Here is a 57,671-nt window from a genome sequence, read left to right on the forward strand (position 1 = left end):
AAACGAATGCATGTTTCGCAACTGTTTTCAGGCCTGTTTCAGCTTGGTGTGATGGACTGCCAAGTAATGACCATGCCTGTTCGGGATCTTGCTTACCGGGCGAGGAGATCTTACTGAAACCCTCTGACCAAAAAGGGCACGCTATGAACCATTCGTTGCGCAAGCAGTGTATTGCTGGTATCACGGCCAGTGTCGCTATGAGTTTTTCGCTGATGGTGGCCGCAGACACGAACCGGGCATTTGTTCCCATGGGCACAGCGGATGCCGTCGGCGTTATTGATCTGGAAAACCGCAAGGTGACGTCGTCCATTGGCGGCACCCTGAATACCCACGGTTCGGCACTGACCCCGGATGGCCGGCATCTGGTGGTGGGTAGTTTGTCGGCGCATGATCGTCAGGAGCCGGTTAGTCGCCCCGAAGGCGTTTCAGAAGATGAACACGCCGCTCATCATGGGGGCGGGCAGTCTACTGAATTGGAAGCAGGGAGTACCGGGCTGCTCTATTTGGTGAACACGGCCACAAAGACGATTGACCGCAAACTGGAAGTGCCGGGGCCGGTGCACCATGTGCTGGTGACTTCCAACGGTCGCTATGCCGTTTCCACGCATCCTGCCAGTGGCAGTATCAGCGTTGTGGATCTGGATTCCGGTCAGTTGGTCAAAACTGTGGCGACGGGGCCGGCCCCCAACTATCTGGTGCAAACCGACGACGGCCAATCCCTTCTGGTCAGCAATACCGGTAATGGCACGGTCAGCGAAGTGGATACCGAGCACTGGTTCGTCGAGCGCAATTTGCGAGTTGGCGGCAACCCAGAGCATATGGTGCTTGCCCCCGGCAACCAGCGGCTCTACGTGAATGATGCTGCATCCGGCCAGGTTCTTGTCCTTGAGCTTGCCAAAGGCGCGGTGGCGAACCGGTACGAGGTTGGGGAGGCGCCCCATGGCGTTGGCTTGAGCGCAGATGGCCAGACCCTCTATGCCACCAGCCAGGGCGGCAACCAAGTGGTCCGGATTGAGCTAGCCAGCGGCGCCCGCCACACCAGGCCGCTGGCTCCTGCGCCCTATCATCTTGCGGTCTCTCCCTACGATGGCCAGCTACTGGTGACCAGTCGGGCAGAGAACAAGCTTTGGGTGCTCGACCCGGAATCCCTCGATGTGGTTGATGAGATCGCGCTGAGCGGCATAGGCCATCAGATATCCCTTGAGGCCCACTAGTACCCTGTTCTGACACTGGCTTTTTCGCAAAGGAACCGCTCATGGATCGACGCTTTAAAATTACCTTGGCAATGTTTGCCGTTATCGCACTGGTTTTACTCTGGGGAGAACACAAGGTTCATCTGCTTGGCGCCTTGCCCTGGCTGATACTGCTTGCTTGTCCGCTGATCCATATTTTTATGCACGGAGGGCACGGAGGGCACGGAGGGCATGGAGGACATGGAGGACATGGAGGACATAACCACCAGGCAGAGCAACCGGGAAAGAGTGGAGAGCAGCGTGATGACTGATGGTGCATCGGATTATGGCCTTTGGAGCCTAGTGGTGCTGAATTCGGCGATTTTCATATTCTTCGCCTTCAGTTTTTTCAAACCGCAGACCCGCCGGGACTGGCGTTCGTTTGGTGCTTTCAGCGCGTTTCTGGTGGCACTGTTCACCGAGATGTACGGGTTCCCGCTGACGCTCTACTTCCTCTCCGGCTGGCTGCAGAGCCAGTATCCCGACGTGAACTGGTTGGCTCACGACAGTGGCCACTTGCTGGAAATGCTGTTTGGTTGGAAGGGTTCCCCACACTTTGGGCCGTTTCATCTCTTGAGCACAGTGTTTATTGGCCTCGGGTTTTATCTGATTGCGGCTGGCTGGCGTACCCTGTATGCCGCGCAAAAGGCAGGGCAGTTGGCCACAACCGGCCTGTATGCCCACGTTCGCCACCCCCAGTATTCCGGCTTCGTGCTCATCATGTTCGGTTTTCTGCTGCAGTGGCCAACGCTGCTGACGCTGGCCATGTTCCCGGTGCTGGTGTGGATGTACTCGCGCCTGTCTATTCACGAGGAGCGTGAAACAGAAAAAGCGTTCGGCTCCGATTGGCGGGCCTATGCAGCCAGAACTCCCCGTTTTATTCCGCAATTGAGGAATTTGAGGCGCAAGCAAATCGAGGAACAAGAATGATGCATGGGGCAACTATCTCAGTAGGCGTTCTTGCAGTCGCACTAATCAGCGGCTGCGGTAAACAGACGGTGGATGACCGCTGGTACACACAGGCTGAGGTCGAGCGCGGCGCAGTGGTGTTCGACAACAACTGCGCAAGCTGTCATGGATCCAACGCTCAAGGCGCCTTCAATTGGAGAAAGCGGCTAGCGGATGGTTCCTTTCCGCCGCCGCCACTCAACGGAACAGGCCACGCCTGGCACCATCCATTCGACATGCTGATGGGCACAATCGCTCAAGGTGGCGCTCCCATGGGCGGACAAATGCCTGCCTTCGGAGGTATACTTTCTAAAGACGATCAAAAAGCCGCTATCGCCTTCTTCCAGAGCAAATGGGATAAGCGGATATATGATGCATGGTTTGAAAGGAGCGGGATGTAAGCTTTAGCTTTTGGGAAAATTTAGTCTATTCGACCCTTTTAAATATAAAATAAAAAGCCACGTTTTTAACGTGGCTTTTTCGCTGCTAATATTTTCAGTGTTTGAGAGCGTGGATTCCAAACTTCTTATACTTTATGAATCATGATGGCTCTTTAACTTCGCTGCACTCATTTCCATATGCATTTTTTTATGCTGATTTTCCATATCTGACTTGCTCATATTCATTTTCATCTGCTTATGATGATTGGTCATTGCGCCAGTATCCATAGTGCTCTCAGTTGTTTTTTGCGGATAGCTTCGCGCCTCGTTGAACCGGTCGGCCAATCCTGAATTGGCAGTGGCCATGGTAGAAAATAAAGTGGCAGCTGCGGCAGCGATAATGATTTTTTTCATGATGTTCTCCTTAATTGCCTTAAACCGTTCAAGAAATTCAGTTCAGTTTCAGTTTTCTGTGATTTACTTGAGCGCGATCAGGACGTCGACTGCTCGAAGCCCGAGCCAGCCGGCGCTTGCGTCTCCACGAGTTGACTTTACCGCAGGGATTACCCTGCGGTATTTTTTTGCCTTTGTTTCAGAGCTTTGTGATAAGCCCGGCCTTCTTCCGTCATCATTTGCACGCGAGCCTCAAAGCCCCCTTCGGACATCGCATTACGTGTCATGTCTCTGTGTAAGCGCTGCATCTCTTCATTCTTAAGTATTTCTTCAATGGATGATTTGTCCATCATTTGGCTGTGCATGGCCTTCATGTCCTTATTGTCTGACATGTTGCCGGCGAGTATGGACGTTGAAACAGTAACTGCTGCTGCAAATATAAGTAAATTTTTCATTTTTACACCTCCTAGTTGGTTGATGAGTTAATTAAAACATCGGTTTCTGAATTGATCCTGAAAGAAACAAAACAATTTAAAATAAAGTAACTTTTTTCAGGAATAACAGTATCTTGATGTAAATCAAATTGTGCATTTTCGTTCTGCAATTCAGTTTGGTTTCAGATAATTGCTATAAGATTGCGAGTCAGAAACATTTCAATGGAGATATAACGTTGTCCATTCTTCCTCACCTTATAAAGCCGGCCTTTCTCGGTGCTCTGGTTTTGACCAGTTTGCCCGCTTGGACGGCACCCAGACTTGAGTTAACCGGCGCGATTGATGCGGCCATCGAGAACGATCCCTGGCTGCGTCAGAGTGTGCAGATGCAAGATGCTCTGTTGGAAGAAGCTGTTGCCGATGGGGCACTCCCGGACCCCCGGATGACGCTTGGTGCCGCGAATTTGCCCACGGATACTTTCGATACCGGACAGGAGGCAATGACTCAGGCCACCATTGGATTTACCCAGCGAATTCCGCGAGGTGATAGCCGTCAGCTGGCCAGTGAAAAAAAGCAGGAAATGGCAGGCGTTCAGCCTTTTCGGCGCGAGAACCGCCGGGCGCAGGTCATGGAATCGGTAGCGCATCTCTGGCTTGAGGTCTGGCGAACCCAGCAAAGCATCGAACTGATTGAAGATAATCGTGCTCTGTTTCAACAGTTAGAGGATGTCGCAGAGGCTGGGTATACCTCAGCAAGCATGGGTTCCAGGCAGCAGGATGTTATCCGTGCCTCGCTGGAACTGACGCGACTTGAGGACCGGCTGACGGTGCTGCATTCGCAACAGGCATCGAACCGCGCGGAGCTGGCAGAGTGGATAGGCCCGGACCAGGCCAAGCTGGCTGTCAGTAAAGATGTACCCAACGAGTTGCTGAGAGTGTTTCCTCTGGGCTGGGCTGAAACATCCGCAGAGGCACTGATCCGTCATCCGTCAATCCGCGCGACTGATCAGCTGATTGATGCCCAGAGTGTTGACGTTGACCTGGCTCGCCAGGCCTACAAGCCGGAATGGTCAGTATCTGCACAATATGGATACAGGGAGCGGGCACCAAACGGTCAGGACAGGGCCGACCTGTTTTCTGTAGGCATTGGCTTTGATCTCCCGATCTTTACAGGCAACCGGCAGGATCGAAAACTGAATGCATCAGTGGCGCGACTGGAGGCGGCAAAAACAGAACGTATTTTGCAGATCCGGGGACTTCAGGCCAAAGCCCGTGCGGCCGTGGCCCGGATCGAACGACTGGATGACCGCATAGAGCTCTATGAACAGACCCTGCTGCCGCAAATGGAGGCGCAGGCAAGCGCAGCATTGACTGCTTACAACAACGATGACGGCGACTTCGCCGAAGCGGTACGAGCGCGAATTGCAGAGCTTAATACCCAGGTTGAATTGATACAGATGATGGCCGAGCGGGCCAAAAATCTGGCGAGTTTCCGTTATCTGACGTCCGACACTTCCGACATACCTTCCTTTTCACTGAATCGTTACCAGGACTGACCATCATGGCTAATTTTGCTCGCCCTTTGGGCTTTGTATTGCTCGGCGGCCTCGCCGGTGCAGGGGCCACGTACTGGCTTGACACTGACGCGACTTCGACGCCTGCAGCTGAAATGGCCGCTTCTGGCCCAAAGGAGCCGCTGTATTGGGTAGCCCCGATGGACCCCAATTTCAAAAGTGACAAACCCGGAAAATCCCCGATGGGGATGGATCTGATCCCCGTATACGAGGAGGGTGGGTCAGCTGAGGATCCAGCCGGCACGGTCCGAATTTCACCAACGGTCGTCAACAACCTTGGGGTTCGAACGGAGCCGGTGATTCAGGGGCGCCTGCCTAACAACATTACTACCGTAGGCTACGTGCAGTACAACGAAGACGAGATGGCCCACGTGCACCCTCGTGTTGAAGGCTGGATCGACGCGCTTTATGTCAAAGCCGAGGGCGAGCCTGTTGAGCAAGGCAAGCCTTTGTACACGCTGTACTCGCCCACCCTTGTGAATGCGCAGGAAGAACTGCTTCTCGCGATGAACCGTGGCAATCAGAGACTGGTTGATGCTGCTACCGAGCGATTGTTGGCGCTGAACGTACCGGCTAGTCTGATCAGCCAACTGCGCCAGAAGCGCGAAGTCCAGAGAACCATGACGGTTTACGCTCCGGGTTCCGGGGTGATCGAGAATCTGAATGTTCGTGAGGGTATGTTCATCAAGCCCGGAAACCGGGTTTTATCGATTGCCGCACTGGATGAGGTCTGGGTGATCGGCGAAGTGTTTGAAAGCCAGCTTTCCGCCGTAGAGGCTGGTAATCGGGTACAGATGACGCTGGATTACATGCCCGGTCGCGAGTGGCGCGGAAACGTGGATTACGTCTACCCCGAAGTGAACCCGAAAACCCGGACGGCGCAAGTGCGGATGCGCTTTGATAACGATGATGGTGTTCTGATGCCAGGCATGTTCGCTCGCCTGGATGTTCAGGGCGAACGGGGACAGCGGCAGTTTCTGGTGCCACGGGAGTCGGTCATCCGCACCGGACAGAGCGATCGACTGGTTCTGTCGATGGAAGAGGGCGCCTTCAAGTCGGTTAACGTGAACGTTGGGCGCGTCGGCGACAAGTATGCGGAAATACTCAATGGCCTCTCGCCAGGCGACACGGTGGTCACATCCGCCCAGTTCCTGATCGATTCGGAATCCAGCAAAACCTCGGACTTCCAACGGATGTCATCGCCTCAGGATATGGATGAGCAGGGGATGGATCATGAAGGCATGGATCACAGCACCATGAGCCATGGCGGAGGCGAGTCATGATTGCCGCTATTATTCACTGGTCTATTCGTAACCGCTTCCTGGTGTTGCTGGCGACGTTGCTTATCACAGGGCTCGGCCTTTATTCGCTGAAACAAACGCCGGTGGATGCTCTGCCGGATCTGTCCGATGTGCAGGTCATTATCAAAACCAGTTTCCCGGGCCAGGCGCCGCAGGTGGTGGAAGACCAAGTGACCTACCCGATGACGACAGCCATGCTCTCGGTACCGGGCGCGAAAACGGTCAGGGGATACTCGTTCTTCGGTGACTCCTATGTTTACGTGATCTTCGATGAAGACACCGACATGTACTGGGCCCGCTCCCGGGTACTGGAATACCTGTCCCAGGTTGCGCCCAGCCTTCCAGACTCTGCAAGGCCTCAGCTCGGGCCAGACGCTACCGGAGTTGGCTGGGTTTACCTGTATGCGCTGGTAGACCGCACTGGGAACCAGGACCTAAGCCAGTTGCGCAGCCTGCAGGACTGGTTCCTGAAGTACGAACTGCAAACGGTGCCGGGTGTCTCTGAGGTGGCTGCGCTAGGCGGTATGGTGAAGCAGTACCAGGTCAAGGTCAGCCCGGAAAAACTCAGGGCGCTGGGAATTCCTCTGGCTCACATCCAGAACGCCATCAAGAGAGGCAACCAGGAAGTGGGCGCCTCCGTCATCGAGATGGCCGAGGCGGAATACATGGTGCGCACGTCTGGCTATATAAAATCCCGTGAGGATCTTCTGTCGATTCCATTAGGACTCGATGACAACGGTACCCCCATATTGCTGAAAGATGTGGCCACCGTTGAAGTTGGCCCGCAGATGCGGCGTGGGGTTGCCGAACTGAATGGGGAAGGTGAAACCGTCGGCGGTGTTGTGGTGATGCGCTTTGGTGAGAACGCTCAGGCAACCATTAATGGCGTGAAGGCGAAACTGGAAGACCTGAAATCCAGTTTGCCTGAAGGCGTCGAGGTGGTGACGGTTTACGATCGCTCTGGTCTGATTGAGCGGGCGGTCAATAATCTCGGCTTCAAGCTGCTTGAAGAGTTTCTGGTGGTGGGCCTGGTGTGCATCGTCTTCCTGTTCCACGTGCGCTCGTCGCTGGTGGCGATTCTCAGCCTTCCCGTGGGTATTCTGGCGGCCTTTATCGTCATGCACTGGCAAGGCATCAATGCCAACATCATGTCACTCGGGGGGATTGCCATCGCTATCGGCGCCATGATTGATGGTGCTATTGTAATGATCGAGAACATGCACAAACACATGGAGCGAACCCCGTTAACGTCTGAGAACCGATGGGAAGTCGTTGCACGGTCAGCCTCTGAGGTCGGGCCCGCGCTGTTTTTCTCGCTCCTGATCATTACCGTCAGTTTTGTGCCGGTGTTTGCCCTGGAGGCGCAGGAAGGGCGGATGTTTTCTCCCCTGGCGTTCACCAAAACCTACGCCATGGCGGCGAGTGCGGCCCTGGCGGTGACGCTGGTGCCGGTGCTGATGGGCTATTTCATTCGCGGCAAGGTGCTGCCGGAGCACAAGAACCCCGTGAACCGCCTGCTGGTTGGCGTTTATATGCCGGTGCTGAAGCTGGTGTTACGCTTCCCGAAAACGACGGTTATTGTTGCGTTGCTGGCATTGGCTGTGGGCCTTTGGCCAGCCACCAAAATCGGCAGTGAATTCATCCCGCCACTGGATGAAGGCGACCTGATGTACATGCCCACCACCTACCCGGGCATCTCCATTGGTAAGGCTCGGGAACTGTTGCAGCAAACGGACAAGCTGATTGCCACCGTACCCGAAGTCGAAACCGTGTTCGGCAAAGTGGGGCGGGCGGATACCGCTACCGATCCGGCTCCATTGACGATGATCGAGACCTTCATCCAGCTCAAGCCGAGGGATCAATGGCGGGAAGGCATGACCACCGAAAAGCTGAAGCAGGAGCTCAATACTCTGATTCGGTTCCCGGGGGTAACCAATGCCTGGGTTATGCCGATCATCACGCGCATCGATATGCTGGCAACGGGTATTAAAACGCCGGTGGGCATCAAGATTGCCGGTCCGGACCTTACCGTCATCCAGAACATCGGTAAACGCCTTGAGGAAGTCATGGTCGACATCCCCGGTACAGCCTCCGTTTACTCTGAGCGAGTCGCTGGGGGCCGCTACATCAAGGTGGATATTGATCGTGAGCGTGCCGCTCGTTATGGGCTGAATATCGCTGATGTTCAGCAGGTAGTGGCCTCCGCTATTGGTGGAATCAACGTTTCCAGAACCATCGAGGGACTTGAGCGGTATCCCATTAATCTTCGTTATCCGGAAGACTACCGGGATTCGCCCGAGAAGCTGGAGCAACTGCCCATCGTGACCGCATCCGGCCAGCGCATTGCCCTGGCAGATGTGGCGGAGATCGGCGTGGAGGATGGCCCGCCGGCCATTAAGAGTGAGAATGCCCGCCTGAACGGCTGGACCTTTGTGGATATTGAGGGTGTCGACGTAGGCACCTATGTTGAACAGGCCATGGTTACCGTGAGTGAAGAGCTGGATCTACCTCCCGGTTATTCAATCAACTGGTCTGGTCAGTATGAGTACATGCTCCGTGCGAAGGAAAAACTGACCTATGTGGTGCCGTTAACGCTGGCCATCATCGTCATCCTGCTGTTTCTTAACTTCCGCCGTTTTGCCGAAGTGGGGATTATTATGGGCACGCTACCGTTTGCGATGATCGGTGCTATCTGGCTGATGTATCTGCTTGGTTATAATTTTTCGGTAGCCGTCGGTGTCGGTTTCATTGCGCTGGCGGGCGTTGCGGTAGAGATTGGGGTGATCATGCTGGTGTATTTGAATCAGGCTTATAACGCAATGCTGGAAACGTGTGATGACAAAGGGCTGACGCCAAGGCGAGAAACCCTCCGCCATGCCGTACTACAAGGTGCCGGTATGCGGGTTCGGCCAATCATGATGACGGCGGCCGCCATTATCGGGGGGCTTGTGCCCATTATGATTGGCACCGGTACAGGGTCGGAGGTGATGGGCCGGATTGCGGCACCTATGGTGGGCGGTATGATTTCCGCTGTCATTCTGGCGCTGCTGGTGATTCCTGTGCTCTTTTATCTCTGGAAACAGCGAACTCTTGGTGAGTAACGCCGATAGCAAGGTGCCAGGATTCAGCCTGGCACCTTGCTATCACGTCTTTACCGGTTATCACGATCATTCGCAGGGTGCCTACCCGTCTACTGCGCATATTCCAAAATCTATTTGCCTGAACGTTCGCTTTGCGACCAGGCTGTGCTCCTAAACATAAGCGAACATTCGGGGCAGGGCTTTCCCCAGCGCCTCCAAGCTAATCACAGCCATTTCACCCAGTATGATTGGCAGAGCAAATTCCAGACTCGAAATGATTACATGGCAGAGATGGCCATGCTCGGCTAAGCTATTGTTTTATCAATTTATGTGCAGAGCGATTTATGGTTCAAAGTCAGTAATAATGACGCAGTCAAATTTCTGCAATGATAAAGCGCGCTGCCCAACTGCTTTTAGGATAAAAGGAAAGCGACATGTGGGACTGGATTCAGTCGAATTCGGTTGATCTATTTGGTCATTTGCTAACGCTGATTGGCATCATTGTAGGTGCGATTGTTTTGGTATGGCAGATCGGTCGACAACACAGGAGTTCGCTTGAGCTACAGAAGAGAAATGCGCAAGAAGCGTTGAAGGTCGAAATCTACAAAACGCTTACTTTGCGATTAAGGGATGTTACTCGTACCAATGTCACCGCCATGATGTACGCAGTTAATGTTCCATCGAGAATTGAGGTTTTCCAAAATTCGATCAAAAAGAACATACCACTCCCATTCCCAAGGGAGAGAGCGATTGAGTTTTCACATCTGCACAGTGCCGCTAATGATGCATTAATTGCGTTGATTCAAGAATTTGAAGCTTGGTCGATAGTGTTTCCGGAAATTGAGCTGTTCCAAACGGCCTTGAACTCCGCTAATCATGATGCCCGAAACGCTTCGAATGAGCTTTTTAATCGCTTCATCATCATCCTTCCAACTGATCCCCCACATGATGCACCATCGAAAACTCCTAGACCGATTCCCGCATCACCTGTCAGTGCTGACCAGCTTTCAGAATTAGAGAGACTTGTAGAAGAATATCGGCGAGCCATGGACGAGATCGGATGCTATGTGATCGATTTACAGATTGAAGCCCAGAACAAGCTACTTTCGGGGCTATTTGAGCACCGGGTTCCGCGAAGAAAACCACTGGATTCCAGGTTTAAAGTGCTATCAACGGAGCCTGTTGAAATGGAGCGTTTGATGTCCTACTTCTTGAACGAAACTAGTTGGGGAAAAGAATACAAGAAGTATGAGGCTATGCATTCAAAGTCTGCATTTTCGGAATGATATCCTAACAAATCACGGAAGACGGACGCGTGAAACGCGCCGCTTCGTTTTGGCATTATGTTTGAAGAAGAATTGGGCATTTAACTATGAACTCCTATCTTGTCACACAGCGGCCAACTATTTACGCCGATATGAACGTTTTTCGGTATGTCGCTTGTGGAGAGATATCTATGGTCGATCCAGAACGTTTCATTTGGGTTTACTCGTACGCTCACCTCGATGAGATATATCGGAACGGCAATACCGATGCCCTGCACGGCATGAAAGTACTGAAAGCTGTTGAAGTGTGTGATGTCCTGAACGAGGATTTCCAGTCTGTGGGGAATATTAGATTAAGAGACTACGTTGACCCCCATGAAAGGTACGAGAGGCATCTGGAAGCCATATCAGGGTTTGAAGGCTCCAATGATCACTCTATCGAATACCTCATTCGCTCGTTTGGAGCTGATAATTTTGATGAGTTGCAACAAACTCCAGATCAGCTGCGGAAAGAGATTGATCGCCTAACCAGTGCGGTTGACGACGAACGTAAGCATGATCTGATTAGCCAAGCACATACCGTTTCTGAGGAAATGGCTGGTGTAGTTGAGCAACACTTAAAAGATCGTGTCCCTATTGACCAAACACGGGCAGCTTTAGGCGTTTCGAGTGAAGAGAGAAAAAGAATTGAAAAAACGTTCTCTCCTATCGATGAGGTGTGGAACCTCATAGGACCTGCAATTCCAAGTGTGAATAAAGATCAGTTCTTTGGGTTTGAGCCGATTCCCGGCATTGAGGGCGTGCAGCATACACAACACGGTGCGATCTGTGGTGCCCATATTGTATTGAATATGATAGGTATCAGCCCTGACAAAGGCTTGGCGAAGCGTGAGAAAATCAAAAATATAATGTCTGATGGTCAGCATACTGGCATGGCTTCATACTGCAATGCGCTACTTTCAGCTGACAGAGGCATTATCAACAAGGCTCGCTGTATATATACGTATCTGGGCAATATTACCACGCCACTTCACTTCAATTTCGAAAAAGGTTTCGAGCTAAATCTTGGAATCCAAACTGATAGAGCATAACCAGTGACTGGTGTCGAACCTACGCTATCGCTCCGGTACGCGACAACGCCAAGGCGTTATGCAATTTAGTAAAAAGGACCTAAATGTCAACTTATCCCGACGCAATTGGATACTTACGCAATCTTGGGCATTCAGAGGGTATCCCGTGGCTGGAGATGATCTGTGATGCGGCTGCTTCTGGAATAACAACTCTCAGTCCTTTCGACTTGGATACCCTTGTTCAGCTTTTTACAAAACGGGCAAGCTATCTCCGCCAACCTGCGCCTCCGACCGTTGCAGCCCCTGCTGGGGCCGCAGCGATAACCACTGATCGGCTTGAGATTATTGGGCCTTTTCACGGCTTCAAACGCCTAGGTGATTCGCTCGCGGCTTCGTTTCCAAAGCGGGTGAGTATTGTTTTCGGAGCAAATGGAAGCGGGAAATCTAGTCTATGTGATGCATTACAGATACTAGCTTCGAATGATGCACCGAAACGACCACTTCATGACGTTCGTGCGACAACGGCGCCGAGTCCTTCGTTCGATTTCAAGTTCACGTCAGATTCAACTATTCAGAATTGGAGTTCACCCGGCAGTTACGGCTCCCGCGCGGGCGCTTTGAAGTACTTCGATTCGGGAGTCGCTGTTCACAACATCAAGAACTCTGTCCAACCTGGTAGGATTATTGAGCTCGCCCCCTTTAAATTAGATGTCTTTGGAACCGCTAAGAAACACTGTGAGGAACTGCGTGCAGAGCTACAAAGAATGCAAAATGAAAATGCAGCGCTACTCGCAGGGACAGAAAACCAGGTCCGCACAAAGTTTGCGACATTTGCAGGAACAGCACTTGCTACCTTGAGTAGTCAGAATACTGCGACGCTAAAAGCGCAGATAGAATCTGGTGAAGCCTATACGAAAGATGGCGAACTTGAAGAGAAGCTCAAAAAGAAGGCGGAGTTAGAAAAAGCGACATCAGAAGAAGGGCTTAAGCTGCTCAAGGGTGAGCTCTCTGCACTGAAAGCCCTGGATGGGGAGATTCATCCAATTCTCATCGCATCCGAGATGCTTATCGAAATTGATCCGGTTGTTCAGGCTAGAACTCTGAAGGAAAAAGAGGAAGAACTGGAAGTTCTGGCGAGAGCTCTAATTCCCACAGGTGCAAGTTTAGAAAAACTGATGGCACTTATCCGGCCTGCCAATGAGGTGTGCAATCTCCACTCACCGGAGCCAGAAGTGTGTCCACTGTGCAAACAAGCGTTGGAAGCAAACGAGCTTGAGCTATTCAAGCAATACGCCGATCTTCTTACCGGAGAACTGGATGCTGCCATCACTCAACTCCGAAAGGTAATCGAAACCGCAGATAAGAACCTCAAAGTGGTTGCTGATTCTGTGCCTGATAATTGGGCCAAGGACTCCGTCTTACCGCCGGAGAGAATCGAGCCCATCAAGTCTATCGGTAAGGTAATAAAAGAACGCTTCAAGAAGGGAGACTTAATCGACCAGGCGGGCGAGGCTGCCGCAGCCTCGCTCCGAGCCTTCGTCGATGAAGTTTCGAGAAGCGTCGAGGAGAAAGAAGGACTAATCGAGAACGCCCGGAAAGACCGCGACGAACTTCTTCGGCAGTTGAGTGAAGTTTCCACAGACTGCCAGGCTCTTCTTTACAGAAAGGAAATCGCGGAGAATATTAATCTCATTAAGGAGGCATATCGTCGTTCACAAAATGCTGATTATTGGGATTCAAATCTGCCGACATTCGCGACGGTACTACGGAAAATCACTTCCACAGCCAAAAAGGCCCACAAAGAGCTTGTTGTGGAAGATTTCAAGGCTCGCTTGAACGATGAGTATCTTGCGCTAGCTGAAAGAGAGATGAGTGCCTTTGGTGTCGAGCTGAAAGATGTCGGTGGTGACGGAGCTGTCACAGTAGATCACCATGTCGCTGGTCAAAAAATCGAAGCTGTACTGAGCGAAGGCGAGCAACGAATTCACGCACTTGCCCTGTTCTTTGCGGAGCTAGAAACCTGTGAGCAGCAAGTAATTGTCTTTGACGATCCAATCTCTAGCTTTGATTATAATTACATTGGTAACTATTCCAATCGTCTGCGCGATTTGATTCAAAAGTATCCGGCTCGGCAGGTCGTTGTTCTCACCCATAATTGGGAATTTTTTGTTCAGATACAAACAACTATGAATAGAGCTGGATTAAATGGCCATACGGCTGTCTATGTCCTAGAAAGTTGCGTTGCGCTGGATGAATACAGCGAAAGCATTGACGATTTGAAGTCCGGTATCGATACCATTCTCGCCATTTCCGGAGAGCCTACTAAAGACCAGAAGGAGTCCATGGCTGGAAAAATGCGCCGGCTTATCGAAGCGGTTGTGAATACGCACGTATTTAACAAACAGAGGCATCAATTCAAGCAGAAGAGCCAACAGGTGTCAGCGTTCAGTGAGTTTACGAAGGTCGTTCCTCTCCTTCCGAGTGAGGCTCAGTCCCTGAGAGATCTTTTCGAGAAACTGAGCATCACCGAACACGACGATCCGAGAAACGCCTACGTAAACACGGATAAGGCAATGTTCGTGACCCGATACAACGCGATAAAAAATATTGAAACTGCAATTGTTGGAAGGAAGTAGGATGTTCCGTGAAGCTATTCGGTAGGCATATCTTTGACACGCGTAAGCATGCATAACACTCAAATGCTACGGACGCGTAAACGCGCCGAAAATTTTGGGCGGTATCTCTAAGTTGCATGTTCGCTTTGCGACCAAGACTGCTCCTGGACGTCAGCTAAACAAGAGCGAACATTCGACGCAGCATACTAGCTTCGGAAGGCTGGGTAGATTTACGGTTTGCGCAGCGCAAGGAGCAGGAAGATCAATCAGCCCGCCCTGCATCTGGAAGGTGAGCCTGTAAATAAATCTGTGTAACTGCCCATCCCATTACAGGTGACCGTCCAGACGGTCACCGAATTCGATAATAAAGCGATTCAATGCCGGCTTCCAATCACGGATCGGCATCGTCCATTTCTTTGAGGCCTGCTGGATCGCCAGGAAGGCCACTTTCAGTGCCGAATCATCGCTGGGGAACAGCTTGCGGCGCTTGGTGGCTTTGCGGATGACGCTGTTCAGCGACTCAATGGCATTGGTGGTGTAGATCACTTTCCGGATGGCCGGAGGATACTCGAAGATGGTGATCAGGTTGTCCCAGTGGCTGTGCCAGGATCGGGAGATCTGAGGGTACTGGCCGTCCCAGCGTTCCCCGAAGGCCTCCAACGCCTGCCGGGCTTCGTGTTCCGAGGCAGACTGGTAGATCTGTTTCAGATCGGCCGTCACGGCCTTGTAGTCCTTCCAGGACACGTAGCGCAGCGAGTTGCGAACCATGTGCACGATGCACAGCTGCACCTTGGTCTGAGGGTACTCAGCAGCAATGGCATCCGGGAAGCCCTTGAGGCCGTCCACGCAGGCGATCAGGATGTCTTCCAGACCACGGTTCTTCAGTTCCGTCAGTACCGACAACCAGAACTTCGCGCCTTCGGTCTCGGCCAGCCAGAGGCCTAGCAGCTCCTTCTGGCCTTCCATGTTGATGCCCAGGGCCAGGTATAGGGACTTGTTGATCACCCTCTTGTCCTGACGAATTTTCAGAACGATGCAGTCCAGATAGACGATGGGGTAGATCGGATCAACAGGGCGATTCTGCCACTCGTGAACCTGATCGATCACTCGCTCCGTCACCTTGGACACCAGAGTGGCCGAGATGTCGGCGTCGTACATTTCCTTGAAGGCGTCCACGATATCCCGGGTGCTCAGGCCCTTGGCGTAAAGAGCCAGGACCTGGTCATCCATCTGGGTCAGGCGGGACTGACCTTTACGGACGAACTGAGGCTCGAAGGAGCCGTCCCGGTCACGGGGAGCCTGTATCGGTACTTCGCCGTGTTGGCCCTTCAGGCGCTTGGCAGAATAGCCGTTACGGCTGTTGCCGGTGCCACGGCCTTCAAGAGCGTGCTTCTCGTATCCAAGATGCTCATCCAGTTCGGCGTTGAGTGCGGTCTCGACGGTGAGCTTGACCAGCTGCTGTGTGAGGGCTCCGAGATCTTTTTCAGACTTGATGTCCTCGGCCAGCTCGGCAGCCATAGCTTTGAGTTTTTCTTGGTCCACTTGTGTACCCACGATGGTATCCTTTTGAAAAGATTACTCAGTCGTGGGCAGTTACACAATTTGGTTTACAGGCTCGCGAGGATTCGTGTTAGGCAATCATTGGGCTTACCTTGGTAGACCTTCGGGCTTTTGTAGTGGTCAACTAATCCCGGACAGTATTTTAAGGTTTTCCTCTGCTGCAACGGGAGAAATGCCACCGTTGAACGTATGAGGCCTTTGCCGGTTGTAGTAGTCCATCAGATAGCCACCTACATCTTTTTTTGCCTCGGGCAAGTTCCGATATCCCAGGGCCGGTATCCATTCGGATTTCAGGCTCCGGAACAGCCTTTCCATCGGGGCGTTGTCCCAGCAGTTGCCGCGCCGGCTCATGCTTTGTGTCATTCGATAGCGCCAGAGCCTCTGACGGAACTTACGACTGGCATACTGACTTCCCTGATCCGAGTGGAACATAACTTTCTCTGGCTGACCACGCTGTTCCCAGGCGTGATCCAGAGCTTTTACAACCAGGTCCGCATCCGGACTGGATGACATGGCCCAACCAACAACTCGCCGGGCGTACAGATCCAGTACCACAGCCAGATAACTCCATCGCTGGCCGCTCCAGATGTACGTAATGTCACCACACCAGACCTCGTCGGGCTGCTCTACCGCAAACTCACGATCCAGGTGATTCGGGATATCCGGTCGCTCAACGGTGGCCTGCTTATAGGCGTGAGGGCCTGGCTGCTTACAGACCAGTCCCAGCTCACTCATCAATCGTCGAACCTTAAAGCGCCCGATGACAACGCCGTCGTCATTGAGCATGCCCTTGATTGTTCTGCTGCCGGCAGAGCTTCGGCTCTTAGTGAACAGGCGGTTTACCTGAGCCTTCAGAGCCAGACGCTCAACGTCTATATGGTTCCGCCGTTGGCGGTATTCGTAATAGCTGGAGCGGCTGATATCGAACGCATTGCAGACCATTTCAACAGGCATTTGCTCACTCAATTGGTCTATCAGCGCGTACGATTCAGGTCGTCCGACATCAAGAGAGCGGTAGCCTTTCTTAGTATGGTCTTCTCCATCTCAAGGCGCTTGCAGCGGGCTTCCAGCTCCTGAATCCGTCGCTGCTCCGGGGTCAAAGCTTTCCCCTTTGGGGTAATGCCTTCTCGCTCATCCGTCAGCTGTTGAACCCAGCGCCGCAAAGCACTTTCACCTACGCCCAAGGACGTACAAGCCTGGGCAATGGTGTAACCTTGATCCAGCACCAAGCTGGCTGCTTCCTGTTTGAACTCAGGAGTAAAGGAACGTCGTTTTCTGGTCATCAGACACCTCGCTTATGGTGGCGATCTTACCACCTACATTGGTGTCCGGAATCATTGAACCACTACACCCTTCACTGGCAAGTTTCTCGAATACGGCATCGACACCCTGGCCGAGAGGAATGAACACGCAGTCTTCAGGCAACGATTTGATCTCCGTCACGAGACCGGTCTGGATTTGATCCCAAAGGTAGCTGCTTGAAATCATGGCTCGGCCGCCCGAGAAATTGTTCCCTTGATCAAGAACTGGATTCCGCAATGCGGAGGTGAAGTGCACCAGGTCCTGTCGAGTTTGAAATAGGTCTCCGCAACTCTTCAAACCCAGCCAGCGCTGTAGCCCAATGAAGTCCATCATTTCCGTCAGATTGCGTCTCATTGCTCCGGCAAAACTGGCTGAGTGTTTGGCACGTTCGAGTATCTCGCCAGTCGGCAGACCTGCTTGGAGTCCTTCCTTTGCGGTTTGTAGCGCAATCACTGCTTGTTGAATACCAGGGGTAATCCCGCAAATGACCACCTTGGCTGAACTGTTAACGAACTCAAACGGAGCATAGTAGGTGGCAAAGCGCCCGTTTTCTGACAGCTTCAGCGGGGCTGGCAGGCGGTCTTTATTGATCGCAAGATCGAGAAGTGTGCTTCGAAGGGTATATGTAGGCCTTTCTTACCTTTCTGCGGCGTCTAACGCATCGAGAAATAATCCGGTCCTGGGCCTTCAGGAAACGCCGAATGAACCCGGTCCCCTATTTAGGTCTACCCAGAGTTGGAGAAATCCGGATCCTGAGTTTGGGAACGGTATGCGCAAGGGCTGTTATCCGAGATCTAAAAGTTCGACGAACCGTGCGCGGCGTTTAACCAGATCTAAATAATGATCTTTCATGTCTGGTGGCATGAGGGAGGTCTGAACTGTTTTTGGTGCCTCAGCTTTAATTTTTGCGACAAGATTGAGGATGGTTTCTCGAGCTACTGGCGCATCCAGCCCGGCCGCCTCGGCCAATTGAACGAAGTCCCCGCCGGAATAAAACCCATTTCCCATTTGTTGTAAGTACTCCGGTTCGCCATGGGTCAAAAAACTTAGAGCCATGGTCGACGACAGAGGTGAATTCGAGAACAAGGACGAGGCAAGAACATCGTATACCGGAGCCAATCTGAATGGTTGTTTCACGAAGGCAATGTTTTTCATATGATGATCGTCGTTGCCAATGAGGTAGCTAAAGACCAACCTGCGGAAAAGCTCCAGGCCGGAAGGCAAACCGCCATGTTTAATTGCCAGCTCTAGTACCACCTGATAGCTAGCGGCGGTGTATTTGTTCTCAGATCGCAGGTTAGAAGCCCCAAGTGCCTGCATCGCGTCTTCCTGGTGGATCTTTTTACCATCAGTTGTTCTGTCGAAGCGTCGAATGACGAAGACCTTGTGGCCGTCGCCCAATGAGAGGAGGGAGCACGGTGGCACGTCGAATCCAAGGTTCCTCATCAGCACCATTGAGGCGTGCTCGTTCTCGGCCGCAAAAGGGTACCGTTCCGGCGATGGCTTGAGGATAAAAGTTCCGCCCACGTCAGCCAGGTTAAGCCCGCCATCGTTGATGGTGAGATGGCACTTCATTTGGACGCCCGCGATTGAATAACCCGAAGCAAACGATGGCAGGGACTGTGTGAGCGCTCGTCTGTCCGCGGCCAGCTCGATATTGAGTGTGCTGCTGCCGAACAGCGTTTCCAGGCAGGATGAATGATGCTGAATGTAATGGCCTTCAGGGAGCGGTTGCAGGCAGGTCAAGCAATTCACGATAGTGCGTTCTCAAGCGGTTCGATGGTTACAGCTCCCGAGAGATCACGGCCATTGTTGACCAGCAGTCGCAATTCGTCGGTTTCATCAATCTTTTGTGAGAAAGACTGTAGCCGCCGGAGCCAGCCCTCACTGATCAAACCGCTAAAGAAACCATGGAGCGTGTCAGATACAAATGGCTCGAGTTGAAGGGGAAGGCTCAGGCTCAGTGGCTCCGAGGCGCCGGCAAGAAATTCTGGATCGTACTGAAACGTGAAAAGTCCGCCCCGCCGCGAAAGTTTACCCGCGATACGGTCGTGGAATTTCACGGTAGCATTGATGTTGTTGGGCAAGCGGGTATCTCCATCTCTTCGGAACAACCAAAAATTTCTAATCTACGACTGTCGTGGCCGCTCTTTTGACTAGGCCTACGCCAGCTGCTTTGTCATCGACCTTACGCTTTAGAAGACCGTTCGTCCTGCTCTTGCTCACCGGTGTCCTGGTTTGGCACCACTACAACTACTCTCCCGTCCACGTTTAATACTTGCCCCTCCCCCATCGGAATCAGCCAGGGCTCCTCCCATCGTGTATGGCCGAACACTGTCAGGCCCTCAAAACCAGAGCGTAGGGAAAGCTCAAGATCGTGATCTCCCCGTCGGTCCGGGCGACTCGGGTCGGTTGGCCCTTGGTGGAGCAGAAGGATATCGGGCTTTTTATCCGTCACACTTTCCGTCACCTGTAAGAACGACTCAGCGCTTCTTCGTTGACTGCGATGTGGATCGCCAACGATACCGGACACGCCACCAACGGTGAGCCCATAGACATCCTCAACAACATCGCCATCAAGAAGATCGACTGCATTTGAAAGCCGCTGGGGGTCGGTTAATTCATCATGGTTGCCCAGAACGCCGACCACGCGTAACGCCGCCTTGGTAAATGCTTCAAACACTGCATCCACGGGCCCAGAACCGCCGCGTTTATGGCAGTCCGGGTAGTCATAACGATCGCCACAAACGAAGATGGCGTCCGGCCGCGGAGTCTGGCCAGTTTCCACTAAGGTGTTGAGTTCATCGGCGACGACCTCACCAAGCAATCGATTGGCACCCCCAATTTCGCGGCCCTGCAGATCCGACACGAACACCAACGATCGAATGCCCGGCGGAATGCCGTTTGCAAAGGCTCGGTGGAAGGACAGCCGGCATCGTTGAGGTTGCCGAGCGCCACTGGTTCGGTAAGGCAGTTCGTGAAAGGGTGTGGTCTCGATGCCCGTAATGACGAGCGAGCCTTCGTGACGCGACTGGCTATTCACTCATCACGCTCTCGGTTCGACGGTTGATCTCGATCCTCCATAAAATCCTCGCTGATGCCTTCACTGTCAAAGAACTCATCCCAGACAGGGTCGGTCGGGTGGTCATACTTCTTCACCGACCCACGGAGCTTTTCCAATGGTGTGAGCTCCTGCTCAAGGGGCTGAGCCAGCTCATCCGCATGAACTGTGTGGGCATTCAGACCTTTTAGCAATACGCCCTCTGTGAGCCGCTTGACCATTCTTTATCTCCATCCGGAATCATTTTTCGGTCTCTCGCCAACGATGGGCGCGCCAGAAAACGCTCCTTTAACGATAGGCCGCCCGGCAAAAAAAATCTACAAATGATTTTTTGAAAAAGTCAATAAAATCAACAAGTATGCTCAACGCATACAATTGTATTTGAGATTTTTTTGAGGCATCTTGGGTTAAAGTCGGGTGACGCCTTCACAAATGTCTGATGGCAACGGCCCAAAAATCAGCCACACCGTGCGAGTGCCCGAGAGATGAAACCTGAAACCCTTCTCGTGATCGATCTGGAAGCTACCTGTTGGGGCCACCAGCGCACGCCCGATGGCGAGCCACAGAGCGTCGAGAACATGGAGATCATTGAGCTCGGATGTGCGCTGGCCACCCGGGAAGGGCAGGTGTTGGATAGCCAGTCGTTTCTGGTGCGCCCCACTCGATACCGGGTTCTCAGTGGATTCTGTACGGAGCTCACCAGCATCACGCAGGCGATGGTTGTTGAGGCGCCGGATTTCCCACGGGCAATTCAGTTACTGAACGAATGGCTTGGAAGCCCGTCGGAGGATTTCCTGTGGTGCAGCTGGGGGAATTACGATCGCTTGCATCTGTTGGCACAAAGTCAATTAGACGATGCCAGGCCTTTGCCATTGAACTACCCACACTTGAACCTCAAAAGACTGTGGCGCCGTACCACGGGCCTGAAGAAAAAGACCGGGCTGAGCAGTGCCCTGGCATTCCACGACCTGACCTTTGAGGGCAACCACCATCGCGGGGTAGACGATGCCCGCAATATCGTGAGGCTGTTACCGTTTATGGATTGGTCTTTGGAGTCCGAACTGTTAACTCCACCGGAGATCTCCGAATGAAGCTGGTCTGCATATCAGATACCCACAGTCTGCACTGGCGAATCCCCGAGATCCCAGACGGCGATGTGTTCATTCATGCGGGTGACTGTCTAGGGCAAGGCACGCTGGAGAACATCGAAGATTTTAACGACTGGCTGGGAACGCTGCCGCACCGGCATAAGATCGTGATTGCCGGGAATCACGACTGGGCCTTCCAGGAAACCCCGGAACTGGCACGGCAAGCCCTGACCAACGCCATTTATCTGCAAGACAGCGGAGTCGAGATCGAAGGTGTCCGATTCTGGGGTTCTCCCTGGACACCCACGTTCATGGATTGGGCGTTTATGCTGGAGCGGGGCGAACCGCTAAACCAGAAATGGCGGCTCATTCCGGGCGATACTGATGTGCTGATCACCCATGGGCCACCCAGAGGCATTGGTGACGAAGCCAATATGGGGTTCAAAAGCCAGAACGTTGGTTGTGCTGATCTACTGGCCTGCATTCAGGAACTTGCACTCAAAGTGCACATTTTTGGCCACATCCATGAAGGCTACGGGGAATACCAGCAGGGACAAGCAAAGTTGATCAATGCAAGCACCTGCAACGCACGGTATGAGCCGAGGAATGCGCCGATTGTCTTTGATCTTTGAGGTGGCCAAAGTTGAATAGGGGTAAGTGATATGACAGCCGAAGAACTGATCGCACAGCTAGAAAAGCTACCGCCGGAAACACCGGTGCTGGTTGAGGGCTACGAGACCGGCTTTGATGACATTGTCGAGCTCACCCCCGAACAGATTGTCCGTTACCGGCATGCTCAGGAGTGGGATGGCGAATATCAGACGCTGGACCGGTTCTCCAATACAGAGACCGAAAGGCTGAAAGCTGTGGTGATCCATGGTCGCCGAGGCCACCGGAGGTGACGTCATGACAGAGAAAAAGACCTATCACCTGGATGATCTCATAGCTCAGTGTGATCCTAACGCGCCCATGCCAGAGGTAGTTCGGGAGTGGGACCAAGCCTTCTCGGTTGGCCTGGAACAAACCGTGATGGGTGACCAAGTGGATATCCGGAATGCAGTGCTGGTGTTTCGCGACAAACTGACCGATCAGTTCGACGCCGTTCAACTGATCCTGTTTGGCAGCCGAGCCCGAGGCGATTATCACGACGAAAGCGACGCGGACGTAGCGGTTATTCTGGTTGGACAGCCCGGTGATTTCGTAGATACCAAGCTGGCGATGGCTGCCCTGGCGTTTGAGGTGCTCACTGAAACCGGCGTTCTGATTCAGGCCCTGCCGGTTTGGGAGAGTGAGTGGTGTAATCCAGACAACTACTCCAATCCTGAACTGCTTCATGCCGTCGCACGGGATGGCATTATTCTCTGGCAGAGATGACACCTGCCGACAATTCCTGGCTTCTCTTAAGGCACGTCCACGAAAAATGAGCTCTTGTAAAATGGGACACGAGCGTCCGAGAAGATCGATCGCAGTATTCCCCATTCGGGCCTTAATAGGCACAACGCCGCTTAAGTTTGTATGGGACCCAACCACTCCTCAGGAGCTGTAGGTGTTTCGCAAATAACGACCTAGCAATTCCACCATCTGCTCGCCACTGATCACGTTGGCTCTGCGCAGAGCAACAATCAGATCCTCAACATCGTCAGTGACAACTTCGTCGCCTGTGAGGCGAGTGGCAACCGTGGCAATGTCGTCATCAGGTAGTCGCTGATAAGTCACGCCATTCTGCCGGGCTAAATGCCGGATGTAGTTTTCGATGTTGCCAGTCTTCTCTGCGGGATCATCCATCGGAGGGAGGCCTTCAATCCTGATCTTCGCCCAAATTTAGCAGTTTTATCCATAGCAGATTGGGAATGACACCGTTCAACATTGCTGCATTCGATGTTCGACATCCCATAAAAATGTGCGGAAAAACCCCAAAGTTTCCAAAACGACACAAGAACGCCTGCGTATGGCCGTCCACTCCTCAGTGGGCTCACTGCGTGTGTTAAAAGTCTATACACAGACGAAAATTCAAAGTGTTCCCAAGTTTACCAATGTTGAGGATCATGCATGCAGGAACTTCATTCGTTAGGAAGCATCATAACGTCCATCCGACTAAAAAACAGCGCCTTTAGTCCACTTTCAGATCATGTTTACAGTATTAATCGGAAGCGCACCAAAAATCCTGCGCTCGATAATTTCCTCGGAGGGGTGCGTGCGTTATTTGAGGATTATGCCGAAACGTTCATGTTGGAGAACGAACTGACATTTACATCCCAAGACTGCTTAATAGAAGCTTGGGATCCGGCAGACCCATTTTTTATCCTTCTCCTCGTAAACTCGGCATCAGGGCACGTCGGCGATTATACGATAGAGCAGCTGCGTCAGGTACTGTTAGAGTTTACCTCGTCAATTCTGGAGTTCGGAGCGGATATTTTCTCACCGCCCTCGAGCAATCTTACCGCCCAGCAACGCAAGTTTGTGGGGGCGGCAGCCACAGAGTACCGTCGACAACATAAAAATCAGACAATCACCGCACCGTTTGAGTGTTCGTTTCCCAATTCAGGTCTCCAATCACTTCCCATTCAGGGCAAAATCAAACCGGCCCTATCGGAGGTCATAGACTCGAGTGACGAGGTTTTTCTGGCACTATCCGATGGGATCAAAGCGGACGATTTATCCATCTTTCTTCGGAAGCTCAACGATATGGGGCAACCTCAGACGGACCGCACAGACACATACACCGCTGAACAGGAAAACCAGCTGCGCATCGCTGCTGAAGCTTTTCTCGCGCCCATCAAGGCTATTGAGGTAACCGTGTGCAAGAGACAAGACCTCAGAGGCGTTGTCAGACGCTACGTGAAGGATATCCGGCCAGTTACCGAGGGGGAGGTTCAGACAAAAATCGCTAGCAGTCAGTTGGCGCTGTAGAGCGCCACTGACTGTCGCCCTGGGCGGTACTGATGGTGCCGGGGTCTATTTGGATCAGTACACCGACAGCGAGAAATGCCAGAGCGAGCTCAAACGAATTGCGCACAATTCCAGTCTTAGATCGCGAGAGTATCAGGCCGCCATAGTCGGTCACGCGAGCATTCGTGCGTCGATCATTCATATACACTGGAAAGCCATCCAGGTTGAATCTGATTGAGGAGTCCGGATGCACATCGAAACCAGCAGCCCGCATTTCGGTCATGATCTCCGCGTGTCCATTTTTTGCAACAACCTTAAATTGACTACTCGGTACTTGAAACAAATCCGTAACGTGTTTTGCCAATGCGAAATGTGAAGCCTGGTACATGAGCAGCTGGCGATTTGGGCTCACCATGTAGCGAAGTTCATCCAGGTAATCGGCCGAGACACCGCTCCAACCAAGGACCTTTTCTTCACTTAAAGACTCAGCGTGATGGATCAATCTACTCCAGGCTTGATCCGAAAGGGTCTCCAGCAGAGCATTAGGACAATCCTCACCCTTCAGTTTTACGTTTTTGTCAGTGGGTGAACTAAACCTCATGCGATCATTTGCGAGGTTGATGACCGACTTCAACTGCGCCTGAACGTTAGGATGAATCTTCATGAGCTCTGCGGCCCGCTCGTAGCGTTGCCCCAACCCCACAAGCCGAAGCGTTCTCAAGAGGGCACCTAAAGTAGGGGCCGGGTAATCCAGCGCAGTAACCATCTCCGGAGATGCTGTTGGCGGTCTCGTTGGCAGTTCGGAGATTTGAACAGCTCCGGATAGTTTGTGGGTCCGCTGGTGGACAACCGGAGTCAACTGATCGATCCAATCCGTCACCAGGTGACAGTAATTTTTGAGCCCTGTACTCGGAAAGCGATGCCCCATCAAGCGGCCTGCTGCCATTGCACTGCGACGTGAGACGCCAACCGCCTCACCCAGTATCAAACGTTTTAGGGCGGGATGATCGAGCGCGTCCGTCAGCTTATACGACAGAGGGCTATCGAGGCCGAACAGCGCTGGAACGATCCGGTTGTAAAAACTGTGGCGACTGTGATGAAGAACCAGTGTGGGATTGCCCGTTACACTGCGAAGAATACGAATCAACGCTTCGGATATCCGCGGCGCAAGACTGGTGAGCACCGGAACCCCTTTGTCTGAGGTTTCACAGAGAATGGGCCGGTTGGTTTCTGGCCAGGCAATCGTTTGATAGCGGGCCAGAACACTATCAATGAGATCCTGCTCGATCTCAGACAGCGAGAAGAGCAAAGGCACAGCGCGGCGGCTTGGTTTGCTTTTCAGTTTTCGGTATTGATTATTTTGAACCAAAACCCAGCGGAATCGGTCGTCTTCGCACCAATCTCTGCGCAATAGATTGATTGCCTCCTTGGCTCGCAAGCCAAATCGGTAGGTCAGGAGAAGAACAAATCCCAGCATCCTCTTATCATCGACCTTCAGATTACAGTCTTCCTGAATGACCTGTTGCGCAGCCTGGTACTCAGTTTCAGTGATCAGCCCAGGGCTCACCGACCGATAATCACTGGCGATATCCAGCTCACCCCACTCAGGAGAGGCCACGCCGTACCGTGAGGCCCAATTAAAAAAATCCTTGAGTCTTTTCCCGAACGCTCCGGTGTACCGGGATGTTAGAGATTTGTACTCCAGCATTTCAGCGCACAGTTCCGTGATCTCATCGCTGTCGAGGCCCACCAAATCAACGTCATACAGCAAGCCCCGAACGGCCGGGGACAGCAAGCTCCAATAAGTCGTCAACGTGTTCTTTGCGAAAGGATCAAATCTCTTTCGCCATTTAGCCTTTCCACGCCGAGCATGATCGGCAATCCATAGACCACTGAGAATCATGCTCGGGCTGATCAAGCCGCGGTAGTTCTCGCAAATCGTTTGAATACTTTTATCGCACTCAAGGGCTTTGGACTGTCTCGGCTCATAATCATTCAACGCAGCCGTAACGAGTTGAGTGAAGGTTTTGGCATTTTCCTGGAGTCGAGTCTTATCGGTTTCCTGATCTCGTAGGCGCGTTGGAAGTCTTGACGGAAGTTCGGCAGCCTGAGCCTCGTCACTTGGCAAATCAATAACGCGGTCATGAAGGATGCGGGCGAAATCCCATAGAGAAACACTGGTGGGTGGCGCGCGGTCACTCAACGCTGCCGCAACGATGCCAGGCATATCAGCTAGGTTGGATTGATTGATGACATTGCACAGCCAGTCAATCAGTTCCAACATTGATGGATCAGGATGACCTGAATGGTTGTCATGATAGATCGCCAACAGGCCCTTGAATTCGGTTATCTCCTTGGGCGCCGGCAGAGTGGCTCCGTTCTTCTTACCCCGCCCGTGGGCCAGCAAGCTGGCGACCTTAAAACTGATCTCAAGCCTCTGAACCGGCGTGACGAAATCATCGGACGTAAGTGTTTCGCTGTACTCAAAGAAATACTGACGCTTGTGTTGAATCAGACGAAAATTCTCTCCCTTGATCACATCGAGCAATAACTGCTGGTATCCGAGCCGCTTTTCCACCGACAACAGCACGGCGCCCAGGCAAAGGGCACGGGTTTTCGACAGCTTCGCCTTGTAAGAGGATCTGTTTGTTAACTCAGCCCAGTGTTGCAAGCGGTCACACACCGTCAGAGACGCTGCAATGTCTGGACTCATCAATGATCGCTCATCGCTGACCTTGATGATCCGTTTTTTCAGTATTTTCTGCCTTGCTGCGCCAGAGGCCAGCGCGCCATCCCGTACTTTCTGGTCGCCACCTTCGGGCTCAGTTATAGAATCGGTCTCTTGCTCGGGTTGTGTCATGAGCTTGGTAAAGACCCGAAAACGAACACTGGCCTGCGGGTGCGGCAGGTGGTTTTCTCTCAGCAGCATCCGATTACTCAGCCGGACCAGTTCGTCATCACGGATTTCGTTGAGTGATCGCCCATTCAGGATCAGCTCAATATCTGCACGGGCTTGTTGAATCGCGGCTTTGAGTTTTTTCTTTCGCTCACGGGCTCTGGCTCTCTGCCCAAACACTTCGGGCTCTCTATAGCTTCCTGGTGGGGTTTCGGCTAGAAACAGCAGGGGAGGCTGCTGGACTGATGCTGGAAGCGCAAATGGCAGTGAACGGACCACCTGTTCAATCACTTCGCGATAGTTCTTAGCGTCTTCTGCCCAACATCGGGCGGAAAAATCACCATAACTTGCCGCCCCGCGTTCCGCATGCCCCATCCACCCTTCGATGACTTCCGGGTCAACCCCTTCTTTCAATAGCCGCTGGGCATACCTATGGCGAAACAAGTTATTGGGCAGCCCCCAGTTGAACAGCGAACAACCCAGATCAGCTGCATCAGCCATGGAGTGCCAGCGAAGATGATCATCAAGAAGAAAGAACAACGGTATGCTTGGCATGGCCGGACGTCTTTGGGCCGTTTCAGCAATTTGTTCCGCAAACTCTGGGCGGTGGGTACCGATAGCCTGACTCAAGTGGTTCAGATGATTAAGATAGAGCGTCAGCAACTCCATCGCAGCCTGCGGTAATGGCACCAAACGACCGTTATGAAGCCCGTCATCATTCTTGTCGTTGATGTAGACGCACTGGCGCGAAAACGAGAAGTGATTAATCGATTCAAACGGATCCCTCAACGGGCGGGCGCCGCTTGCAGCGTAAAGTGCCGTTACAACGTACTGGGCCATCGTATTGTGATAAAAAACAAGCCCTCGTCCTCTTGCTTGCTCGAGCTTTTCCGTGGCTTGCTGAATTTCCTCGGACAGAACCGACTCAAGGGGGGCCAGAAGACTTCCCATCACATGAATGGAATCTTGCTCGTTGGGCCCTTGCGTTACTTCTAGCTGTAAGCCTTTTTCGATCGCTTTAACGTCCCAAGTAGCGTAGCTACAAGCTCCCGGAAGTGCGCTTCTCGGATGTGACGCCAACAACCTCGAAAAGCTGAAGTCGCCGCTTCGACCGAATAACTGCTGACCTTTGCATTGCGCCAACTTTGCGCTGGTGACCCGAGGAAAGTGCTTCTCAGCCTGGCCATTGAACCAGGTTTCCAGCTTGATCTCCGACAGCCTACTCCAAACCGCCCCTAGGGTTAGCTCCGTACTAGACTCGTTGGCATCAACCACCCACTCCAGGGACTGCTTAATCCTTTCTGGAACGATGATGGTTAGATCGTCACGGAATGGCTCGACGAGATTCCGACTAACCTCATCAGGACGCCACGCACTGTGGCGTCTCGGCGATCGCCGCTTCAGAAACATGAAGTCTGGGCTCAGACTCCATTCATCGGTCATCTCGGTTCCAATTGGTATTCGCTCAACCAGCTGAAGTGACCGAGATAACTGCATGGCTGCCCAAACCAGAACACCGCCAAACCGGTCTCTCCTGTCCATCGTTTGCAATGTGCGCTCAACCCAGGACTCGACCAACTGAACCTCAGGAGGCAAAAGGCTATCCCAGGTCCACGGCAGATAATGGGCCAGCTCCATCGTCTGCATGAACACACTTCCGGAGCTGAGAGTTTGCTGGGCCGCACTATCCGTTGGATCAACTTCGGTGACGTACGAAAAGGTTTCGCCCTCATCGTCATCAGAAACCGAGGGGATAACACTGTACGTCGAGTCTCCAGACTCGAACGGCAACTCATCAATCGGGGAGGGCTTGGGTCTTAAATGAAGGGGAATCGCAGTGGTTTTTGCTGAAGTTCGCGATTCGATTTGGTGATACGAGCCGCTCGCGATGGAGAGTATCGCATTGAGAAATTCGTTATGGCTTTTCGGGCGAGATTTTACTTCCCTCATCACACCTGCCGCATTCTCCATTGCAGAGGTGAAGTTCTCAAAGGAATTTGGAGCGGAGCCGATCAGCTTCTTTGTTCTACCCAGTAACTCGTCAATCAATGCCCAACGACTGTCGAGCGAGTCGGCTTGTAAGAACCTGGCCGCACTGCTAACGGAGGTATCTGCAACACAATCAAAATCAATGAGCCGAATCGCTGCTTGACCAATGAGCCAGATACGCAAGCGCCGTCGATTACAAAAGACTTCTTCATCCGTGTTAGCGGCCAGCGGGTTAACAATCAAGCTCAACAAAAAAGTTCGGCTTGCGAGATCTTTGAACTGTCGCTTGTTCCTCTTAGCACCCCCGCCGTGCCCAATGCTGGGGTAGAGTTTGGGTAACCTTGAATCAGAGGCAAACCCGTCAGCGAATTTCTTCAGCTCGTGGACAACTGGGTTGAATGACCAGTCTGAGAGGATGGACTCGGATTCAGGATGCCGTAACTCCTGCACCAGGTTTTCAAAGCCAACCGTGAACTCGTCTAAGCCTAGGATGTGGAAACTCAGCTCGACCGGAAACTCCAGTCCTTGATCTACCGCCCAATGACACAGGTCACCAAAGCGCTCTCCGAGCCTTAAGGTCATATTGTCCGCAACAGCCACCGAAGATCTGTGCCAATCCTGCGCCACTTCTTTTGTCATTGATTGCTCTTAATGCCATGGCGAAATTATGAGCAATCATCACTTATCATGTGATTTAATGCAATCTTAGGTATTTTAGCGACTATTTATAAGTCGCTATCGCTGTCCTTCTCATAACCTCCAGCCCCCGCTACCATATAAGAGAAAGGCAGATCAGTAGGTTACTGGTCTGCCTTTTTTGCTTTCTGATTCTGAAATTTTCTCCGTGCCCTCACCGTGCCCTTTGCGTGCCAATTTCCGATTTGGATAATCTGGCCCCGCTTCACTTTTGACCGTCGGTCTTCTGGGGGCACGGGGTATTTGCTCCTGTCCCCACACCCAGAAATCAGCGTTACTGTTCTCTTTCAAGTCCTTCAGGCTCGTCCGAGACTTCCTTGATGTGCGTGATTAACTGCTCAACAGAACAGTTGAAATAAGTGCAAAGCTTATCAATGTTGTCAGTCACTGTGCTGTGGCCAGGATGATTGATGATCTTCGACAGTGTCATCCTGTTGATGCCAGTTTCCTTGGCAATTTCACCGATAGTGATTCGACGCTTCTCGGCAAATTCCTTATCTGCAATCAATTCCTTTAAATGGAAGCGGATCATCTCTCTACTCTTGTGATAAAAAAAAGTATCAAACGCTACTTGCAATTATCGCCATTGAGCGTATATTGATGATCAGTTGATAACAAAAGTTATCAACTGATCATTGATTGGCGAGTGGAGATGTTCTCATGAACAACACATACCTGACAACCGAAGAGCTCTCTGAGCGTATCAAGTACGACCCCCGGACTATCCGTCAGTGCCTGAAGGACAGTGTCCTGCTCGAGGGCAAGCATTATATTCGTCCATTTGGCGGCCGAAAGATTCTCTATATCTGGGAGATCATCGAGGAGGACATGCTCAGCATGGCTCAGAATAATCTGGCCATCCCGATGGCGAGCGGAGGTGTTTGTCATGGCTAAGGTGCGAGCACGAGTCGATACAAAGAAGCTCTTTATCGATTTCCGGTACCAAGGAATACGCTGCAGGGAGCAGACTCTATTGAGTGACACCGCCCGCAACCGTAAACAGCTGGAGACATTGATCCAGCGAATGGAAGCCAAAATGTTGGTTGGGGATTTTGACTACGCCGAGTTCTTTCCGGGAAGCAAAAACCTCAAAAAGCTTGAGGACGCTGGGGTCCTTCCCAAAAATGGTGAGGATGTTCTTGGTCCGTCAGAGTCTACTACTCCTTTGTTCACAGACTTCGCTGACCAGTGGTTTCTCGAATCGAAAATCCAGTGGCGGAACTCCCACACTCGTAATGTGGAATCCATTCTGGCCAGCTCTCTGAAGCCAGCTTTTAAAGATAAACGTGTAGGCAAGATTTCCAAACCAGACATTCTGGCTGCGCGTAACAAGATGGCGCGTCGGAAGGGAAGGGGGGCGAATGGTTTGATGTCACCCAAAACCATCAACAGCCACATGACCATTCTGCGGATGATTCTGACGGAGGCGGCGGAGCGGTTTGACTTCACTAATCCCTACCTGAACATCAAGCCGCTGAAACAGCAGAAGGTACACATCGAGCCCTTCTCCCTGAACGAGGTAGAAACGATCCTCGAAACAGTCAGGGAAGATTACCGCAACTACTACCTGGTGCGTTTCTACACAGGCATGCGCACAGGGGAAGTTGACGGCCTCAAGTGGGAGCGTGTGGATTTCGAAAAACGGGAAATCCTGGTGCGAGAAACTCTCATTCATGGCCAGACCGAGTACACCAAAACTGATGGCTCTCAGCGGGAAATACCCATGTTTGGCCCGGTGTACGATGCGCTCAAGGCCCAGTACGAGGCCACCGGCAAGCTCAGCAAGTTCGTATTTTGTAACCGGCTGGGAGAGCCTCTGGATCATAACAATGTGACCAAGCGTGTCTGGTACCCGCTGCTGGAGCATCTCAAATTAAAGAAACGTCGTCCCTACCAGACGCGGCACACGGCGGCGACGTTGCTCCTCGCCTCCGGGGAGAATCCGGAATGGGTTGCCAGAACTCTCGGCCATTCCTCCACCGAAATGCTGTTCAAAGTTTATTCCCGCTATATCCCGAACCTGACTCGCATGGATGGCAGCGCCTTTGAGCGCCTGATCAAGAGCCGGGTCCTTGAAAACGATAAGGAGGCAGGTGATGAAATTGAATGATCTGTGCCCGTTGACCCAGGAAACGCTCAAAGGCACCTACCGACTGACAGGGCGTGTCGCCTGTTTTGATGATGAAGGTATCCCGTATCTGAAGCTCCGACTAAGCAGCTGCGCCAGCGATATCGTAGTTCTCGCGGTGATTGGCTCTATCTTGATTCCAGAGAATCTGGGCCACATGGATCTGGTCGTGGTCAAAGGTCAGGTGTGTGTGGGTGCCGAGGAAAGTGAGATTCTGCTGACCGATATACGCCGCCCGTTGCAGGCAGACGTTGCCGGCTTGCCGGCACTGCAGACGTTACCTCGGACGTTCTGTCCGAAGCCGGAGGCGCTGGACCAGCTGGTGGCTGCGGTACGCTCTTTGCGGTCAGCCCCATTACAGGTGTTCATTAAGCGAGTATTGGAGCGCCGTGACAGATTGGAGATTTTCCTGAAAGCTCCGGCGAGCAGCAATTACCATCATAACGAACCCGGCGGGCTGCTGGCTCATTCGCTGGAGGTTGCGAAGAACGTGCTGGTCATGACGGAGGCCAATGAACCAGAGATGCCTCGGGAGCTTCAGGAGCTCGGATTCGTTGCGGGCTTGTTGCACGACATTGGCAAAACCTACACTTATGATGCGTTGGGTAAGCCGACAGCAACCGCAAAGTTGTGCGACCACGCCGACATGACCCTGGAGGCTTGCGCCTACGGTCTGGCTTACCTCGACAAGGTAGACCCTGATAGGGCGCTTGCACTCCGGCACATATGGACCTGTGCCTCTCCCGGTGCTCGCTACGGTGTCAGCCCTGCGATGACGCTTGCCCGCTATGTTCGGGACGCCGATGCCCAGAGTGCCATGGCTGACAATCAGCGGAAGGCCTACCGAAAGCGTCAGCCAATCGGTTTTGGGCGGCTCGGAAACAACATGTATTGGCGGCCATCGATAGAAGCTCATGGATGAAGCGGATGAGAACGGCAGTGAGGGGGGGGAGCACGTTGCGGCCACACCCCTTTTCTTTGTCCCGCGGTGCGTGAGGACAGCACTTAGGCTATGGAGCAGGCATTTACTCTCCAACGGTGCTAAGGTCAGGAAAAATATAGCGTCCCGAGCGAAGGGTATGTTGAAAATCTACTACCTCCACGGCTTTGCCAGCCGCTTCGATATCACCAGCGACAAACTCAAAACGCTCGCCAGGCTTGGCCCTGTCTATGGTCACGACATCGACTATGCCCAAAGCTCGGAAGACGTTATCGAAGAGAGCCTCGACAAGCTGATGCAAGTGAACCCGGACCTTCTGGTTGGGACGTCATTGGGAGGATGGCTCGTGGGTATTCTGGGAGCCGAATCTGGTATTCCGTTTGTCGCCATCAATCCGGTGACGGATCCTGCTCATAGTCTCAAGCCTTGGATAGGGCAGGGTGTCGATCATCAGGGCCAGGCCTATCAACTGACAGACGAAGTGGTTTCTAGCTACTACCATTTCACCCAATATGGCAGCGGGTTAGTGCTGCTGGATCAAGGGGATGAATTGCTTCCGTGGAAAGACACCGTCAGGGCGCTTGGGGATTATTTTCCGGTTCATAGCTTTGAGGGCGGCAGTCACCGGTTTGAGCACATGGAAGACGCATTGAAGCTGATTCGGCAGCATGTCGAAAATTAAAATTTTGGAAGCGTCGGATTAAAAGCACGGTAACTGCTTCTCACTCGGTATCGATGCAGCCGAATGCGTCAGGGCGCCGCCGCGCATTATATTCCCATTACCGTAACCCAGCCGCTGGCGTTGTCAAAGAGCGCGGGTGCGTGTTGCCTTGGCTCAATAAGTGGCTTCATACCATTGATCAGCGGTCGGCCCAGTCACCGATGGCCCTATGAACGATACCTGCCGGCAGAAACTCCTGCTCCAGCCGGCCCCGATCTGACTGTTTAAGCCGTTGGTAAAGCTCAGCCTCGCTTTTGGTCAATCCTGCCGGAACGATTGAAGTGGCTGGCTGTGGTTCTTCAACACTACGTGCGCCTGCAAACGTGTCGAAGGTAACCCCGTCCATAAGTAGTGGTGTGAGAAGCGGAAGGTGTTTCCGGGCTCTGGCCAGCATGGTCAGTCCCCAGGTGTCGATGTCGCCCCAATAGGCGGTCGCCCGGTCTTTTAGCCATGTTGCGTTGAGCCAGGATAGGTTCAGCCCCGAGCCGAGTACCGCGACCGTATCGGAGAGCCTGGGTAACTGGTGAAGGCAGCGTTCGTTTTCAACCAGAATTAGCCGTTCGCCAGGTAAAGGCGTGCTTTGAAGCTCGCGGGCCCGGACCCGCATTTGTGAGAAGGGCAGCAGAGTACCGTCCAAGTCTGTGACCAGTAACCAGTGGTGGCCTTCGTCTTCAGCGCCCAGAAAGGCTTCCAGCCCGGTTTCGCTGGCCTGACCGTCGAACAGGATGTCCAGCATCAGCGTAACGAGCTGGCGGTTGCGCTCAAAAAACTTGCTGTCAGTGCCGGCAATAGACAGTGCCCTGAGGGGCTTTTCGTCGGCGCAGCCAGGCTGGAGTTGAAGGGCAACCTCGCCACTGCGAACAACGTCGCTTTCTGGCTTATCCATAACTAGGCTGCGCCGGCGTATGATCAGTGCGTGAAAGCGTGGGTCCATGGCGGAGGCGAGGCGACTCAGAGCGTCGTACTCCCGCTTGACTTCAATGCTCCGCGTGGCCTGCACCCATTGACTGGGAGATTCCAGTGTCCAGTGGGTGGGGATGTCGATGGCTTCGCTGGTGCTCTGGAAGCGGACCGGCTGCCACTGGACCTGCCCGATCGTCACTTCCCGCCATTGCCGCAGATGTTCCCGCACTTGCCCGATTTTATCCCGGACCGCTGCCCCGGTGGGCTTGCCGATGGGCAGGGTGAGCGGCCAGCTCTCCGGCCGCAAAAGACGCTGTTCCCGCAGGTCCGCATTCTGCCATTGCCGGGCCAGGCGGCTTGCCAGTTCAGCCGGGGACTTCATGGGCTTTCCGGGTCATTTTCTCCGCGTGGGCTTCCAGTTCTTCCCAGCTCAAGGAGGTGAGGGTAGCCCGCAGGTCTTTGCGGTGGACCAGAATGGCCGAGCGGGTGTGGGCCCGTAGCAGTCGCATCTCCTTGTTGGGCGTGACGAATAGTGGATGCAGGCCAAATTCATTCAGTGCCGAAATGATTCGCCCGGCCACGGCGTGGGAACTCTTGGAGAAAGCTTCGTCCAGCACGATGGTGCCGAACAGAGGCTGGGTAGCACCGTCGGGGCATAGCGCATAGCTTAGCGAAGCGGTGAGGATGTAACTGGCGATGATTTCCTTCTCGCCACCGCTGCCACCCTGGGAGCCGGTACGGGTTTCGATTACCGTGCCGGATTCCCGGTCCAACACCGACACTTCGAACTGCAGCCGGTAGCGTGGATCCAGCAGGGCCCGGGCGCCCACGGTGCGCTTGTTGTCTGCCGCGTCCCGCAGCAGGGCCACCATGGCCTGCAGCGCCTTAAAATGGCTTTCGCCCTGGTCGTCTTTCAGGGCATCTGCCCGTAGCTGCCGCTGTGCGCGCTCCAGCCGACGCAGGGATTCATGGGTAACCCGGCGGGGTTCCAGGCGCAGGTAGCGGCCAGGTTGGAAGTCTACCCGCCGCAGGGTGGCGTTCAGGTCGGCGATCCGCTCTTCAATGATGGCCACCTGGTTCTGGATATGGGCCAGCAGCTGGGTGACCCCCTGATCCGATGACTGGTTCAGGTAGCTGAGGAAGCGTTCCAGCTTCTGGGGCAGGGCTTCTTCTTCCAGTACCCGCAGGCGTTCCAGGTATTCCGGGATGTCCTGAATGTTGCTGCCGGTTTCAATCAGCGCCCCGGTATCAATGGTGAGCGCCTTTTCCATCAGTTGGGTCAGGCTGAGTTCGTAACCCTGGATCTGCTTGCCCAGTTTGCCGATGGTTTTGTCCAGTTGCTCGCGCTGGCCCCGTTCCAGGGCTTCCAGGCGTTCATACTGATCGGGTTTCGGGGTTCGGAAGTGCTTGGCGGCCAGGCTTTGCTGGTCGTCCGTGAGGCCTTCGCCAATCCGGTCCAGCAGTTCCGTGCAGCGGGCCGTGGCCTGGTTGCGCTTTTCCTCAAGCAGGGCCTGGTTGGTTTCCTGCTTTGACAGTTGTTTCCGGCTTTCTTCCAGTTGCTGGCTGACAGTTTCGAATTCCCGCCGGGCTTTCTCCACATCCGAGTCGGGTGCGGTCAGTGCCTCCAGCCGGCTTTGCAGGGCATCCAGTTCACGCTGTGCGCAGGGCAGGTCGATGGCGTTGAATTCGGTATCGCCAAGTAGTTCGTAGAGTTTTATCTGATCCTGTGTGTCTCTGAGATTTTTGCGGGCGGCTTTGAGTTGCTGCTCCAGAGCGCCCGCTTCTTTACGGGTTTCGCTCAGCTCGTTGTTGAGCGCAGCGAGTCGGTCACGGTTATTGAATCCCGTCATCCAGCCCTTGTCGAGCCGCTGGTTGTCCCGCTTTTCAAAATGGCCTTTCTTGCCGGACATCAGCCCCTGCCGGGTCATGCCATGGGGTGTCTGGCGCAGGGTTTCGGGGGAGTCCACGCAGTGGCGGTCGATGCCAGCCAGCAACTGTTTGAGGGCTTCCCGGTGGGCGTGGTCCTTGAAGTTCAGCTTGCGGGTGAACCCGTCATCCATGAACTGTGCCGGAGACTGGGGTGTCTGGGCCTCCAGCAGTCGCACGTGAAGCCGGTTGTCTCGGTTGTTGATCCTGTCCAAGGCTGATTGCATGGCTGCCGGCGGTACCAGCAGGCGCAGCCGGTGCCCGCCGATGGCCCGTTCGACGGCGCCACGCCAGTCACGTTCTTCAGCTTTGACTTCCACCAGCTCTGCCACGAAGGGCAGGCTGTCTTCGTCCAGGTTCAGGGCCTCTGCCAGTTCGCTGCGGAATTCCTGGTAACGTCCGTCGATGTTGGAGCCGGGACGAGCCTTAATGCGGTCGATTTCTTCGCTGAGTTCGGTCAGGGTTTCGTTGAGCTTGCCGTGACGAAGGCGCAGATCGAGCAGGGATTCGTCTTGCGCCTCCGCAAGTTCGGACAGTTCACGCAGCTTTTCCTCGCTCAGCTGCCGGTTCCGGGCCAGTGCTTCGGGGCTCAGTGTACTGTCCAGATCAAGCTTGCCGGTCAGGGTCTGATAATCCCTGGCGTGGCGATCGCGCTCTTCTGTCCATCGTTTCTGTTGGGAGATCTGATCCTTTAGCTGCTCTATGCTCGCTCCACCGGCCTGCAGGTAAATGTCTTTCAGGGTGTCGGCTTTGCTGTTAAGTTGCGCAACCGTGATGCCCAATGATTCGAAAGTTTCTTTGCCCTCATCAAGCTGTCGTTCCAGGTCCTGTTTGCGTCCGTTCCATAACTCGTAACCGGTTTGCGCAAACCAGATTGGCAGGATGTCTTTCAGCAATAACTGCTGATCCAGTTCGTTCGTGGCGCTCTGATGCTTTTCGTAGGTTTCAGCAATGGGCAGCAGAGACTGGTGTTGCTTGCGGGCCGTTTCCAGTTCGCTGTGGATCGCTGCCAAGTCGTCGAACTCGCTGGCCACCTCGGCGGCCCGGTCAAAGGCAGAGTGATCGTCCAGCACCAGCTCGCGGAAGATTTCGTCGATGCTGTTTAGTTGCTTGAGGCCGGCGGCACGGTTGAGCAGGGTGAAGGCATTTTCCCCCACTTCGAAAAAGCGCCGTACCTGGGCTAGATAGGCTTTTTTGCTGTCGTTGGCCTGTAAGCCGGGGTTATCCTTGGCATGTTGTTTGAGCTCCCGGGCGGCACCCTCGTGGTGAATGGCCAGCCAGGTGTCCAGACTCTGGTCGTCCTGTTCTGAAAACAGCCACAGGCGTTTCAGGTCGCTGGCGGCGGAGCTGCTTCCATCGATCCAGAACAGGGCGCCGATACGAATGGCCTTGTCGCCGTTGGCGAAACGGGCGCTAATGGCGGTTACGGTTTTTCCGGGGCGTGCGATATGGCTGTTGTCGCCGCTGTTGTTACCGGCACCGGATACACCCCGGATATAGGAAATCAGGTCACGGTCGCTTTCATGGCCGCCGGTGGACGCCAGGTTGTACCGGGGCTGGTGCGTCAGCAGGGTCATCAACGCGTCCACCAGGGTGGTCTTGCCACTGCCAGTGGGGCCGATAATAGCGGTGCCTTTCGGGTCAATCTCGGCGCAATGCCGTCCACCGAAGGGGCCCCAGTTGTAGAGGTCCAGGTGGGTCAGGATATAGGCCGTGGGCGGCAGCATCTCAGCGGCAAAGAGGTCGGTCTGGGGCTGGCTCATACATCCTCTCCGTCAGCGTCTTGCGGGGTGGGTTGGCCGGCCAGTTGCCGGAAATGATGTAGCAGGTTCTGCAGATTTTCCGGGTTCGCCAGGTGGGTGATGATCGGGCGAATGACCACTTGGTCGTTGGCGTCGGTGTCCGAGACGATGCCGTGGTTCTTCAGGTTGTCCAGCAGGCTGCGCAGGCGCTTCTGGTCGCGGGTGTCGCTGCCGGTGTCGCCCAGGTAAAGCTGCAGTTGCGGCAGTAGCTCATCCAGTTCCACTGTGGCTTCTCCGGCGCCAAGTCCGGCTTCCTGTTCGTGGGCGATAAAGTGCTGGCGCAGTATGGCCACTAACAGGGATTGCTCCATGGTCAAGCGCTGGCGGCGCACCAGCGGATGGGACCACTCGTCGTCGTTTTCTTCGCCTTCGCTGAACAGCTGTTCGGAAACGACAAGGAAAGCCAGCCCACGCACGTCGTCCACTTTCAGGCGCAGGTCGAAGGGTTCCAGGATCTCATTGATTGCCGCAGTCTGGGTGATGGCAATTTGGTAGAGGTTGGGTTTGCGGTCGGCTTCCAGCAATCCGAACTTGAGCAGCTCCTGGGCGGTTGCTTTGACATTGCCAGGTGTGTAGTGGCCAGCCTCGGCAGCCGCCTGTTCATCGACATGATCCAGGGCCTGGGGGCTCTGTTGCGGCTCGTCCAGGGCTTGTTGGTTTTCTGCCTGGCTTGTCAGGCGGTCAAAATAGTCAGACATAGGGTTTACAGCTCCCAGTCGATGGATTCTGCGGCTTGCCGGGTCAGCGTCAGTTGCGGCACGTGAAAGCGCAGTTTGTACCCGTTGCTGTCAGTGATATCCACAGCTTCTCGGTCGTCGGTGATTTCCACCTCTGCCTCACGGGCCATGGCCAGCCACAGGGCGATAGTTTCCAGGTCGTGGGTCGGCGGCAGGTGAGTGGCCAGGTCGCCGATGCTCATGGGGCGGTCGGTGACTTTCAGCAGTTCCACGGTTTCCTGGTACAGGGCTTCCCGGTCGAGGCCATCAAAGGCACGCCAGAACTCTTCGTCGACCTCTTCGAGGTTGACGCCCTGGTCGGTGAGTTCCAGGCCTTGTGCCTGCTCTTCCTTGGCGGACTTGAATCGCAGGCGCTCAACCAGTGGCAGACTGGAAACCGCCACAGCGATGGGAGGCAGGGGCGTGTCGCCCTTGCGGACCTTATGGCTGGACCAGTCGATGTTAAGGGCGGTGTTCAGTATGCCATTGAGCAGCTCGCCCACCCTGTGGTTCTCTGCGGCGAGCCCGGTTTTGAGGAAGCCTTTGACGTCTTTTTCGCTGCGGGCCCGGGCGCGGATAACGGCAGCAGATTCCTGGATCAGACGGATTACCAGCCATCGCAACTCGTCCTGTTGTTGCCGGGACAGGGCGTGGCGGGTTGCCGGATTCTTCAGGATGGTCCGCAGCCGGTGTTTCATGTTGTCCAGCTCGGTGGACCGGCTGAGCTGCTCGTTGAAGTTGTGGAAAACCTTGCCCTCGGCGGTTTCCAGCAGCGTGTCGTGGCCGTCCAGCAGGCGGTCGACGATTTCACCTCGGTGATGCTGTTCGCTGACAATGGACTGGCGCAACTGCCGATCCGCCTCCCGGTAGGAGTCTTCCACCCGGCGGAAGTCAGCCCGCAGGCTGGTGGCGAGGTTGTAGACTTCGCGGATGCCTTCTGCCGCTTCTGCGCCTTGCAGCACCTTGAATCGCCCAGCCTCCACCTCAGCCAGTTCGTGCTCCAGGTCTTTGATCTTGCGTCGTATATGGTCGGCACGGCTTTGTGCATTCGGGTTAAGGCGGGTTTCCAGGTTTTCAATCTCCCGCTGCACGGTGGCTAGGCGCGACGCGGTGGACGTCATGATTTTCTCGTCCAGGCCCTCCACGAACACCAGGGCTTTTTGCAGGGCATCGGTCGCCACCAGCCGCCCGTCCCGCTCGACGATGAGCCCCTTGCGAATCCAGGAACGTAGTTCTTTCCTGGCATCGGCGGCCGGATCGTCGGTTGACAGATCCAGGTCATCGCTGTTGGCGTGCTCGCGCAGGATATCGGTCAGCATTTGCTGGGCATCCTCGAACAGGATTTCTTCCCGGTTTTGTTCCACTAGTGCCTGCAGGCAACTGAGTACCAGAGGCCCGCGGGTCGCCGAGAGAAGCTTCCAGGCAGGGTTCTGGTGTCGGGCTACTAAATAGGAGCGGGTTCTCAGGTGGGTTTGTTCGTCCATGGGCAATGTGCTTTTATCCGGATAACGGGTGCGTGCAAGCGGGGCCTGCTAATGGCATTTATATGTCGGCCATAATAATATCGGTCTGATTGGCGTAGTCACAACTAAATAACCATCAGACCACTACAGAGGCGGTTGCAACAAAGGTTCCGTTTCAACATCTCGCCAATTTATGCGGTTCCCGCCAGATTCTTTAGCTTCGTAGAAGACCGCTTTATCTGACCGTTTTAGCGCGCCATTAAGCGTGTCTTGCTGGTGTTCCAGCGCAACACCAAAACTTGCGGCCAGTCTTCCGAAAACCGGGAACAAATGGGCTTCGACGCGCATGCGTATTGCCTCGGCTAGCTGCCAAGCTTGTTCTAATTCGCTATGGGGCAGCAGAATGACAAACTCCTCTCCGCCCAGCGTGACATCATATCAATTTGACGTAGCTCCGCGCGTACGCATTTATAGACCTCAACGAGCACAGTGTCGCCAGCTTCGTGTCCAAAAGTGTCATTGACCATTTTGAAGCGATCCAGATCCATCGTTATGACAGGGCAGGGTGCACCATCAGGCTGTCCAACTGATGGGGTCCACCTCACCTGTTCGTTACCGCCGGCCATGGCGAGCGAATCCCGAATCATCCTGCACAGCCAGGACAATTCCACTGCGGAGGTGTGCTCGTCCACCAGATTCAGCAATCCGGGCCACAACGGGTGTCGAACCCGATTCAGCAAACGAAGGTGGTTTACATGCAAGTGAGGGTGGTGCCGCATCAAGCCTAAGTATTCGGGGTTCTGAAGTGCAGCGCGAATATCTTCCAGTTCCCAGGGTAATAGAGGCGATAAGGCCAGGCGACGGACCAATCGAACCAGGGATCGACTACCCGGAAGCCCAACCGCTTTGAGGATGTCGGAGCGCTTACCGGCTAAGAAAGCGTTAAACGCTTCGAGCGACCACGACTGTTTTCGTGCATGGTCGACCGCCAGGATAAAGAGCAGGGGAGCATCGTTGGCTAGTTCACGGGCTGCCTCGGAGGTCGCACAAGCCTGCGCCAGCTCAAAGTCCATAGCCGGCATTAAAGCGGCAACCGCAGAGACAGACTCCGGCAGCGCATCGCAAAGACGCCGACCCGCATCATCTTCCAGCGTAAACAGGGGTAACCCGGGCGGCTCCAGGAACTGGCCCGAGGCAATCTGGCCCTCATCGTTATAACTGACCCAGCGCAGGGGATGTCTGGAATCCCAGGTATTCACCTCAACCCGGATTGGGTAATGAAGTATCTGACTCAGGTCATACACGGCGGTGGTGCAGGTCATACGTTCAAGCTCTTCAAGAATCCCAGATCAGGATAACCCAGCCAAACGACAGATTGGGTCGCCTGCGCTGGTAAACTTTGGCTACACTGCCTCAGACAGATAGGCTAAGGATTCAGCTATGTGCGGACGTTACAACGTAATCGACTCCCCCGAAGTCCAAACGCTGATGGAACAACTGGGACTGCCCGGTGTAACACCCAGACCCCAGCACAACGTGCCGCCGGGCGGAGTGGGGGAGTTCGTTATTGAAGCTGCCGACGACCGGTATCTGCTGCCAGGCATCTGGTCGCTTCTGATCGAACCAAACCAGAATGGTTATGGCTTCCGGCCCAACCCGAAGTTTCACACTTTCAATGCCCGTAGTGATCGCTTAACCAGCGGCCCACTCTGGAAGAAGGTGTATCCCACCAAGCGGTGCATCGTACCGGTCAGCGCCTTTCATGAATGGAAGGACAAGCAGGTCTACAACATTCACCCACAGAATGAAGCCACCGCACTGGCGGGGTTATGGCAAGCCTGGCACTTCGGGGAGGAGCAGGTGAATTCCTTCACCGTCATCACACTGCCGCCGCACCCGAGGTTCAGCCACATCCACCCGAAAAGCATTCCGCTGATGCTTCGGCCGGAGGAGTTTGATTTGTGGCTGGATCCTGAGTTTCACGCGACGGATGCGTTTCAAGGGCTGATGAGAACGCATATCTCCGCCCCGCTGGTGTGTGAGCCGGTGCGGAGTACCAAACTGTTGGAGCCTACGGGAGATGCAGAACTCATTCCCGCCGATGCATAAGTGGTTTGATCCGCAATTGTTGGCTACAGTAACGCGACATAACCAGTCGCATGAAAGTACCAGCACGACAAGGATCCCGCTATGTCCAACACCGCCGTTCGTTACCTCACCATGCTCCGGATGGTGCCTAGGCACCCAAAATCCATCACCACCACCGAATTGGCGGGCAGGCTCGAAGAGCAGGGTTTCTCGGTGACCATGCGTTCTATCCAGCGGGATCTGGAAAAGCTGAGTGCCGATTTCCCTCTACTGGTCGATGAGGAGTCACGGCCTTACCGTTGGTCGTTCGATCGGAACGCCACTATGGATATCATCCCAGCGTTGGACCTGCCGGCCGCCCTGACCTTTGAGCTGGCGAAGGCATACCTCTCACCGATGCTGCCGCCAAGGGCGCTGTCCCACTTGAAGCCTCACTTCGATGAAGCTCATCGCACACTGTTGCGCGAAAAGAATCCCCTCGGCCAGTGGCCTGACCGGGTACGGGTGATCAATCGCGGTCTGGGCGGAGAGCGACCGGCGATTGATGCGGACGTGCTGGAAACCGTTACCGAAGCCTTGCTGAGGGAATACAAATGCCGGCTGGTTTACCAGGCCCGCAGCTGGAAAGTTCCGGAAGAGATCGTTGTGCATCCATTCGGACTGATCTTCCGGGATCCGAACGTCTACCTGATCGGCACAATTGAGGGCAGGGAAGGGATTCGGCAGTTGGTGCTGCACCGGGCGACGTCCGGAGAATTAGTGGAAGAGCAACCAGACCGGCCAGAGGACTTCGACCTCGATCTCTACATACGCTCCGGCGCCATGGGCATTCTGCATTCCGATTCGCCGGTCTACCTCAAGCTCCGCTGCGACAAGCCTACCTTGAATCATTTGATCGAATCACCGCTGGGTTTCGACCAGATAAACAGCGAGATTGATGACTCTACCTTCGAGATCGCGGTCACCGTGGGCGATACCCAGGATCTGCGCTGGTGGCTGACCGCACAGGCGGTGCACTGCGATATTCTGGAACCGGCCTGGCTGCGGGAGGATATTTCATCAACACTGGCGGCAGGCCTGAAACGCACCAAGGACAGATCCTAGTCGAATTATTTTTCATCCGTATCGCGACTACATATGTCGCAATAAAAGTGTAATATTCGGTCTCCATCAGTCGACAGCAAGATGTTGGCGGTGGGGTATTTGTTAGACCGATAAAGGATGTCGAAATGAATCTAAGAAAAACAGCATTACTAGTGGCACTGGCAACTGGAATCCACGCACCCGTGAACGCGATGGAAAAGCTCGCCCAGGCTATGTGGGGCTTACTCTGGGACAGGCAACCGTCGAAGATTTTTGTGATGGATCAGAATCGTCATGTGATGACAGTGCGGTGAGTTTCCGAGTTCATGGTGGAACGGAACTGAACAATTTCGCGAATCTCGAGTTCGGTTATCGCTACATTGATGACCTGGAAGCCTCTGGTTTTATCAGTGGATTAGGCGTGGCCGTCGCCGTAAATGGTCATTTTGTAGATACCACACTTCAGCTTGGGATGCCGGAGACCGGCCCGTTCAAGTTCTTCGCCAAAGCTGGTCTCATGTTATGGCGCTTAAACTATGAGGCCGCTGCCAGTAATGGATTCCAGACTGTCTCAGTTAGCGACGATGACACAGGCGTTGCATTAAGAACTGGATTAGGCATGAGCTACCAGATTTCGGACCGTGTTCGTTTAAGAGCAGACTGGGACTTGCTGTTGAATGTTGGCGATGAAGACGAAACCGGAGAAACGGATATCAATGTGTTCTCTGTTGGTCCGGAGTTCCGATTCTGAGTGGTCGTTAGTTAGCTGCCCCAAGGCTCAATAGCCCGAAAAATCCCGGTTTTGGTCATATCGCGGCGCAGTTCAAACGCGGCCAAGGCCTCAACCGGGTCGACCTGACCCAGGTTGCCGAACTGTATCGCGCCCCAGGCTTCGCGCTTAACCTTCACGCTGTACAGGTACTTGTCTTCTACACGGCCGGTGGCCGCGTTGGTAACCTGCGTGAAGCCCGAAAGCACCACTGTTTCTACTGAAGGCGCGCAGGCAAACCCTTCGCCAATCAGGCGAAACCCCATGCCATGCACATGGGCCATGTAGAGCTTTCTAAGAGCGGTATCGGAAAGCTCTTTGACGGACACTCCTATGCCCCGTTGATACAGACGCAATTCCGTCTTCGGGAAATCCTCGATCTCGGGCAGATCCACATCCAGCATCAGAACTTTACCATCGGCGCTCAGCTCGAAGGACAAACAGGTTTCCTGTGGCCAGTCGATATCCATCAAATGGTCATCCAGCACCAATTCCATCGCCGGCACGCTCGCCTGTTGAGCTCGTTGATACAACGCAGCCCGCTGGCCCTCCTTTCGCCGATGATTCTCTCGCTCTGATTGCCATTGCAGCTGCTGCCGTTGGTGCTCGGATACCCGCCGTTCATTGCTGTTCAAAATAGCGTTGCGTCGGGCCGGACAGAGCCACGCTTTCCAGTCCAGTTTTCTGGGTTCCGGGAGCACCGGTTCTGGTTGGTCGAAGGGCTCTGGTACCAATTGGGGAAACTGGTTCGGCGCCGGAGTGCCCAGATGGATAGAACCGATCTGTTCCATCATCCGGTTATGGGCATCCACCTGTTCCGCCAGGTTTTCCTTCAATGCCTCGTTGGCATAGGCTTTGGCCACTGCCATGGCTTCGTTGCCAAGGTCAGCACCATTGGCATCAAGAATGGTGATCTCGCCGGTCACGGTGTTCAGTTGCACTTGCGCGATTCGTTCTGCAACAGGAGGTAGGGCGGTGTCCTGGCCAGACGTTTTGGAAGCCTTGGCAGATCGCCGTCCAGACTTTCCCTCTTTCAGGAGTTTTTCACGGTACGACAAACCCGACCCCGGGATTCCGACGTTGCCGTAAAGCCCCTGTCGTCCCAACGTGACATTGGCGCCGCGCACCCCCGCGGACACGCTCACACCACGCTTGCCAAGGTTCAGGCGAACGCCTGGGAAAATCTTAACGGTTCTACGAAAACGATAGTCGGCGTGGCATCCATTTCAGACTCAATAGGTCCCTTGGGCTTTGAAGATATCTTCGATAACGAGGTAAAGCACAGGGTTGGCCCGGAAATCTATACCAGAGACGACTACAAGTGGAATCATGCCTGGGTTTTGAATCAAGTATCTCCCGTCTCGAAGCCTGTGAAGTACAGGCATAAAAGTGGTGCGGTAATCTGGGTGGAGCTTGATTCTGGCGCTAGAGATGAGCTGAATAGCCAGTTATCAGGCAAAACCACTGAATGCAATCTGTCTCAAGTCCCGATTGCTAAAGATGGCAGCTGGTTTGGCAGAGAAAACTGCTGCAGAAAGGGTTACTACACTGTTGGTGAAAAAGGATGTGAGCAGCGTTTTACCGATTATCAGGCAGCGTTGGATTATCTCAGGTCCATGCAGACGGCCAAATGGCGCCGACCCAATGCGAAAGGTAATTGGGGAATTGTTAGTGCTGTAGTCTGGTCTGATCCTCAACCTACCCCATTTTTCCGCGATTCCTGATCCAAGTGCGACGATAATTGTCGCATTACCGAGGTATCTTGATGGCTGGGCCAAATCTCCCAAACTCGTGTAGCATACAAACCATCGCAAACTGCTACGGAAGTCCGGCAACCAGATGCAAGAATTCAGCTACGACAGCGACTTAATCGGTGGCTCTCTCCTCGTCAGAGAGTCCCGGGTCATCGCCGAGTTGCTGCTGGCGCAAGCGGACGAAGAACAGTGGACGCAGGCGATTCAGGTTGAAAACCGCCTGCAAAAACGCAGCCCAGCCACCGCCAAGCGCCAGGCCAGTGCTTTGCGCAAGCGGCTGGAACGCCTGGATGAACCATTCTGGCGCGCATTGCGGGATGGCGACGACGAGCTGGCCAGCCAGATTGCTTTCGTGGCCGTGCTGGAGCGGAATCTGCTATTAGTGGAGTTTGTGGAAACCGTCCTGCGGGATGCCTTTATTTTGAGGGCGGAGAAATTGGCGCAGTACCAGTGGATGGATTTTCTGGAGGATCGAGCCCACCGAGATCCAGCCATAGGGACCTGGACAGAGTCCTCCAAAAAGAAAATGGGCCAGGTGGCATTCCGTATCCTGGCTGAAGTGGGGCTGTTGCGAAGTACCCGCAGCCTGAGATTGCAGAACATACTGGTGCGGCCCGAAGTCAATGTATTGCTGGAAGACACCCGCCGCTACCGAATCAAGGCGTGTTTGAATGTGTCCAGTACAAACCCGGCGTAAACGGGCATAAATAGAAAAACCAGATCGATGGAGCGCGTGCATGAGTCAGCCGTTACAGGACCGGCTAAATCAGATTCCGGACAAGATCCTTTCCGAAGAATTCCTTCAGGGGCAAGGCCTGGGCAATGAAATTGGCTTCTGGGTCTTTGACTATGCGCCGGAAGAAGAGCTCAAGGTACGCGAATACCTGGGTTTCCTGACCAACTTCCTATCCAAAAAACACAGTCACCTGAATGTCGCCAGCATCAACCTGCTGGAAGTCATGCGCGACTATCTGGCCGACCGCAAGTTCCTGGATAAGGCCTGCGATATGCAGGTCAAGAAAGGCGATAAAGCCCTTCTAAAAGCCTTAGCTGGCCCCATGCATATGGATAAGTTCGCCCCTTACATGATGGAAAAGACAAATGCTGCCGAGCAGGACATCATCCTCATACATGGGGTTGGCTCCGTCTGGCCGGTACTCCGGGCCCACAACCTGCTGAATAAACTCCACGGCCTGCTGGGCCATAAGCCGGTTGTGCTGTTTTACCCGGGTGAATACACCGGCCAGAGCCTGACTTTGTTCAATCGTATACCCAGCAACAACTATTACCGGGCCTTTTCATTGGTGCCCCGTACCTGATTCGCAGTACCTGACCGAATTACAAGGATGATCAGCAATGACCATTAAAGACCTCTTCTTCAAACCGCTGGACCGTTCCATCAATGGTGTGGTCAAAGCAGACCAGTCGGATGACGCAACCGTCTGGCAGGAATTGGAAGAGTATGTTGTCACCAACGAGCTGGAAAAACATTTCCGGGATTTCTTCGAGAGCTACAGCACGGATCTTAAAGACCCGTCCATCCCCAACCGGGTGGGTATCTGGATTTCCGGTTTTTTTGGTTCAGGTAAATCCCACTTCCTGAAGGCTCTGTCCTACCTGATGGAGAACAAAAAAGCCCACGATGGGCAGGGCAATACCAGGCAGGCCGTTGAGTTCTTCGATGAGCACAAACTGCGCGACGCGATGATCCGCGCCGATGTACAGAAAGCCGCGTCTACCCCGGCCGATGTCATCCTCTTTAACATAGACTCCAAAGCCAGCTCCAACGACTCCGGCAACCCGATCCTCAACGTATTCCTGCGGGTGTTCAACGAGCACCAAGGCTTTAGTGGCGACCACCCCCACATTGCCCACATGGAGCGCCATCTGGAACAAAAAGGCGTTTATCAAGCCTTCAAGGATGCGTTCCGAGACGCTACGGGTTCAGAGTGGGAAGACGAACGCGACGGTTACCAGTTCTATCAGGACGATATCGAGGGAGCCATCGCCAAGGCTCTGAACCTGTCTGCCGAAGCCGCCCATAAGTGGTTTGAAGAATCGGAAGAAACCTTCTCCGTTTCCGTGGAAAACTTCTGTCGCTGGGTTAAGGAATACCTGGATTCCCAGGGCCCGGAAAACCGCATGATCTTTATGGTGGACGAAGTAGGGCAGTTCATTGGCTCGGACACCAAGCTGATGCTCACGCTGCAAACCATCACCGAGAACCTGGGTACTATCTGCAACGGCCGGGCATGGATTGTGGTTACCTCCCAGGCGGATATGGAAGCCATACTGGGAGACCTCACTTCATCCAAAGCCAACGACTTCTCCAAGATCGCCGGTCGGTTCAAGACACGCCTATCCCTGTCGAGCTCGAACACCGACGAAGTGATTCAAAAGCGCCTGCTGCGCAAAACACCGGAAGCGGAAGCCGAGTTGTGGGCTGCCTGGGACCAAAACGGCGATATCCTCCGCAACCAGATTACCTTCGACCGCTCCGGCCCCACCCTGAAAAACTTCGATGGCCCGGAAAGCTTTGTCGCCAACTACCCCTTCGCCCCTTACCACTTCCAGTTGGTTCAAAAGGTTTTCGAGGAAATCCGCAAGGTAGGCGCAACCGGTGCCCACTTGGCCTATGGTGAGCGTTCCATGCTCGACGCCTTCCAAATGGCAGCCATGAGCGTGGCGGGCAAAGAAATTGGCGCATTGGTGCCCATGCATGCCTTCTATCGCTCCGTGGAAGGGTTTCTGGATACGGCGGTTAAGCGCACCATCGACCAGGCCAGTGAAAACGCCAGCCTGGATGATTTTGACGTTCAGATTTTGCGAACGTTGTTCATGATCCGCTACGTGGACCTGATCAAAGGCACCCTGGACAATCTCGTCACCCTGTCCATCGAGAAAATCGACGAAGACAAGCTGGCCCTGCGCAAGCACATTGAAGAAACCCTGCACCGACTGGAAAAAGAAAGCCTGATCACCCGCAACGGGGATGAGTTTCTGTTCCTGACCAACGAAGAGCGGGACATCACCCGCAAGATCAAAGCCACCGACATCGCCAGCACCGATGAAAACAAGGAACTGGCCAGCCTGATCTTCAAAGATCTGCTGAAAGACAAGAATAAGTACCGCTACCACATCAACAAAACCGACTACAGCATCGGCCGTTACCTGGACGGCCACACCCTGGATGGCCGTTACGAATCCGACTTGCGGGTGGAAGTGGTGTCGCCGCTGGACCTGGACTACAGCCAGCTCACCGAAGCCGGTTGCATCAACAAATCCAGCGAAGGCGTTGCCGGGCAGGCTGTGATCAAACTGCCTGACGACAAGACCTTCTTCCAGGAACTGCGCACCTGGCTCAAAACCAACAAGTTCATCCGCCTGAACGATGATGGCACCAACACAGACCTCACCCGTATCCTTGCCGACCGCGGCCGGGAGAACCAGGAACGGCGCAAACGCCTACGCCACACCCTGGAAGACATGCTTTTACGGGCGGAATGCTATGCCCTGGGCCAGCACCTGAAGCTGTCCACCTCCAGCCTTGCCGTGCGCTTTGATGAGGCCTGCGAATACCTGCTGGAGAATACCTACACCAAACTCGGCTTCTTGAAGGTGCTCCAGCAAGACCCGATGCGGGAGCTCAGTGCTGTGCTCACTGTAGACGACATCGGCCAGATGGGCATGGCGCTGGATGGCGAAGAGGGCAACCCCCAGGCCGTTAAAGAAGTAGAGCAGTACATCACCCTCCGCGCCGGCAGCAACGATCGCCTGCTGGTGAGCGACATTATCGACCGCTTCGCCGCGCGCCCCTATGGCTGGCCGGATGGTGAAATCCTGCTGATTCTCGGCCGCCTGGCCGCTTCCGGGCGCATCTCATTTCATACCGGGGGCCCGTCCATGCCACTCAACGAGGTGTTCGACTATCTCAACAACAGTCGGCGTCGCCGGGAAATCTCCGTCCAGAAGAAGCGTCAGACAGACGATGTCATCCTGAAGAAAGCCCGGGACCTTTCCCGGGACCTGTTTAACGCCCTGGGGCCGGACACCGAGAAAGAGCTGTTCGAGTTTTACCAGAACCATTTGAACGACTGGCTGACCAATCTGAAAAGCTACAAGAGCAAGACCGATGTAGGCCGATTCCCCGGCAAGCCAGTCATCGAAAATTCCATCCTCACCATTGAACGCCTGTTGGCCAACCGGGAAAGCTACGATTTCTTCAAGGCGGTGATCGAGAGAAAAGACGATTTGCTCGACTTGGAAGAGGACTACCGGGACGTCCACGAGTTCTTCACCAAGCAGATTCATAGCTGGCAGCAGCTGCAAACAGGCCTCGCCCATTTCGAGAAGAACCGGCAGGCACTGGAGAAGGACGATGCAGCCCGCAAGGCATTGGCTGAGATGAGGCGCATTGCAGAGGCCGACGCTCCTTATGGCCAGCTGCACAAAGTGGCTAACCTGGTTGAAACCGTAGAAACGGCCAACAACCGGATTCTCGACGAAAAACGCAGCCACGCCAGTGACCGGATAGATGAGAAAATCGCTCAGTTACAGGCAGAAATCCTAAAAAGCGGCATCGCCACACCGGACTTGAGTAACCGCCTATTGCGGCCCTTGCAGTTGATCAAAGAAGAGCTCGCCGTCGAGACCGGCATCGCCCAGATTTTCATGCTGCAAACCCAGACGGCCCAGGAAAAGCTGGAAGACAGCCTGTTCGAGTTGGAGCGGGCTATACAGTTGGAAGCAGAGAAGCAGGCCAAGGCCCGAAGAGATGCTCAGGACGACGCCGGTGACTACGCCAACAAGCCGACTGGCACGCCCTCAGGAGACACCACGGCCAAACTCGCGCCGGTGCCCATGCCCAAACCCGTGGTTGAGGTAAGTGCCACCAAAGTGTTCAACACACTGGCCAGCGGTATCTACCTGGAAAAGCAGGAAGACGTAGACAACTTCGTCAACGCCTTGAAAGACGAACTACAAACCGCCATTGCGGCGGGCAAGCGGGTACGGTTGAAATGAGCGCCCCGTCCTTGTCTGTAAAAAAAATTGGTGAGATCATCAAAAGTGTAAATAAAGTGAGATTGGTGTAAATAAAGTTCTGGCGGGCGGAAGAAAGGGAAATCATGCAGTACGCAGGTTACGCACATCTTATTAATGAGGACAGTATCTCGGCCATAGCGCCGGCGATATCTGCGGAAGTGCGCTCGGTCACCCGCAAGGGAACCATTGGCCAGACCATTGCCGTGCCCGCAAAGCTGGCCCCGGCCCCGGACGATCGCCTGGGGCACGTTCTGTTTGCCATCAAACACGAAGGCATCAACTTGCAGGTATTGGCCCAGGCGCTACCGGCTATCCCGGAACCTGAGATCCGGCAGGCCTTTGATGCCGCCCCAAATAGCCAATACCTCCGCAAGGCCTGCTTCCTGTGGGAGCACTTTACCGGTGAGACGATTCGACGCGCCACGGAGAGCATCCAGCAGGCTTACGTGCCGTTGTTTAACCCCAAAGCCTACATTACCGGCCAGGGACAGAAGAATCCCCGTTGGCGAGTGATATTCAATGGCCTGGGCACACTGGATTACTGCATCACAGTGCGGCGAACCAGAGAACTTCAGGCGTTGCTTGATGAACACTTGCTGCAAAAAGCCACCGAGTTCACCGAGTCACTGCCGAAAGACATTCTTAACCGCACGCTGGCCTGGGCCTACCTGCACGAAACCCGGGACTCCTACGCCATTGAAAACGAGGCGCCGTCGGAAGACAAGGCTACCCGCTTCGTGAACCTGCTAAAACAGGCCCACAGCCCCCGTAAACTGGATGAAGACTACCTGGTAGACCTGCAAAACGCCGTTATCAGCAATGTGTTCTCCCAGGCTGTGTCTTTCCGCACGGAACAGAACTACCTCAGTAACGGCTTACGTGGTGCGCTGGGAGTTACCTATGTGCCGCCAGCTCCGGAACTGTCACGCTCCCTGATGGAAAAGCTGATGGCATTGGCAAACCAGCCACCGGAAGCGGTGGACCCACTGGTACTGGCAAGCATCGTATCTTTCGGCTTTGTGTTTGTTCATCCCTTTATGGATGGCAACGGTCGCCTGTCCCGGTTTTTGTTTCATCAGGTACTGTGCCAGCGTGGGGCCCTTCAAAATGGCCTCGTGCTGCCGGTATCCATCGTGCTACGCCAGAATGAATCTGAGTACCTAGGGGTGTTACAGGCGTTTTCGGAGCAAGCGAGGCAGTACTGGGACGTTACTTACATCGACGAAAACCAGTTCCAGTTCGAATTTAAGGGCCATGAAGCCCTCTACCGATACTGGGATGGAACCCACTGCGCCGAATTCATGTGCCGGGCAACCAAACAGGCCATAGAACAACACCTGAAGGAAGAAACCGTCTTCCTCACGCGGTACGACGAAATCTACCGCCGCATAGACCAGGACTTTGATATACCCAACACTGATCTCTCCAGACTGGTGATGTTCTGCCTGGACCAAAACGGCCGCATCTCAAACCACCGGCGCAAACAGTATCAATACAGTGTGCCGGAAGAGGTGTTCGATGCCTTGGAGAAGACTTATCAAGGTGTTGTTTCGGGCGCTGACTCTGAAATGCGCAAAGAGCGATAGATGAGAAATTGAGATACCTATGGCAAAAAAAATATCCGACACTCATGTCCTCAATTTGGTGAGAACCCACGGGCCGGTGAAAGCTCGCCAATTGGCCACCATTTTTTCGAAGGAATTTGATTTCCACGTCGATCGCAGTGACGTCAATTCGATACTCTACCGCCTCAAGAAAGAAGGCAAAGCCGAGGTGAACGGCAGCTTCGAGTGGACTTTGACCCCCAATCAGAAAGAGAAAACAGGGAAATCTGAACCGCAGAAAGATCTGTTCGAGCCTGCACCGGCAGAGTCAATTATCACCTTTACACCGGAGCAGGAGGCCATCATCAGCCTCGATCCTCAGGATCATTTGCTGATACGGGGCCAGGCAGGTAGTGGCAAAACCACTGTGCTCGCAGCGAGAGCGGGCCGAATCCTTTCCTCCATGAGTAAGGGTTCCCTGCTGTTCCTTACCTACAACGGTGCACTGAGTGCTTACGTCAAAAAGGCGTTCCGTAAAGCCGGCCTGAAAAACGATCTGGATGTTATGACTTACCACGATTGGGCCAAGCGAACATCCAAGGCTCTAGGTTTTGAGCTTAAAGACTGGATCAACGGCAAGGCAAGGAACGAGCAGCTAAAAAAACTGATCGCAGAGTCAAAGCAGGAGCTGGGCGAGCACCGTCTGTTCAATATCGACGATAACACCACTCTCCTGAACTGGTGGGGTGAGGAAATTGCCTGGCTCTTTGGTCAGCATGTCACCCGCCTGGATGAGTACCTTCAGGTAGAGCGAGTAGGGCGCGGTACCAATATTCGCCTCAGCCAGGAAGACCGGCGCTTCGTTTGGCATGTCTTCGAGGCATACCAGGAGTGGCTGGAAGAAACCAATAGCGAAGACTATGACAACCCAGCCGGGCTCGTGCTCCGGGCATTGATGACGGGATCTGGCGAGTTTCCTGAAGAACTCAGATACGACCATGTGATGGTCGACGAGGTTCAGGATTTCGATAAAAGCTGGCTGATGGCCGTTGCCAAGGTGCCCCGCGTGTCCTTGAGCATGGCGGGGGATCTGGCGCAAAAAATCTACCGTCGTAGCTTCTCTTGGAGTTCTGTTGGCATACAGGTGCAGGGTGGCCGTTCCCGTAAGTTGTCTTCCAGCCATCGGACTACTCGCCAGATCATGGATGTAGCCGAATACCTGCTGGCGAACAACGATGTCAGCCAGATGGCGGATTACACACCGCCCCTTAAGCCCACCAAGAACGGCGATAAGGTACGGGTAATCAGTGCAGCTGATGCCCGATCAGCCTACACCGCGGGCTACGAGTACGTGGCAAAAAATTTCAAACGCCTGCGAACAACCACCGTTGCGGTGGCCATGCCGTTTAACCGGCAGTTAATTCCCGCCCAGAAAGCACTGGAAAAGCTGGGCGTCACCGTGAAAAAAGCCAAAGGCGCTACATTAGGCGGTTTCAGTGGCGGCGTTGTCGTCACCACCTACCATCAGTTGAAAGGGTTGGAGTTCGATCACGTGGTGATCATGGGGCTCCACGACGCCCAATACCCTGGCCGACTTCTGGAAAATGTGCCCGAAGAAGATCAAGCGGACGAAGAAAACCTGCTTCGCCGGGTACTCTACGTCGCCATGACCCGTGCTAAAGAAAGCGTAACCCTGGTGGGTAGTGAACCATTCTGCCGTTTCCTAAAAGACGTGCCAGACGACTTGATTGAGAAGGTCTGAAACCAAGCATGAACACAGCCAACATCAAAAAATACGCCCCCAAAGCCCGCAACAACTTCATCGCTGCGGTCACCAAACAGGCTGCCCGTTACGGCATCACCGCCAAAGGCACCGAGTCCATGGAGCAGCGGGGGGATATTGCCCTGATTGGCGAAAAGGCCTTCCCCAAAGCCATCGCCCCGGCCCGCAAGGCATTGGAGCGGATGGTGGAGCAAATGGGCTTTGCCCAGGCCATGGAGCAAGCGGCTTACAGCTGGTTTAATCGCCTGTGCGCCATCCGCTACATGGAAATCCACGACTTTCTAGATCACGGCCGCCGCGTGCTCAGCACCGCAAACGGTGATGCCGGCACACCGCAGATCCTCGACGACTGCCTGGACATCAGCCTGCCAGGGCTTGACCCACAACAAGTCGCGGAACTAAAGCTGGACGGCAATAAAGACGAAGAGCTGTATCGCGAACTCCTGTTGGCCCAATGCCACGCCCTGCACGAGGCCATGCCGTTCCTGTTTGAAGCGGTAGACGATGCCACCGAACTGCTGCTGCCCGACAACCTCACCAAAACCGATTCCCTTATCCGGGAGCTGGTCAGTGCCATCCCGGAAGACGACTGGCAGGATGTGGAAATCATCGGCTGGCTGTACCAGTTCTATATCTCGGAGAAGAAAGACCAGGTGATCGGCAAGGTGGTCAAAAGCGAAGACATCCCCGCTGCCACCCAGCTGTTCACCCCCAACTGGATTGTGCAGTACCTGGTACAAAACTCCGTAGGCCGTCAATGGCTGCAAACCTACCCGGACAGCCCACTGCGAAACCAGATGCCGTACTTCATCGAACCCGGCGAGCAGCCCCCGGAAGTGCAGGCTCAGTTGGATGAAATGTTACCCGATGCGATAGATCCGGAGAGCATCAAAGTTCTCGACCCCGCCTGTGGCTCTGGCCACATACTGGTGGAAGCCTACAAAATCCTGAAAGCCATCTATGAGGAGCGCGGCTACCGCAGCCGGGACATCCCGCAGCAGATCCTCAAACACAACCTGTTCGGCCTGGACATAGACGACCGGGCAGGGCAGCTAGCCGGCTTCGCCCTCATGATGCTGGCGAGAGAAGACGACCGCCGCCTGTTCAGCCGGGTGGCGGAAGGTGATGTCACCCTCAATGTGCTTTCTCTCAAGGAAACCGGCCACCTGAACCTGCTCCAACTCTGGCAGGATCTAAACCTGAGTGGCGACTGGCAGCAGGGTAGCTCCCAGAGCCTGTTTGAGAGTGAGCAGGCTGACTTGAGCAGCGCGAGTGCCGATGAACGCTACCAACTGCTGCAACGAACTTTGGAACGGTTTGAAGAAGCCAAAACCTTCGGCTCCTTGATCGAAGTGCCCGAGGAAGACGCAGCACCGCTGAAAGCCCTAGTTGATGAGCTGGAACAGTTAGCCCGCATGGGTGACGTGATGCAGAAACCAGCGGCGGAAATGTTGCTACCGTATGTTCAGCAGGCTTGGATGCTGGGCCAGAGATATGATGCGGTTATTGCGAACCCACCCTACATGGGCAGCAAAGGCATGAATGCGCCGCTGAAAAAGTTCGCAAAAGATGCGTACCCAAACAGCAAGTCAGATCTCTTCGCGATCTTTATGGAGCGAGCATTTTCATTGCTCAGGCCCAACGGATACAACGCGCAGATCAACATGCAGTCGTGGATGTTTCTCTCTAGCTATTTCCGCTTACGTGAAGAGATCCTTAATGCCAAAACAATCATATGCCTTGCGCATCTAGGGCCAAGGGCCTTCGCCGAAATTTCTGGGGAAATAGTCCAAACTGTCGCTTGGATTATAGCTAATCAGCATATTGATCAGTACCAGCCAGTTTTCTACCGACTAGTTGAAGGTAATGATGAGAGAAAACGATTAGCGTTAATAGATACCTCAAATAGAATTGTGAATGTTAAGCAGAATGACTTTACGGCGATTCCAGGGAATACAATCGCATACTGGCTTTCCCCTCCAATGAGGAACTCGTTCTCTAACCATCGAAAATTAGCAGATTTTGCTATGCCGAAGGAGGGCCTGAATACTACAAATAATGATAGATTTCTTCGTCGCTGGTGGGAGTGTGACTTGAAAAGCTTAAAACTTTTTTCAAAGTCCGCTCAGGAAGCAAGGTCGAGTCAAAAAAAATGGTTTCCGTGTCAAAAGGGTGGAAGCTACCGAAAATGGTTTGGAAATAATGAGTATGTAGTCAACTGGGAAAATTCCGGTGAAGAGATAAAAAGAAACGTAGTTAAAAACTATGGCTCGGTAACAAAAAGAGTTGTAAATGAATCTTATTATTTTAGGGAAGGAATTACTTGGTCAGCAGTTTCGAGTTCGCCGTTTGCTATGAGGTGTGTACCGTTTGGTCACATATTTGAGACTGCTGGTAGTATGTGTTTTTTTGAATCAAAAAATGATCAGTTAATAACTCTTGGATTCTGTAATTCATCCATTGCGACTCCATTGCTCGAATGCGTGAGCCCAACATTATCTTTTAAACCGGGTCCAGTTGGGAGCCTCCCTATTGTTTCAAGCGTGAAAGAAGATGCTTTTTCAATAATTGAGTCGGCAGTAAAGATATCAATTGATGATTGGAATGATTACGAAACCTCCTGGGGCTTTGCTAAGGATCCACTAACTGGGATTATACTTAACAACTTTACTATCCGAAATGCGTACGACAAGCTTTCAGTTCAGCGACATAAAATAGTCGTTGAGATGAAACAGTTGGAGGAGCAAAACAATCTTACTTTTATTGAGGCATATGGTCTTGAAAGCGATTTGCAGGCCGAAGTGCCATTGGAACGAATTACCCTTTTTTGCAATCCCTACTATCGGTATGGTCGTAAGAACGCGATTGAACATCAAACCCAACTGAAGTGTGATGCTATAAGAGATCTACTTTCTTACTCCATAGGCTGCATGATGGGTCGATACTCGCCGGATAGGCCTGGCTTGATCCTCGCCAGCCAGAGCGAAACCCTGCAGGACTACCTGCGTCAGATCCCGTCACCACGCTTTGCCCCAGACGATGACGCCATTCTGCCGCTCACCGATCAGGAATGGTTCGCTGACGATGCCACCAACCGTTTCCGCGAGTTTGTCCGCGTGGTCTGGGGCGATGAGCATCTACAGGAAAATCTGGATTTTGTAGCGGAAAGCCTCTGCTTGCACGCCATCAAACCCAAGCGCGGCGAGTCCGCGCTCGACACCATCCGCCGTTACCT

General features: G+C 53.8%; 46 protein-coding genes and 2 pseudogenes (1 of these 48 cut by a window edge). 29 read left to right on the forward strand and 19 right to left on the reverse strand.

Annotation, left to right across the window (positions count from 1 at the left end; genetic code table 11):
• Window positions 1–143: 143 nt before the first annotated feature.
• From ASQ50_RS18355 to ASQ50_RS18365, 4 genes are read left to right on the forward strand one after another with little or no spacing between them, the layout of a single operon-like run.
• The gene (locus tag ASQ50_RS18355; protein ID WP_058092334.1) at window positions 144–1,214 is read left to right on the forward strand and encodes a YncE family protein; all 1,071 of its coding nucleotides are present in this window, start codon (window positions 144–146) and stop codon (window positions 1,212–1,214) included.
• Between the two features lie 41 nt (window positions 1,215–1,255).
• A complete protein-coding gene (locus ASQ50_RS20700; protein ID WP_076657267.1) occupies window positions 1,256–1,504 on the forward strand; it encodes a DUF2933 domain-containing protein in 249 nt (82 codons plus the stop codon).
• Window positions 1,497–2,162 (forward strand): isoprenylcysteine carboxylmethyltransferase family protein, encoded by a 666-nt coding sequence (locus ASQ50_RS18360; RefSeq protein ID WP_058092341.1) that lies wholly within the window; start codon window positions 1,497–1,499, stop codon window positions 2,160–2,162. Before ASQ50_RS20700 ends, ASQ50_RS18360 begins: the two co-directional genes overlap by 8 nt.
• Window positions 2,159–2,581 (forward strand): c-type cytochrome, encoded by a 423-nt coding sequence (locus ASQ50_RS18365; RefSeq protein WP_227513209.1) that lies wholly within the window; start codon window positions 2,159–2,161, stop codon window positions 2,579–2,581. The genes ASQ50_RS18360 and ASQ50_RS18365 overlap by 4 nt, the downstream gene beginning before the upstream one ends.
• 132 nt (window positions 2,582–2,713) lie before the next feature.
• Here the strand turns inward: ASQ50_RS18365 and ASQ50_RS18370 are convergent, their stop codons facing one another.
• Together ASQ50_RS18370 and ASQ50_RS18375 are read right to left on the reverse strand one after the other, a co-directional pair.
• Entirely contained in the window at window positions 2,714–2,974 is a 261-nt protein-coding gene (locus ASQ50_RS18370; protein WP_058092333.1) for a hypothetical protein, read from the reverse strand.
• 149 nt (window positions 2,975–3,123) lie between these two features.
• On the reverse strand, window positions 3,124–3,408 hold the full coding sequence (locus ASQ50_RS18375; RefSeq protein WP_058092332.1) for a hypothetical protein: 285 nt from the start codon (window positions 3,406–3,408) through the stop codon (window positions 3,124–3,126).
• A gap of 266 nt (window positions 3,409–3,674) precedes the next feature.
• On the opposite strand from ASQ50_RS18375, the gene ASQ50_RS18380 reads away from it, so the two are divergent.
• From ASQ50_RS18380 to ASQ50_RS18405, 6 genes are all read left to right on the forward strand, one after another.
• The gene (locus tag ASQ50_RS18380) at window positions 3,675–4,943 is read left to right on the forward strand and encodes a TolC family protein (RefSeq protein WP_227513210.1); all 1,269 of its coding nucleotides are present in this window, start codon (window positions 3,675–3,677) and stop codon (window positions 4,941–4,943) included.
• Between the two features lie 5 nt (window positions 4,944–4,948).
• Window positions 4,949–6,244, forward strand: coding sequence for an efflux RND transporter periplasmic adaptor subunit (locus ASQ50_RS18385; protein ID WP_058092330.1), 1,296 nt, complete (start codon window positions 4,949–4,951; stop codon window positions 6,242–6,244).
• Complete coding sequence (locus tag ASQ50_RS18390; protein ID WP_058092329.1) at window positions 6,241–9,363, forward strand: efflux RND transporter permease subunit; 3,123 nt, start codon at window positions 6,241–6,243, stop codon at window positions 9,361–9,363. The genes ASQ50_RS18385 and ASQ50_RS18390 overlap by 4 nt, the downstream gene beginning before the upstream one ends.
• 413 nt (window positions 9,364–9,776) lie before the next feature.
• Window positions 9,777–10,628 (forward strand): hypothetical protein, encoded by an 852-nt coding sequence (locus ASQ50_RS21260; RefSeq protein WP_058092328.1) that lies wholly within the window; start codon window positions 9,777–9,779, stop codon window positions 10,626–10,628.
• A gap of 170 nt (window positions 10,629–10,798) precedes the next feature.
• Entirely contained in the window at window positions 10,799–11,698 is a 900-nt protein-coding gene (locus ASQ50_RS18400; protein WP_227510129.1) for a hypothetical protein, read from the forward strand.
• An 83-nt stretch (window positions 11,699–11,781) separates the two neighbouring features.
• The gene (locus ASQ50_RS18405; protein ID WP_058092326.1) at window positions 11,782–14,313 is read left to right on the forward strand and encodes an AAA family ATPase; all 2,532 of its coding nucleotides are present in this window, start codon (window positions 11,782–11,784) and stop codon (window positions 14,311–14,313) included.
• 306 nt (window positions 14,314–14,619) lie between these two features.
• Here the strand turns inward: ASQ50_RS18405 and ASQ50_RS18410 are convergent, their stop codons facing one another.
• The 7 genes from ASQ50_RS18410 to ASQ50_RS18445 all read right to left on the reverse strand — a co-directional run bounded on the left by ASQ50_RS18410 (window position 14,620) and on the right by ASQ50_RS18445 (window position 20,436).
• A complete protein-coding gene (locus ASQ50_RS18410) occupies window positions 14,620–15,834 on the reverse strand; it encodes an IS256 family transposase (RefSeq protein WP_058092339.1) in 1,215 nt (404 codons plus the stop codon).
• 138 nt (window positions 15,835–15,972) lie between these two features.
• A protein-coding gene (locus ASQ50_RS18415; RefSeq protein ID WP_156471739.1) for an IS3 family transposase occupies window positions 15,973–17,135 on the reverse strand; the annotation gives its coding sequence in 2 pieces (ribosomal slippage) (window positions 15,973–16,880 and window positions 16,880–17,135; 1,164 coding nt in all).
• Window positions 17,104–17,607 carry a hypothetical protein gene (locus ASQ50_RS18425; protein WP_061331783.1) on the reverse strand — a complete coding sequence of 168 codons (504 nt, stop codon included), beginning with the start codon at window positions 17,605–17,607 and terminating at the stop codon, window positions 17,104–17,106. Before ASQ50_RS18425 ends, ASQ50_RS18415 begins: the two co-directional genes overlap by 32 nt.
• Window positions 17,608–17,937: 330 nt before the next feature.
• Window positions 17,938–18,900 carry a type II toxin-antitoxin system HipA family toxin gene (locus ASQ50_RS18430; protein ID WP_156471740.1) on the reverse strand — a complete coding sequence of 321 codons (963 nt, stop codon included), beginning with the start codon at window positions 18,898–18,900 and terminating at the stop codon, window positions 17,938–17,940.
• A gap of 5 nt (window positions 18,901–18,905) precedes the next feature.
• Window positions 18,906–19,241 carry a HipA N-terminal domain-containing protein gene (locus ASQ50_RS18435; protein WP_058092321.1) on the reverse strand — a complete coding sequence of 112 codons (336 nt, stop codon included), beginning with the start codon at window positions 19,239–19,241 and terminating at the stop codon, window positions 18,906–18,908.
• 101 nt (window positions 19,242–19,342) lie between these two features.
• Window positions 19,343–20,197 (reverse strand): metallophosphoesterase family protein, encoded by an 855-nt coding sequence (locus ASQ50_RS18440; protein WP_068351594.1) that lies wholly within the window; start codon window positions 20,195–20,197, stop codon window positions 19,343–19,345.
• The gene (locus ASQ50_RS18445) at window positions 20,194–20,436 is read right to left on the reverse strand and encodes a hypothetical protein (RefSeq protein WP_068351522.1); all 243 of its coding nucleotides are present in this window, start codon (window positions 20,434–20,436) and stop codon (window positions 20,194–20,196) included. Before ASQ50_RS18445 ends, ASQ50_RS18440 begins: the two co-directional genes overlap by 4 nt.
• Before the next feature lie 264 nt (window positions 20,437–20,700).
• Here ASQ50_RS18445 and ASQ50_RS18450 point away from each other — a divergent pair, with 264 nt between their 5' ends.
• From ASQ50_RS18450 to ASQ50_RS18465, 4 genes are read left to right on the forward strand one after another with little or no spacing between them, the layout of a single operon-like run.
• Window positions 20,701–21,306: a 3'-5' exonuclease gene (locus ASQ50_RS18450; protein WP_068351525.1), complete on the forward strand. Its 606-nt coding sequence runs from the start codon at window positions 20,701–20,703 to the stop codon at window positions 21,304–21,306.
• On the forward strand, window positions 21,303–21,935 hold the full coding sequence (locus tag ASQ50_RS18455; RefSeq protein ID WP_068351597.1) for a metallophosphatase domain-containing protein: 633 nt from the start codon (window positions 21,303–21,305) through the stop codon (window positions 21,933–21,935). The genes ASQ50_RS18450 and ASQ50_RS18455 overlap by 4 nt, the downstream gene beginning before the upstream one ends.
• A gap of 30 nt (window positions 21,936–21,965) precedes the next feature.
• Window positions 21,966–22,205, forward strand: coding sequence for a hypothetical protein (locus ASQ50_RS18460; RefSeq protein WP_058091375.1), 240 nt, complete (start codon window positions 21,966–21,968; stop codon window positions 22,203–22,205).
• A 4-nt stretch (window positions 22,206–22,209) separates the two neighbouring features.
• Window positions 22,210–22,677: a nucleotidyltransferase domain-containing protein gene (locus tag ASQ50_RS18465; RefSeq protein ID WP_082888517.1), complete on the forward strand. Its 468-nt coding sequence runs from the start codon at window positions 22,210–22,212 to the stop codon at window positions 22,675–22,677.
• Window positions 22,678–22,836: 159 nt separating this feature from the next.
• Here the strand turns inward: ASQ50_RS18465 and ASQ50_RS18470 are convergent, their stop codons facing one another.
• Window positions 22,837–23,088 carry a hypothetical protein gene (locus tag ASQ50_RS18470; RefSeq protein WP_058091376.1) on the reverse strand — a complete coding sequence of 84 codons (252 nt, stop codon included), beginning with the start codon at window positions 23,086–23,088 and terminating at the stop codon, window positions 22,837–22,839.
• A 264-nt stretch (window positions 23,089–23,352) separates the two neighbouring features.
• Here ASQ50_RS18470 and ASQ50_RS18475 point away from each other — a divergent pair, with 264 nt between their 5' ends.
• Window positions 23,353–24,213 (forward strand): hypothetical protein, encoded by an 861-nt coding sequence (locus ASQ50_RS18475; RefSeq protein ID WP_058091377.1) that lies wholly within the window; start codon window positions 23,353–23,355, stop codon window positions 24,211–24,213.
• On the opposite strand, the gene ASQ50_RS18480 is transcribed toward ASQ50_RS18475, so the two are convergent.
• Together ASQ50_RS18480 and ASQ50_RS18485 are read right to left on the reverse strand one after the other, a co-directional pair.
• Complete coding sequence (locus ASQ50_RS18480; RefSeq protein WP_058091378.1) at window positions 24,191–29,716, reverse strand: site-specific integrase; 5,526 nt, start codon at window positions 29,714–29,716, stop codon at window positions 24,191–24,193. The genes ASQ50_RS18475 and ASQ50_RS18480 overlap by 23 nt on opposite strands.
• Before the next feature lie 331 nt (window positions 29,717–30,047).
• Window positions 30,048–30,305 carry a helix-turn-helix domain-containing protein gene (locus ASQ50_RS18485; protein WP_058091379.1) on the reverse strand — a complete coding sequence of 86 codons (258 nt, stop codon included), beginning with the start codon at window positions 30,303–30,305 and terminating at the stop codon, window positions 30,048–30,050.
• 128 nt (window positions 30,306–30,433) lie between these two features.
• Between ASQ50_RS18485 and ASQ50_RS18490 the strand changes: the two genes are divergently transcribed.
• The 4 genes from ASQ50_RS18490 (at window position 30,434) to ASQ50_RS18505 (ending at window position 33,523) form a co-directional block, all read left to right on the forward strand.
• Complete coding sequence (locus ASQ50_RS18490; protein ID WP_008170356.1) at window positions 30,434–30,667, forward strand: hypothetical protein; 234 nt, start codon at window positions 30,434–30,436, stop codon at window positions 30,665–30,667.
• On the forward strand, window positions 30,660–31,883 hold the full coding sequence (locus tag ASQ50_RS18495; RefSeq protein ID WP_058091380.1) for a tyrosine-type recombinase/integrase: 1,224 nt from the start codon (window positions 30,660–30,662) through the stop codon (window positions 31,881–31,883). Before ASQ50_RS18490 ends, ASQ50_RS18495 begins: the two co-directional genes overlap by 8 nt.
• Window positions 31,870–32,823, forward strand: a complete 954-nt coding sequence (locus tag ASQ50_RS18500; protein WP_058091381.1) for a TraI domain-containing protein — start codon at window positions 31,870–31,872, stop codon at window positions 32,821–32,823. The genes ASQ50_RS18495 and ASQ50_RS18500 overlap by 14 nt, the downstream gene beginning before the upstream one ends.
• 157 nt (window positions 32,824–32,980) lie before the next feature.
• Window positions 32,981–33,523 (forward strand): YqiA/YcfP family alpha/beta fold hydrolase, encoded by a 543-nt coding sequence (locus tag ASQ50_RS18505; protein ID WP_197492702.1) that lies wholly within the window; start codon window positions 32,981–32,983, stop codon window positions 33,521–33,523.
• Window positions 33,524–33,701: 178 nt separating this feature from the next.
• Here ASQ50_RS18505 and ASQ50_RS18510 read toward each other — a convergent pair whose 3' ends face one another.
• The 5 genes and pseudogenes from ASQ50_RS18510 to ASQ50_RS21685 all read right to left on the reverse strand — a co-directional run bounded on the left by ASQ50_RS18510 (window position 33,702) and on the right by ASQ50_RS21685 (window position 41,694).
• A complete protein-coding gene (locus tag ASQ50_RS18510; RefSeq protein WP_058091383.1) occupies window positions 33,702–34,847 on the reverse strand; it encodes a Wadjet anti-phage system protein JetD domain-containing protein in 1,146 nt (381 codons plus the stop codon).
• Window positions 34,831–38,154 (reverse strand): ATP-binding protein, encoded by a 3,324-nt coding sequence (locus tag ASQ50_RS18515; RefSeq protein WP_058091384.1) that lies wholly within the window; start codon window positions 38,152–38,154, stop codon window positions 34,831–34,833. The genes ASQ50_RS18510 and ASQ50_RS18515 overlap by 17 nt, the downstream gene beginning before the upstream one ends.
• Entirely contained in the window at window positions 38,151–38,891 is a 741-nt protein-coding gene (locus ASQ50_RS18520) for a DUF4194 domain-containing protein (RefSeq protein ID WP_082888518.1), read from the reverse strand. The genes ASQ50_RS18515 and ASQ50_RS18520 overlap by 4 nt, the downstream gene beginning before the upstream one ends.
• Window positions 38,892–38,896: 5 nt before the next feature.
• Entirely contained in the window at window positions 38,897–40,393 is a 1,497-nt protein-coding gene (locus tag ASQ50_RS18525; RefSeq protein WP_058091385.1) for a DUF3375 domain-containing protein, read from the reverse strand.
• A 123-nt stretch (window positions 40,394–40,516) separates the two neighbouring features.
• Window positions 40,517–41,694: pseudogene (locus ASQ50_RS21685) on the reverse strand (GGDEF domain-containing protein).
• A 118-nt stretch (window positions 41,695–41,812) separates the two neighbouring features.
• On the opposite strand from ASQ50_RS21685, the gene ASQ50_RS18540 reads away from it, so the two are divergent.
• From ASQ50_RS18540 to ASQ50_RS18550, 3 genes are all read left to right on the forward strand, one after another.
• Complete coding sequence (locus tag ASQ50_RS18540) at window positions 41,813–42,481, forward strand: SOS response-associated peptidase (protein WP_058091388.1); 669 nt, start codon at window positions 41,813–41,815, stop codon at window positions 42,479–42,481.
• Between the two features lie 81 nt (window positions 42,482–42,562).
• On the forward strand, window positions 42,563–43,564 hold the full coding sequence (locus tag ASQ50_RS18545) for a helix-turn-helix transcriptional regulator (RefSeq protein ID WP_058091389.1): 1,002 nt from the start codon (window positions 42,563–42,565) through the stop codon (window positions 43,562–43,564).
• 214 nt (window positions 43,565–43,778) lie between these two features.
• The gene (locus ASQ50_RS18550; RefSeq protein WP_076657269.1) at window positions 43,779–44,294 is read left to right on the forward strand and encodes an outer membrane beta-barrel protein; all 516 of its coding nucleotides are present in this window, start codon (window positions 43,779–43,781) and stop codon (window positions 44,292–44,294) included.
• An 11-nt stretch (window positions 44,295–44,305) separates the two neighbouring features.
• Here ASQ50_RS18550 and ASQ50_RS18555 read toward each other — a convergent pair whose 3' ends face one another.
• Entirely contained in the window at window positions 44,306–45,253 is a 948-nt protein-coding gene (locus ASQ50_RS18555) for a hypothetical protein (RefSeq protein ID WP_227513211.1), read from the reverse strand.
• Between the two features lie 117 nt (window positions 45,254–45,370).
• Window positions 45,371–45,505 (reverse strand): annotated as a pseudogene (locus ASQ50_RS21850) (DUF4236 domain-containing protein); the annotation flags it as partial.
• 21 nt (window positions 45,506–45,526) lie between these two features.
• Here ASQ50_RS21850 and ASQ50_RS21120 point away from each other — a divergent pair.
• The 7 genes from ASQ50_RS21120 to pglX form a co-directional block, all read left to right on the forward strand.
• Window positions 45,527–46,036, forward strand: a complete 510-nt coding sequence (locus tag ASQ50_RS21120) for a hypothetical protein (RefSeq protein WP_156510037.1) — start codon at window positions 45,527–45,529, stop codon at window positions 46,034–46,036.
• Between the two features lie 115 nt (window positions 46,037–46,151).
• A complete protein-coding gene (locus ASQ50_RS18560; protein WP_058091392.1) occupies window positions 46,152–46,763 on the forward strand; it encodes a DUF1819 family protein in 612 nt (203 codons plus the stop codon).
• A 40-nt stretch (window positions 46,764–46,803) separates the two neighbouring features.
• Complete coding sequence (locus ASQ50_RS18565) at window positions 46,804–47,385, forward strand: DUF1788 domain-containing protein (protein ID WP_058091393.1); 582 nt, start codon at window positions 46,804–46,806, stop codon at window positions 47,383–47,385.
• 37 nt (window positions 47,386–47,422) lie between these two features.
• Window positions 47,423–51,088 carry a BREX system P-loop protein BrxC gene (gene brxC, locus ASQ50_RS18570; protein WP_058091394.1) on the forward strand — a complete coding sequence of 1,222 codons (3,666 nt, stop codon included), beginning with the start codon at window positions 47,423–47,425 and terminating at the stop codon, window positions 51,086–51,088.
• A 104-nt stretch (window positions 51,089–51,192) separates the two neighbouring features.
• Window positions 51,193–52,695, forward strand: a complete 1,503-nt coding sequence (locus tag ASQ50_RS18575; protein ID WP_058091395.1) for a Fic family protein — start codon at window positions 51,193–51,195, stop codon at window positions 52,693–52,695.
• Window positions 52,696–52,714: 19 nt separating this feature from the next.
• Window positions 52,715–54,415, forward strand: a complete 1,701-nt coding sequence (locus ASQ50_RS18580; protein WP_058091396.1) for a 3'-5' exonuclease — start codon at window positions 52,715–52,717, stop codon at window positions 54,413–54,415.
• Between the two features lie 8 nt (window positions 54,416–54,423).
• Window positions 54,424–57,671 carry the 5' portion of a BREX-1 system adenine-specific DNA-methyltransferase PglX gene (gene pglX / locus ASQ50_RS18585; protein ID WP_058091397.1) on the forward strand. 424 nt of this gene lie beyond the right edge of the window, so only the first 3,248 of its 3,672 coding nucleotides appear in the window; it begins with the start codon at window positions 54,424–54,426; the stop codon falls past the right edge of the window.

It is taken from the genome of Marinobacter sp. LQ44 (assembly GCF_001447155.2).
Lineage (GTDB): Bacteria > Pseudomonadota > Gammaproteobacteria > Pseudomonadales > Oleiphilaceae > Marinobacter.

Coding starts and splice junctions, on each gene's coding strand:
- ASQ50_RS18470 (WP_058091376.1), bottom strand. CDS start 23,088: ATGGATGATCCCGCAGAGAAGACTGGCAACATCGAAAACTACATCCGG.
- ASQ50_RS18580 (WP_058091396.1), top strand. CDS start 52,715: ATGGCAAAAAAAATATCCGACACTCATGTCCTCAATTTGGTGAGAACC.
- ASQ50_RS21260 (WP_058092328.1), top strand. CDS start 9,777: ATGTGGGACTGGATTCAGTCGAATTCGGTTGATCTATTTGGTCATTTG.
- ASQ50_RS18565 (WP_058091393.1), top strand. CDS start 46,804: ATGAGTCAGCCGTTACAGGACCGGCTAAATCAGATTCCGGACAAGATC.
- ASQ50_RS18540 (WP_058091388.1), top strand. CDS start 41,813: ATGTGCGGACGTTACAACGTAATCGACTCCCCCGAAGTCCAAACGCTG.
- ASQ50_RS18385 (WP_058092330.1), top strand. CDS start 4,949: ATGGCTAATTTTGCTCGCCCTTTGGGCTTTGTATTGCTCGGCGGCCTC.
- ASQ50_RS18400 (WP_227510129.1), top strand. CDS start 10,799: ATGGTCGATCCAGAACGTTTCATTTGGGTTTACTCGTACGCTCACCTC.
- ASQ50_RS18455 (WP_068351597.1), top strand. CDS start 21,303: ATGAAGCTGGTCTGCATATCAGATACCCACAGTCTGCACTGGCGAATC.
- ASQ50_RS18475 (WP_058091377.1), top strand. CDS start 23,353: ATGCAGGAACTTCATTCGTTAGGAAGCATCATAACGTCCATCCGACTA.
- ASQ50_RS18485 (WP_058091379.1), bottom strand. CDS start 30,305: ATGATCCGCTTCCATTTAAAGGAATTGATTGCAGATAAGGAATTTGCC.
- ASQ50_RS18445 (WP_068351522.1), bottom strand. CDS start 20,436: ATGGTCAAGCGGCTCACAGAGGGCGTATTGCTAAAAGGTCTGAATGCC.
- ASQ50_RS18510 (WP_058091383.1), bottom strand. CDS start 34,847: ATGAAGTCCCCGGCTGAACTGGCAAGCCGCCTGGCCCGGCAATGGCAG.
- ASQ50_RS18480 (WP_058091378.1), bottom strand. CDS start 29,716: ATGACAAAAGAAGTGGCGCAGGATTGGCACAGATCTTCGGTGGCTGTT.
- ASQ50_RS18495 (WP_058091380.1), top strand. CDS start 30,660: ATGGCTAAGGTGCGAGCACGAGTCGATACAAAGAAGCTCTTTATCGAT.
- ASQ50_RS18360 (WP_058092341.1), top strand. CDS start 1,497: ATGACTGATGGTGCATCGGATTATGGCCTTTGGAGCCTAGTGGTGCTG.
- ASQ50_RS18405 (WP_058092326.1), top strand. CDS start 11,782: ATGTCAACTTATCCCGACGCAATTGGATACTTACGCAATCTTGGGCAT.
- ASQ50_RS18560 (WP_058091392.1), top strand. CDS start 46,152: ATGCAAGAATTCAGCTACGACAGCGACTTAATCGGTGGCTCTCTCCTC.
- ASQ50_RS18370 (WP_058092333.1), bottom strand. CDS start 2,974: ATGAAAAAAATCATTATCGCTGCCGCAGCTGCCACTTTATTTTCTACC.
- ASQ50_RS18525 (WP_058091385.1), bottom strand. CDS start 40,393: ATGGACGAACAAACCCACCTGAGAACCCGCTCCTATTTAGTAGCCCGA.
- ASQ50_RS18450 (WP_068351525.1), top strand. CDS start 20,701: ATGAAACCTGAAACCCTTCTCGTGATCGATCTGGAAGCTACCTGTTGG.
- ASQ50_RS18575 (WP_058091395.1), top strand. CDS start 51,193: ATGCAGTACGCAGGTTACGCACATCTTATTAATGAGGACAGTATCTCG.
- ASQ50_RS18500 (WP_058091381.1), top strand. CDS start 31,870: ATGAAATTGAATGATCTGTGCCCGTTGACCCAGGAAACGCTCAAAGGC.
- ASQ50_RS18545 (WP_058091389.1), top strand. CDS start 42,563: ATGTCCAACACCGCCGTTCGTTACCTCACCATGCTCCGGATGGTGCCT.
- ASQ50_RS18460 (WP_058091375.1), top strand. CDS start 21,966: ATGACAGCCGAAGAACTGATCGCACAGCTAGAAAAGCTACCGCCGGAA.
- ASQ50_RS20700 (WP_076657267.1), top strand. CDS start 1,256: ATGGATCGACGCTTTAAAATTACCTTGGCAATGTTTGCCGTTATCGCA.
- ASQ50_RS18490 (WP_008170356.1), top strand. CDS start 30,434: ATGAACAACACATACCTGACAACCGAAGAGCTCTCTGAGCGTATCAAG.
- ASQ50_RS18515 (WP_058091384.1), bottom strand. CDS start 38,154: ATGAGCCAGCCCCAGACCGACCTCTTTGCCGCTGAGATGCTGCCGCCC.
- brxC (WP_058091394.1), top strand. CDS start 47,423: ATGACCATTAAAGACCTCTTCTTCAAACCGCTGGACCGTTCCATCAAT.
- ASQ50_RS18520 (WP_082888518.1), bottom strand. CDS start 38,891: ATGTCTGACTATTTTGACCGCCTGACAAGCCAGGCAGAAAACCAACAA.
- ASQ50_RS18505 (WP_197492702.1), top strand. CDS start 32,981: ATGTTGAAAATCTACTACCTCCACGGCTTTGCCAGCCGCTTCGATATC.
- ASQ50_RS18365 (WP_227513209.1), top strand. CDS start 2,159: ATGATGCATGGGGCAACTATCTCAGTAGGCGTTCTTGCAGTCGCACTA.
- ASQ50_RS18390 (WP_058092329.1), top strand. CDS start 6,241: ATGATTGCCGCTATTATTCACTGGTCTATTCGTAACCGCTTCCTGGTG.
- ASQ50_RS18465 (WP_082888517.1), top strand. CDS start 22,210: ATGACAGAGAAAAAGACCTATCACCTGGATGATCTCATAGCTCAGTGT.
- ASQ50_RS18375 (WP_058092332.1), bottom strand. CDS start 3,408: ATGAAAAATTTACTTATATTTGCAGCAGCAGTTACTGTTTCAACGTCC.
- ASQ50_RS18355 (WP_058092334.1), top strand. CDS start 144: ATGAACCATTCGTTGCGCAAGCAGTGTATTGCTGGTATCACGGCCAGT.